56 protein-coding genes and 3 pseudogenes (1 of these 59 only partly in view) are annotated in these 55991 nt (G+C 66.4%); 21 read left to right on the forward strand and 38 right to left on the reverse strand.

Annotated elements, in window-relative coordinates:
• The first annotated feature begins 483 nt into the window (after nt 1-483).
• On the forward strand, nt 484-732 hold the full coding sequence (locus tag DIE13_RS17575) for an adhesin (protein ID WP_124828353.1): 249 nt from the start codon (nt 484-486) through the stop codon (nt 730-732).
• Between the two features lie 348 nt (nt 733-1080).
• On the opposite strand, the gene DIE13_RS17580 is transcribed toward DIE13_RS17575, so the two are convergent.
• From DIE13_RS17580 to DIE13_RS17590, 3 genes and pseudogenes are all read right to left on the reverse strand, one after another.
• Nucleotides 1081-1482, reverse strand: coding sequence for a PPC domain-containing DNA-binding protein (locus tag DIE13_RS17580; RefSeq protein WP_124828354.1), 402 nt, complete (start codon nt 1480-1482; stop codon nt 1081-1083).
• Nucleotides 1483-1575: 93 nt separating this feature from the next.
• A complete protein-coding gene (locus tag DIE13_RS33835; protein ID WP_233410117.1) occupies nt 1576-1719 on the reverse strand; it encodes a hypothetical protein in 144 nt (47 codons plus the stop codon).
• 170 nt (nt 1720-1889) lie between these two features.
• Nucleotides 1890-2060, reverse strand: a pseudogene (locus tag DIE13_RS17590) (hydroxylamine reductase); the annotation flags it as partial.
• A 275-nt stretch (nt 2061-2335) separates the two neighbouring features.
• Here DIE13_RS17590 and DIE13_RS17595 point away from each other — a divergent pair.
• Entirely contained in the window at nt 2336-3262 is a 927-nt protein-coding gene (locus tag DIE13_RS17595) for an ADP-ribosylglycohydrolase family protein (protein WP_124828355.1), read from the forward strand.
• Between the two features lie 98 nt (nt 3263-3360).
• On the opposite strand, the gene DIE13_RS17600 is transcribed toward DIE13_RS17595, so the two are convergent.
• The 15 genes from DIE13_RS17600 to DIE13_RS17670 all read right to left on the reverse strand — a co-directional run bounded on the left by DIE13_RS17600 (nt 3361) and on the right by DIE13_RS17670 (nt 17446).
• On the reverse strand, nt 3361-3912 hold the full coding sequence (locus tag DIE13_RS17600) for a GNAT family N-acetyltransferase (protein ID WP_124828356.1): 552 nt from the start codon (nt 3910-3912) through the stop codon (nt 3361-3363).
• 146 nt (nt 3913-4058) lie between these two features.
• Nucleotides 4059-5459 (reverse strand): MFS transporter, encoded by a 1401-nt coding sequence (locus DIE13_RS17605; RefSeq protein WP_124828357.1) that lies wholly within the window; start codon nt 5457-5459, stop codon nt 4059-4061.
• 38 nt (nt 5460-5497) lie between these two features.
• Nucleotides 5498-6742 carry an NAD(P)/FAD-dependent oxidoreductase gene (locus DIE13_RS17610; RefSeq protein WP_124828358.1) on the reverse strand — a complete coding sequence of 415 codons (1245 nt, stop codon included), beginning with the start codon at nt 6740-6742 and terminating at the stop codon, nt 5498-5500.
• Nucleotides 6739-7701: a VOC family protein gene (locus DIE13_RS17615; RefSeq protein WP_124828359.1), complete on the reverse strand. Its 963-nt coding sequence runs from the start codon at nt 7699-7701 to the stop codon at nt 6739-6741. The genes DIE13_RS17610 and DIE13_RS17615 overlap by 4 nt, the downstream gene beginning before the upstream one ends.
• An 18-nt stretch (nt 7702-7719) precedes the next feature.
• Entirely contained in the window at nt 7720-9210 is a 1491-nt protein-coding gene (locus DIE13_RS17620; protein ID WP_124828360.1) for an aldehyde dehydrogenase, read from the reverse strand.
• A 97-nt stretch (nt 9211-9307) separates the two neighbouring features.
• The gene (locus DIE13_RS17625; RefSeq protein ID WP_124828361.1) at nt 9308-10147 is read right to left on the reverse strand and encodes an aspartate dehydrogenase; all 840 of its coding nucleotides are present in this window, start codon (nt 10145-10147) and stop codon (nt 9308-9310) included.
• Entirely contained in the window at nt 10140-11810 is a 1671-nt protein-coding gene (locus tag DIE13_RS17630) for a thiamine pyrophosphate-binding protein (protein WP_124828362.1), read from the reverse strand. The genes DIE13_RS17625 and DIE13_RS17630 overlap by 8 nt, the downstream gene beginning before the upstream one ends.
• Complete coding sequence (locus DIE13_RS17635) at nt 11803-12600, reverse strand: SDR family oxidoreductase (RefSeq protein WP_124828363.1); 798 nt, start codon at nt 12598-12600, stop codon at nt 11803-11805. The genes DIE13_RS17630 and DIE13_RS17635 overlap by 8 nt, the downstream gene beginning before the upstream one ends.
• The gene (locus DIE13_RS17640; RefSeq protein ID WP_124828364.1) at nt 12597-13454 is read right to left on the reverse strand and encodes an IclR family transcriptional regulator; all 858 of its coding nucleotides are present in this window, start codon (nt 13452-13454) and stop codon (nt 12597-12599) included. The genes DIE13_RS17635 and DIE13_RS17640 overlap by 4 nt, the downstream gene beginning before the upstream one ends.
• A complete protein-coding gene (locus tag DIE13_RS17645) occupies nt 13451-14347 on the reverse strand; it encodes an alpha/beta fold hydrolase (protein ID WP_124828365.1) in 897 nt (298 codons plus the stop codon). The genes DIE13_RS17640 and DIE13_RS17645 overlap by 4 nt, the downstream gene beginning before the upstream one ends.
• A gap of 18 nt (nt 14348-14365) precedes the next feature.
• Entirely contained in the window at nt 14366-14893 is a 528-nt protein-coding gene (locus tag DIE13_RS17650; protein WP_124828366.1) for a cupin domain-containing protein, read from the reverse strand.
• 34 nt (nt 14894-14927) lie between these two features.
• The gene (locus DIE13_RS17655) at nt 14928-15698 is read right to left on the reverse strand and encodes an SDR family oxidoreductase (protein ID WP_124828367.1); all 771 of its coding nucleotides are present in this window, start codon (nt 15696-15698) and stop codon (nt 14928-14930) included.
• Nucleotides 15691-16761, reverse strand: coding sequence for an aromatic ring-hydroxylating dioxygenase subunit alpha (locus DIE13_RS17660; RefSeq protein WP_124828368.1), 1071 nt, complete (start codon nt 16759-16761; stop codon nt 15691-15693). Before DIE13_RS17660 ends, DIE13_RS17655 begins: the two co-directional genes overlap by 8 nt.
• Nucleotides 16762-16815: 54 nt before the next feature.
• Nucleotides 16816-17127 (reverse strand): recombinase-like helix-turn-helix domain-containing protein, encoded by a 312-nt coding sequence (locus tag DIE13_RS17665; protein WP_124828369.1) that lies wholly within the window; start codon nt 17125-17127, stop codon nt 16816-16818.
• Nucleotide 17128: 1 nt separating this feature from the next.
• On the reverse strand, nt 17129-17446 hold the full coding sequence (locus DIE13_RS17670) for a non-heme iron oxygenase ferredoxin subunit (RefSeq protein WP_014898924.1): 318 nt from the start codon (nt 17444-17446) through the stop codon (nt 17129-17131).
• A 447-nt stretch (nt 17447-17893) separates the two neighbouring features.
• On the opposite strand from DIE13_RS17670, the gene DIE13_RS17675 reads away from it, so the two are divergent.
• Entirely contained in the window at nt 17894-18973 is a 1080-nt protein-coding gene (locus tag DIE13_RS17675; protein WP_124828370.1) for a porin, read from the forward strand.
• Between the two features lie 100 nt (nt 18974-19073).
• Here DIE13_RS17675 and DIE13_RS17680 read toward each other — a convergent pair whose 3' ends face one another.
• The 3 genes from DIE13_RS17680 to DIE13_RS17690 form a co-directional block, all read right to left on the reverse strand.
• Nucleotides 19074-20030, reverse strand: coding sequence for an IclR family transcriptional regulator (locus tag DIE13_RS17680; protein WP_124828371.1), 957 nt, complete (start codon nt 20028-20030; stop codon nt 19074-19076).
• Nucleotides 20031-20427: 397 nt separating this feature from the next.
• The gene (locus tag DIE13_RS17685; RefSeq protein ID WP_124828372.1) at nt 20428-20634 is read right to left on the reverse strand and encodes a hypothetical protein; all 207 of its coding nucleotides are present in this window, start codon (nt 20632-20634) and stop codon (nt 20428-20430) included.
• A gap of 331 nt (nt 20635-20965) precedes the next feature.
• Nucleotides 20966-21562: an alpha-ketoglutarate-dependent dioxygenase AlkB gene (locus tag DIE13_RS17690; protein ID WP_124828373.1), complete on the reverse strand. Its 597-nt coding sequence runs from the start codon at nt 21560-21562 to the stop codon at nt 20966-20968.
• 241 nt (nt 21563-21803) lie between these two features.
• On the opposite strand from DIE13_RS17690, the gene DIE13_RS17695 reads away from it, so the two are divergent.
• Nucleotides 21804-22406, forward strand: a complete 603-nt coding sequence (locus tag DIE13_RS17695; RefSeq protein ID WP_124828374.1) for a malonic semialdehyde reductase — start codon at nt 21804-21806, stop codon at nt 22404-22406.
• 6 nt (nt 22407-22412) lie between these two features.
• Here the strand turns inward: DIE13_RS17695 and DIE13_RS17700 are convergent, their stop codons facing one another.
• Nucleotides 22413-23561, reverse strand: coding sequence for a metallophosphoesterase (locus DIE13_RS17700; RefSeq protein WP_124828375.1), 1149 nt, complete (start codon nt 23559-23561; stop codon nt 22413-22415).
• A 596-nt stretch (nt 23562-24157) separates the two neighbouring features.
• On the opposite strand from DIE13_RS17700, the gene DIE13_RS17705 reads away from it, so the two are divergent.
• From DIE13_RS17705 to DIE13_RS17730, 5 genes are all read left to right on the forward strand, one after another.
• On the forward strand, nt 24158-24451 hold the full coding sequence (locus tag DIE13_RS17705; protein ID WP_124828376.1) for a hypothetical protein: 294 nt from the start codon (nt 24158-24160) through the stop codon (nt 24449-24451).
• Nucleotides 24448-25497, forward strand: a complete 1050-nt coding sequence (gene mdtN / locus DIE13_RS17710; RefSeq protein ID WP_124828377.1) for a multidrug transporter subunit MdtN — start codon at nt 24448-24450, stop codon at nt 25495-25497. The genes DIE13_RS17705 and mdtN overlap by 4 nt, the downstream gene beginning before the upstream one ends.
• Nucleotides 25478-27562 (forward strand): FUSC family protein, encoded by a 2085-nt coding sequence (locus DIE13_RS17715; RefSeq protein ID WP_124828378.1) that lies wholly within the window; start codon nt 25478-25480, stop codon nt 27560-27562. The genes mdtN and DIE13_RS17715 overlap by 20 nt, the downstream gene beginning before the upstream one ends.
• Entirely contained in the window at nt 27549-29096 is a 1548-nt protein-coding gene (locus tag DIE13_RS17720; protein WP_124828379.1) for a TolC family protein, read from the forward strand. Before DIE13_RS17715 ends, DIE13_RS17720 begins: the two co-directional genes overlap by 14 nt.
• A 318-nt stretch (nt 29097-29414) precedes the next feature.
• Nucleotides 29415-30122 (forward strand): MgtC/SapB family protein, encoded by a 708-nt coding sequence (locus DIE13_RS17730; RefSeq protein ID WP_076478711.1) that lies wholly within the window; start codon nt 29415-29417, stop codon nt 30120-30122.
• A 46-nt stretch (nt 30123-30168) separates the two neighbouring features.
• On the opposite strand, the gene DIE13_RS17735 is transcribed toward DIE13_RS17730, so the two are convergent.
• Nucleotides 30169-30888, reverse strand: a complete 720-nt coding sequence (locus tag DIE13_RS17735; protein WP_124828380.1) for an autoinducer binding domain-containing protein — start codon at nt 30886-30888, stop codon at nt 30169-30171.
• Between the two features lie 73 nt (nt 30889-30961).
• On the opposite strand from DIE13_RS17735, the gene DIE13_RS17740 reads away from it, so the two are divergent.
• The 4 genes from DIE13_RS17740 to DIE13_RS17760 all read left to right on the forward strand — a co-directional run bounded on the left by DIE13_RS17740 (nt 30962) and on the right by DIE13_RS17760 (nt 34375).
• Nucleotides 30962-31405 (forward strand): DUF4902 domain-containing protein, encoded by a 444-nt coding sequence (locus tag DIE13_RS17740; RefSeq protein WP_124828381.1) that lies wholly within the window; start codon nt 30962-30964, stop codon nt 31403-31405.
• 210 nt (nt 31406-31615) lie between these two features.
• The gene (locus tag DIE13_RS17745) at nt 31616-32224 is read left to right on the forward strand and encodes an acyl-homoserine-lactone synthase (protein ID WP_124828422.1); all 609 of its coding nucleotides are present in this window, start codon (nt 31616-31618) and stop codon (nt 32222-32224) included.
• A 53-nt stretch (nt 32225-32277) separates the two neighbouring features.
• Nucleotides 32278-33039, forward strand: coding sequence for a hypothetical protein (locus DIE13_RS17750; protein WP_175750399.1), 762 nt, complete (start codon nt 32278-32280; stop codon nt 33037-33039).
• A gap of 949 nt (nt 33040-33988) precedes the next feature.
• Nucleotides 33989-34375, forward strand: a complete 387-nt coding sequence (locus DIE13_RS17760) for a VOC family protein (RefSeq protein ID WP_124828382.1) — start codon at nt 33989-33991, stop codon at nt 34373-34375.
• On the opposite strand, the gene DIE13_RS17765 is transcribed toward DIE13_RS17760, so the two are convergent.
• Both DIE13_RS17765 and ribA read right to left on the reverse strand, forming a co-directional pair.
• Nucleotides 34339-34986, reverse strand: a complete 648-nt coding sequence (locus DIE13_RS17765; protein ID WP_244097677.1) for a GNAT family N-acetyltransferase — start codon at nt 34984-34986, stop codon at nt 34339-34341. The two genes, DIE13_RS17760 and DIE13_RS17765, sit on opposite strands and share 37 nt — an antisense overlap.
• A gap of 844 nt (nt 34987-35830) precedes the next feature.
• A complete protein-coding gene (gene ribA / locus DIE13_RS17770) occupies nt 35831-36481 on the reverse strand; it encodes a GTP cyclohydrolase II (RefSeq protein WP_096501226.1) in 651 nt (216 codons plus the stop codon).
• A gap of 176 nt (nt 36482-36657) precedes the next feature.
• On the opposite strand from ribA, the gene DIE13_RS17775 reads away from it, so the two are divergent.
• Nucleotides 36658-37119: a CBS domain-containing protein gene (locus tag DIE13_RS17775; RefSeq protein WP_124828384.1), complete on the forward strand. Its 462-nt coding sequence runs from the start codon at nt 36658-36660 to the stop codon at nt 37117-37119.
• A 153-nt stretch (nt 37120-37272) separates the two neighbouring features.
• On the opposite strand, the gene DIE13_RS17780 is transcribed toward DIE13_RS17775, so the two are convergent.
• Nucleotides 37273-37602 (reverse strand): DUF4148 domain-containing protein, encoded by a 330-nt coding sequence (locus tag DIE13_RS17780; protein WP_124828385.1) that lies wholly within the window; start codon nt 37600-37602, stop codon nt 37273-37275.
• A 514-nt stretch (nt 37603-38116) separates the two neighbouring features.
• Between DIE13_RS17780 and DIE13_RS17785 the strand changes: the two genes are divergently transcribed.
• Entirely contained in the window at nt 38117-38515 is a 399-nt protein-coding gene (locus tag DIE13_RS17785; RefSeq protein ID WP_124828386.1) for a GreA/GreB family elongation factor, read from the forward strand.
• 4 nt (nt 38516-38519) lie between these two features.
• On the opposite strand, the pseudogene DIE13_RS17790 reads toward DIE13_RS17785, so the two are convergent.
• The 3 genes and pseudogenes from DIE13_RS17790 to DIE13_RS33435 form a co-directional block, all read right to left on the reverse strand.
• Nucleotides 38520-39102, reverse strand: a pseudogene (locus DIE13_RS17790) (IS256 family transposase); the annotation flags it as partial.
• A 43-nt stretch (nt 39103-39145) separates the two neighbouring features.
• Nucleotides 39146-39691: pseudogene (locus DIE13_RS17795) on the reverse strand (contractile injection system protein, VgrG/Pvc8 family); the annotation flags it as partial.
• Between the two features lie 103 nt (nt 39692-39794).
• Entirely contained in the window at nt 39795-40316 is a 522-nt protein-coding gene (locus DIE13_RS33435; RefSeq protein ID WP_311768335.1) for an Imm75 family immunity protein, read from the reverse strand.
• A gap of 95 nt (nt 40317-40411) precedes the next feature.
• On the opposite strand from DIE13_RS33435, the gene DIE13_RS33700 reads away from it, so the two are divergent.
• On the forward strand, nt 40412-40615 hold the full coding sequence (locus DIE13_RS33700) for a hypothetical protein (protein WP_279607207.1): 204 nt from the start codon (nt 40412-40414) through the stop codon (nt 40613-40615).
• 311 nt (nt 40616-40926) lie between these two features.
• Here DIE13_RS33700 and DIE13_RS17810 read toward each other — a convergent pair whose 3' ends face one another.
• Entirely contained in the window at nt 40927-42039 is a 1113-nt protein-coding gene (locus tag DIE13_RS17810) for a porin (protein WP_096501234.1), read from the reverse strand.
• 622 nt (nt 42040-42661) lie between these two features.
• Here DIE13_RS17810 and DIE13_RS17815 point away from each other — a divergent pair.
• The gene (locus DIE13_RS17815) at nt 42662-43039 is read left to right on the forward strand and encodes a YXWGXW repeat-containing protein (protein ID WP_124828387.1); all 378 of its coding nucleotides are present in this window, start codon (nt 42662-42664) and stop codon (nt 43037-43039) included.
• Nucleotides 43040-43598: 559 nt separating this feature from the next.
• On the opposite strand, the gene DIE13_RS17820 is transcribed toward DIE13_RS17815, so the two are convergent.
• Nucleotides 43599-43991, reverse strand: coding sequence for a winged helix-turn-helix transcriptional regulator (locus DIE13_RS17820; protein ID WP_124828388.1), 393 nt, complete (start codon nt 43989-43991; stop codon nt 43599-43601).
• A gap of 265 nt (nt 43992-44256) precedes the next feature.
• On the opposite strand from DIE13_RS17820, the gene DIE13_RS17825 reads away from it, so the two are divergent.
• The 3 genes from DIE13_RS17825 (at nt 44257) to DIE13_RS17835 (ending at nt 47737) form a co-directional block, all read left to right on the forward strand.
• On the forward strand, nt 44257-44733 hold the full coding sequence (locus tag DIE13_RS17825; protein WP_124828389.1) for a nuclear transport factor 2 family protein: 477 nt from the start codon (nt 44257-44259) through the stop codon (nt 44731-44733).
• A 203-nt stretch (nt 44734-44936) separates the two neighbouring features.
• Nucleotides 44937-45752, forward strand: coding sequence for a helix-turn-helix transcriptional regulator (locus DIE13_RS17830; protein WP_233410022.1), 816 nt, complete (start codon nt 44937-44939; stop codon nt 45750-45752).
• Between the two features lie 359 nt (nt 45753-46111).
• Nucleotides 46112-47737, forward strand: a complete 1626-nt coding sequence (locus DIE13_RS17835) for an amidohydrolase (protein WP_124828391.1) — start codon at nt 46112-46114, stop codon at nt 47735-47737.
• A gap of 40 nt (nt 47738-47777) precedes the next feature.
• On the opposite strand, the gene DIE13_RS17840 is transcribed toward DIE13_RS17835, so the two are convergent.
• The 3 genes from DIE13_RS17840 to DIE13_RS17850 all read right to left on the reverse strand — a co-directional run bounded on the left by DIE13_RS17840 (nt 47778) and on the right by DIE13_RS17850 (nt 51312).
• Entirely contained in the window at nt 47778-48389 is a 612-nt protein-coding gene (locus tag DIE13_RS17840; protein WP_124828392.1) for a cysteine hydrolase family protein, read from the reverse strand.
• Between the two features lie 205 nt (nt 48390-48594).
• Nucleotides 48595-49845, reverse strand: a complete 1251-nt coding sequence (locus DIE13_RS17845; RefSeq protein WP_124828393.1) for an MFS transporter — start codon at nt 49843-49845, stop codon at nt 48595-48597.
• Nucleotides 49846-49995: 150 nt separating this feature from the next.
• Nucleotides 49996-51312, reverse strand: coding sequence for an MFS transporter (locus DIE13_RS17850; RefSeq protein ID WP_124828394.1), 1317 nt, complete (start codon nt 51310-51312; stop codon nt 49996-49998).
• A 299-nt stretch (nt 51313-51611) separates the two neighbouring features.
• Between DIE13_RS17850 and DIE13_RS17855 the strand changes: the two genes are divergently transcribed.
• Complete coding sequence (locus DIE13_RS17855; RefSeq protein ID WP_124828395.1) at nt 51612-52529, forward strand: LysR family transcriptional regulator; 918 nt, start codon at nt 51612-51614, stop codon at nt 52527-52529.
• 12 nt (nt 52530-52541) lie between these two features.
• Here DIE13_RS17855 and DIE13_RS17860 read toward each other — a convergent pair whose 3' ends face one another.
• The 4 genes from DIE13_RS17860 to DIE13_RS17875 form a co-directional block, all read right to left on the reverse strand.
• Nucleotides 52542-52976 carry a DoxX family protein gene (locus DIE13_RS17860; protein WP_124828396.1) on the reverse strand — a complete coding sequence of 145 codons (435 nt, stop codon included), beginning with the start codon at nt 52974-52976 and terminating at the stop codon, nt 52542-52544.
• Nucleotides 52977-53041: 65 nt separating this feature from the next.
• Nucleotides 53042-54187, reverse strand: a complete 1146-nt coding sequence (locus tag DIE13_RS17865; protein ID WP_124828397.1) for a porin — start codon at nt 54185-54187, stop codon at nt 53042-53044.
• A 154-nt stretch (nt 54188-54341) separates the two neighbouring features.
• Nucleotides 54342-55439 carry a M14 family metallopeptidase gene (locus DIE13_RS17870; RefSeq protein WP_124828398.1) on the reverse strand — a complete coding sequence of 366 codons (1098 nt, stop codon included), beginning with the start codon at nt 55437-55439 and terminating at the stop codon, nt 54342-54344.
• A gap of 8 nt (nt 55440-55447) precedes the next feature.
• Nucleotides 55448-55991 carry the 3' portion of an MFS transporter gene (locus tag DIE13_RS17875; RefSeq protein ID WP_124828399.1) on the reverse strand. It continues 788 nt past the right edge of the window, so only the last 544 of its 1332 coding nucleotides appear in the window; its start codon lies beyond the right edge, outside the window; the stop codon is at nt 55448-55450.

Raw genomic sequence — 55991 nt, forward strand, 5'->3', positions numbered from 1 at the left:
GGGCGATTCCTGTCGCGCGGCGCTTACTTGATGACCTTGCGCCAGAACACCAGATAGGTCGCTGCGGACGACGCCACCAGCAGAATTGCCCACATCGGCGCCAGACTGATCAACACGGAAGACACGTCAAGCATTTGGATTCCTCACTATTTCGATAGCGATGTTCAATACGTAGCGGCTTCGCCAGGAACCGATGTGCTCATCGCTCGCCGCCCATCGCGCTCCGTCAAAACATGTATTCATGCTATCGCTTTGAACGGCAGCTCGACCGTCGCGCCCCGTCCGTACTCTGATATTCGTCAAATTCGCGTCAATCGCGCGCCTGCTACGCCGCCTCCCCCCTGTTTTTCCCGGCTGGAACGCAACAAAATGGGACACGATCCCCGCTGACGGTCAGCGTTTCAGCAGACGTTTACCGGGGGGAACCCCCAAGTGTTTCTTCGAACCGGTCCGCGTTACGCTTGAGCGACTAGGAGACGAACCATGAGACGAACCGTACACGTCGTTTTTTTCGCGCTGCTGGTTTATCTGATCGGCGACCGTGCAATGCTGCACGCGCAAGGCCGCGACGCGAGCCCGCTGGCGTGCACGCAGGCTGCCGAACAGATCAAGTACGACGCGCTCAGCCGAGGCTTCGGCAACGCGGCGGCCGGCAGCCAGAGCGAAGCCTTCATGTCCGGTTGCCTGGTGACCGGACGCGGTGCGCCGGATGTCGCGATGGCGTCCCGCTGACGCAGAGCAACAACCGAGTCGGTTGCGCTCGCATCGAACGGGTTAATCGAAGCCGGTCGCAGTCAGCGCGCGTCGTCGTTTTCCCGTTGTGCACCGCCGCAACCATTGACATGCGGGTAGCGGCAGCGCGCCGTCGAATCGGCCCGAATGCCGGCACGTGAGCGGCCACCGCAGTACGTCGGGCATGCGCTCGTTATAGCGCCGGGTGTGTGTCTCCCGGCAACGTCCGTCGCGGCCCGGCACTTGGGCCGACGTCGTTCGCGTGCGCGCTGCGCACGCCCCCTCTCCTGCACCCTCTGCTTCCACACGTGCTGAACAAGTCTGCTTTCCGTAACAGTTCTCGCCCGCTCACCCCGCCTCCGGACGAATCACCAGCTCGTTGAATCCGGTGCCCGCATCGGGCTCGCGGGAGAAACGATGTGCGGGCAACAGCACGAGCAGTATCTCGGCAGTCGTGCGGACCACGCACCCGCTCGAGACGTGCCCGCCCGATACGCGACCTTGCGCATCCGACACCGACATATGCAGGTGTGCACCGTCCGGCGATACCGAACCGGCGAGCGTCAGGATCTCGAGGTCGCCGCGCAGTTCGGTTGGCGCGTCCACGCCGGCAAAACGCAACTGCGCGACGTTCAGGCTGCCGATGCCCTGGATGACGAAGGCCGCGTGCGCGTCGAGCCCGCGCAACGCATGCTCGATCGACGCGCGCAGATCGTCGCCGGTGGAAAGACGCAGAGGATGGGCTTGCATGGTCGGTAACGTGCTCGCGGTTCCGGGTTTCAACCAAGAGTACGTTTGGCCATGCGATCCGGCAAGACACTGGTCAGAAGGAATCCCTCCGCGTCACACCGTGAACCGCTCGCTCGCGAACTGCGCATCCGGCACGCCGGCCCCGACCGCGACTTCCATCGCCCTCTCCGCCAGCGGCGGCGGCCTGCGCACGTAGATATCCGGCAGCACCGAACCCTGCGCGAGCGCCGCGCGCAACGCCTCGACCAGTGTGCCGCGAAAACCGGCCCAATCCGCCCCCGCCCATCGGCACGCGCACGATCAGCGGATCGCCCGGCCGCGCGTGCTCGCGCAGATAGGTCGAGAACCGGCCGTCCGGCCGCAGCCGGATCAGGAATTCGAGGCACCCGTCCCAGTTGCGCGTGTTGGCCAGTGCCGGCCGTCTGTTCGGGCAATGCGTGCAGATCGCCAAGCTCGTGGCCCGACACGAGGATCGCCTTGCCCGCCACCGGCGTCACATGCACGGCGCTCGGCTGCTGCGCGACGAAGCGCCCGGTGTTCGCGCTGCCAAGCAGTTCCATCACCGTCATGGTTAATCGGAGCGGATCCGTTCCGGATGTACCGGATGCAGCGGAAATTTCCTGGCCATCGTTCGTCGTCTTCCCGGTATCGTCATGCACGCTACCGTTCGACGCCAGTCCACCGCGCAACGGCACCGATGCGACATTCGTTCGCACCGCACACGCCGCGTTGACCAGGGCACGCCCCCGGCTCTGGAAAATTCATGCATGGGGCTGACCCTAGGCATGCGGACGCGATTCGTCTAGTCTGCACGATCTTGCGCGGCACGCGCCGGCCACCCGAACACGATCCGATGACTCCCATTCCGAACCGACCATCCCGCCTGCGCGGCGGCCTGCTTGGCCTGCTGATCGGCGACGCGCTGGGCGTCCCGTATGAATTCCACGCCGCGTCGGCACTCCCCTCCCCCGCCGCGATCGACATGACGCCGCCACCGGGCTTTGCGCGCACGCACGCCGGCGTGCCGCCCGGCACCTGGAGCGACGACGGCGCGCAGGCGCTCGCATTGCTCGATGCGCTGTCGCACGACCGCGGCCTGAATCTCGACACCTTCGCCGGCAACCTGCAGGACTGGCTTCATCGCGGCGCGTTCACGCCGGACGGCCGCGTGTTCGACGTCGGCCTGCAGACGCAGCGTGCGCTTCACGCACTGGCAGCCGGCACCACCTCGGCCGCGGCCGGCCCCGCCGATGAGCGCGACAACGGCAACGGATCGCTGATGCGCTGCTTTCCGGTCGTCATGGTCGCCGCGTCACGCGACGAAGCGATCCGGCTTGCGCGCAAGCAGAGCGTCGTCACGCACGCGCATCCGCGCTCGCAGCTGTGCTGCGCGCTGTATGCGTTGACGGCACTCGGAATCGTCGACGGCCAGCCCGCGCCCGATGCGGTACGCACGGCGGAAGACGAACTCCTGACGCGCTACGAAGGCACGGTCGACGCGTTCGAACTGAAGGTCGTGCTCGACGGCCGCTTCGATGCACCGCAAGGCTCGGGCTACGTGGTCGACAGCTTCTGGTCGGCTATCCATTGCCTGTTGTCGACGGACAGCTACGAAGACTGCGTGAAGCGAGCGATCGCGCTCGGCAACGACACCGACACGACCGCGGCGATCGCGGGCAGCCTCGCCGGCGCACTGCATGGCGAGCAGGCGCTGCCGGACCGATGGGTCACGATGCTGCGTGGAAGGGACATGGTCGAGGGCTGGCTCACGCAAGCATGAACGTGTGGCAGCACCCCGGCCGAGTGTCGAATCGAACCCGGCGGCCGCAGATTCGCGAAGTCCGCGATCGCCGGATCAATACCGCGTGCCCGGCCACGTTATCCGCGCGGATCGCTCGCGAGCAACCCGTACAGCGCGCTGTCCGACACCTCGTCGCCGACGATCCAGCGTTCGCGCAGCACGCCTTCCCTGACGAATCCGAGCTTTTCGAGCAGCCCGGCCGATGCGACGTTGCGCGGATCGATGTCGGCTTCGATGCGATTCAGGCGCAGCGTGCCGAACGCGTGCTCGAGCACGGCCGCTGCCGCCTCGCGCATATATCCGCCGCGCCAGTACCGACGACGCAGGCTGAAGCCGATCTCGGCACGCCGGCATTGCTCATGCGCATGAAACAGCACGCATTCGCCAAGCACATCGCCGGTGTCGCGCGCTTCGAGTACGCAAACCAGATCCTGGCCGCTGGCGGTCGTAGTCAGATTGCGCGCGACGCGCTCGGCAGCCTGTGCCGGATCGGTGAGCGGTGCAAACGAGAAATAGCGCATGGCTTCCATATCCGACCAGATGTCGAAGAATGCATGCGCATCCGTTTCGCGAAGCGGGCGCAGGACGAGGCGGGAAGTATGCAGCGTGACGGGCTGGAACAAGGGCATGGCGACGGCCGGCGAAAAAAACGGGACCGCGAATTAGAACATGCAAGCCGCACGTGCACGCTGCCCGGCGCGTTCGATCCGCGCCAATGCAAAAAGGCCCGGACATCGTCCGGGCCTTCCCTGTCGACCGTTGCTGCCAGCCGCGCTTACGCTTCCAGCGCTTCGAGCACCTTGCCCTTCGTCTCGATCCCGACGAAGTGCACGGTCACCGCCGCGATCAGCGGGACGATGCCGATCAGGTAGAACGCCGGCGCGAGATTGCCGCCGACGATCGCGTGCGGCACGATCATCGGCGCCGCGAACGACGCAACCTTCAGCCACGCGCTGCCGAGCCCGCAGCCCGACGCGCGGATGCTCGTCGGATATTGTTCCGGCGTATAGACGTACGCGGTGATGAAGCCCGACGCCATCAGCCCGAGCGACAGCGAGCAGAAGATCGCGACGACGTACACCGACGAGGCGTGATAGATGCCCGCCAACGCCAGCGACAACGCACACAACACGAACGACCACACGATCACCGGCTTGCGGCCGAGCTTGTCGACCAGCAGCGCGGACGCGAGCGAACCGAACACGCCCATCACCGAGCCGATCACCGCGAGGTTCAGCGCGAGTTGCAGCGGCGCGTGATAGAAGTTCTTGTAGATCGTCGGCAGCCACGTGGACAGCCCGTACTGGATGAACCCGCAGGTCGCCCACAGCGTCGCCACCGCGAGCGTGCGCTTGCGATACGCGGCGCTGAACAGGTCACTCATGCGGCGCTTCGGGTGCTGGCGCACCATCTCGTCGAACGCGGCCGCCTGCGTGACGGGCGGCAGTTCGCCGCGCACCGCCGATTCGAACACGCCCACCGCACGCCCGGCTTCCGCGAGCCGCCCGCGCGACGCGAGCCAGCGCGGCGATTCCGGCACGAGATGCGTGAGCAGCAGCGCGAGGATCAGCGGCAACCCGCCGACGAAGTACATGATCTCCCAGCCGAACCTCGGCACGAGCCATGCGCCGAGCGCCATCGATACCAGCAGGCCGATCGGGAACACGATTTCGTACAGCAGCACGAAACGGCCACGGCCGTGCGCGCGCGTGATTTCGTTGATGTACGTTGCCGCCACCGGCAACTCGCCGCCGAGACCGAGCCCCTGCAGGATCCGCAGCAGCACGAATATCTCGAACGTCGGCGCGAAGCCGCACGCGATGCTGGTGACGCCGATCACGGCCGAGCTCCATGCAATCGCCTTCACGCGGCCGTGCTTCTCCGCCAGCGCGGGAAACAGGAATGCGCCGATCAGCTGGCCGATCGCGCCGGACGCGATCAACATGCCGATCTGCGTCGGCGACAGCCCCCATTTGTGAATCAGCAGCGGCAGCGTCGCCGCGATCGTGATCACGTCGAAGCCGTCGAAGAACGTCGCGGTGCCGATCAGCACGCGCGCGCGGATCTGCATCGAGTTGGCCGGAAGCCGCTCGAGCCGCGCGATGATCGCGCCGGGCGTGGAGGCGGCGGCTTCCATCGTGGCCCTGCCGGCCACGACGTTGTCGAAAGTGCTCATGCGGGGTGTCTCCTGGATCTTTTTACCGGGTTGGCCGGTCAGGCAAGCGCTTGGGTCGTGTCTGCCAGGGCTTCCGTATCCACTGCCCGGCCCTGGTTCATCCACTTGCGCGCGAGCTTGAGCTCGCGTGCGTTGTTGACGGCGATGACACCTCTCACGTGCCCTTCACCAACGAAAAACAGCGTCGCGCGTCGCGCGCCGAGATCGCCGCGCACGACGACCTGTGCGTCGGCCGGCAGATCGCCGAGGATCTGTAGATTCACGTCGTACTGATCGGACCAGAACCACGGAATCTCCGCATACGGCGCACGCACGCCAAGCACGGCCTTCGCCGCCGCGATCGCCTGGTTCTGCGCGTTCGCCCACGATTCAAGCCGCACGCGCCGCTTCAGCCAGCCGTTGTGATGGTTCGCCACGTCGCCGCACGCGAAGATCGCCGGATCGCTGGTCGCACCGAATTCGTCGACGACGATGCCGTCGTCGATCGCCAGGCCCGCATCGCTCGCGAGCGTCGCGTTCAGCGCGAGGCCGATGCCGGCCACCGCGAAATCGGCGTCGATCGTCGTGCCGTCGGCGAGCGTGGCGCGGACCTTCGACGCGTCGCCCGGCTGCGCGTCGAGCGACGCGAGCGCCGCGCCGACCCGCACGTCGACGCCGTTCGCGCGATGCAGGTCGAGCAGGAAGTCCGACACGATCTGCGGCACCGAACGCCCGCACAGACGCGGCGCGCCTTCGACGACGACCGCGTCGACGCCGAGCTTGCGCGCGGTGGCCGCGACTTCGAGACCGATCCAGCCGCCGCCGATCACCAGCACGCGCCGGCTCGCACGCAGCTTCTCGCCGAGTGCGGCCGCTTCGTCAAGCGTGCGCAGGTAATGCAGGTTCGGCGTGTTGACGATCGCATCGGGCAAACGACGCGAGGTGCCGCCGGTCGCGATCACGAGCCGGTCATATTCGATCTCGCGGCCGCTTTCGGTCTTCACCACGCGGCGCGCGCGGTCGATCGACGCCGCACGCTCCGGCTGCCATGCGTCGACGTTCAGTGCGTCGAATTCGTCCGGACGCACCACGCGCACCGTTTCGATGTCGGCGTCGCCGGCCAGTACGGCCTTCGACAGCGGCGGACGCTCGTACGGCAGGTGCGGCTCGTCGGCGATCATCACGAGACGGCCCGCGAACCCTTCCGCGCGCAGCGTCTTCAGCACCCAGCCGGCCGCCTGGCCGCCGCCGATCACGACGACGGTGCCGGGCGCGGCCGGCGCCTGCGTGTTCGCTTCGGTCATGATTTGCGCTCCGTCATGAACTTGCCTTCCGGCGCCTTCGCGTTCTTCTGCCGGCGCGTGTTGCCGTCGAGACCGCCGTCGACGGCCCATTCGGCGAACACGGTCGGGCCCGGTTCGAATTCGCGCGGCTGCCATTCGGGCGTCAGCACGTCTTCGTCCGCGTAGTACTCGATCAGCGCGCCGGCCGGATTCTGGAAGTACCAGAAGTACGCGGACGACACCGGGTGACGACCCGGGCCGAGCTGCGTTTCCCAGCCGCAGCGGTCGATGTGCATGCCGCCGCCGAACACTTCGTGGATGTCGCGCACGGTGAACGCGACATGGTTCAGGCCGCGCTTGCCGTTGGGCAGCGCGAGCAGGAACAGGTCGTGATGGCCGCCGTGCGGCGCGCAGCGCATGAACGCGCCACGGCCCGGGTAACGATCCGACGTCTCGAAGCCGAGCAGCTCGTGATAGAACGTCTCCTGCGCGTCGAGGCAGTTCGTGAAGAACACCACGTGCCCGACCTCGACCGGCTCGGCGCGCGCATAGATCGGGCTTGGCTGGTCGACCCGCGCCGTCTGGCCCCACACGTTCGACGGCGAGCCGGTGATGTCGAGTGCGCGCTTGCGCGTCACTTCGACGCGGATCGCCATGCCGTTCGGATCGATGCAGCCGACCGCATCGTCCTGCGCGTAATAGCCTGGCTGGCCGGCCAGCTTCGTGCGCAGCGCGTCGACGTCCTGCTGCGTCGCGACGCCCCACGTGACTTCACGCAGCGTCGGACCCGCTTCGAATGCAGGCGGCAACGACGGATCATCGCCTTTCACGACCAGCACGGTGCAGCCGTTCATCGTCTCGAAACGGGCGCGCGTGTCGTCGTGCGCGATTTCCTTCAAGCCCCAGTCGGCGAAAAAGCGCCTGCACGTCGCGAGGTCGTCGACCCCGTACGTGATCTGCTCGATACCCAAGATGCTCATTGCGTCATTCCCCTTCGCTCAGTTTGCCCACGGCAGCGGCGCGTCGTTCAAGCCCCAGTAGAGGCTCTTCTGTTGCATGTACTCGCGGATGCCGAGACGCCCTTTCTCGCGGCCCATCCCGCTCTCCTTCCAGCCCGAGAACGGCGTGGAGATCGAGAACAGCTTGTACGTGTTGATCCAGACGGTGCCCGTCTCCAGCGCGCGCGCGGTGCGCCATGCGCGCTTGTAGTCGCGCGTCCAGATGCCGGCGGCAAGACCGAACACGCTGTCGTTCGCCTGCGCGATCAGCGATGCGTCGTCGTCGAACGGCATCGCGACCAGCACCGGCCCGAAGATTTCTTCCTGGCAGATGCGTGCGCTATTCGGCAAGCCTTCGAGAATCGTCGGCTGATAGAAGAAGCCGTTCTCGCGCCCGTCGCCGGACGGCCGCTCGCCGCCGCACAGCAGGCGGCCGCCTTCTTCCAGCCCGAGCGCGACGTAGCGCTCCACCGATTCGCGATGCTTCGCGGTGATCAGCGGACCCATCTGCGTGTCGGGACGCGTCGGGTCGCCCACGCGCAGCTTGCGCGCGCCGGCCACCAGCCGCTGCATGAATGCGTCGTACACCGCGCGGTGCACGAACAGGCGCGAGCCGGCGATGCACGCCTCGCCCGACGAGCTGAAGATCCCGTACAACACGCCGTTCACCGCATGATCGAGATCCGCGTCGTCGAACACGATCGTCGGCGACTTGCCGCCGAGCTCCAGCGACACGGGCATCAGCTTTTCCGCCGCGATGCGCGCGATGCCGCGGCCCACTTCGGTGCCGCCGGTGAACGACACCTTCTTCACGAGCGGATGGCGCACCAGCACGTCGCCGATCACCGAGCCCTTGCCGGGCAGCACGCTCAGCACGCCCTTCGGCACGCCGGCTTCCTCGCAGATGCGGGCCAGCGCGAGCGACACGAGTGGCGTGACTTCGGCCGGCTTGAGCACCACCGCGTTGCCGCCGGCGAGCGCCGGCGCGAGCTTCTGCGCGTCGGAGGCGATCGGCGAGTTCCACGGCGTGATCGCCGCGATCACGCCGATCGGCTCGTGCACGCTCATCGTCAGGTAATCGCCGCGCGACGGCGTCAGTTCTTCGTCGAGTGTTTCCAGGCACGCCGCGAAATAACGAAACGTATTCGCCGCGCTCGCCACCAGCACGCGCGTCTCGCCGATCGGCTTGCCATTGTCGCGGCGCTGCAGGTTCGCGAGCGCCTCGTGACGCTGCATGATCAGGTCGGCGATCCGGTACAGCACCAGCGCACGCTGGTGCGGCTTGAGGCCGGCCCAGTCGGCGCGACGCCACGCGGCGTCGGCGGCCACGACGGCGTCGGCCGCGTCTTCCGCGTTCGCCGTCGACACTTCCATGTTCAGCGACTGGTCGGCCGGATAGATGCTCGCGTAAGGCGCGCCACGGCCGCGCCGCCACTCGCCGCCGATCAGGATGTCGCCGTTGGGTACGAGGCTCGTATCGAAAGGAGTCATGTCACAAGTCCCACAAATCTGTCTCTGCGCAGCCGCCCGCGCCGTGGCGCAGGCGGGCGTTCAATGGCCCGAATGCCGGGTTGGCCTGCCGTCCCGCTCAGATCACGCAGCGGGCCGCGCGATTGCGCAGCGCGCGGATCGCGCTGTACGCGGTCAACGCGGATGTCTTCGGGTTGTCGGGCAACGGCTTGCCGCTCATTTCGAGCGACATCTCGCCGAACGCGCCGCGTGCGGTGATGCGGTGCACGTTGCGCGCGACCGCCGGATCGGCGATCAGGCGCACGCGCGTCGCATCGAGGCCGAGGCCCGCGAGCGCGACGGTCGCCGCTACATTCGCATTCTTCGGATACAGCCGCGCGGCATCGCGCGCGGTGCCTTCGAAGATCACCTTCTCTTCGGTCATCGCGCGCAGGTCGCACAGCGCCTCGGCCGGCGTGCCGAGCCAGCCGAGCGGCGGCTTGCGGCCAACGTACAGCACCTCGTCGAGGCCGCCCTGCTTCGCCGACGCCAGCGCATCGATCCCGCCGATCGCGCCAGACAGCAGCGTGAGCGTCGCGTCGCCTTCGTCGGCGGCCTGCGACAGCACGTCGAGCAGCGCGAGATCGGACAACGCGCCGATCGAAGCGACCGCGCAGTCGGTGCCGGCCTTCAGCAGCGGCACGACGTGATCGACGAGCGCGCTGTGGCCCGCGCATTCGAGCGCGAACTCGGGGCGGCGGGCCAGCGCGTCGACCGACGACACGACCTCCACCGCGCCGCCGAGCGCGTCCTGCACCGCGGCTCGCTGGTGCTCGGGCACGATCACGTGCGCAACCCGCAGCGACGCATCGTGCTCGACCGCGTGATACACCGCGGCGCCGATCGCACCGAAGCCGATCATCGCGACGTCGACGGGCGCATGCCCGTGTCCGTGGCCCGGGTGGCGTCCGTTAAGCATATTGCCGCTCCGACGGCGTTTCTTCCTTCTTGACCGGCGGGCCCGCGAAGTTCGATGCGAACGAGCCGACCGACAGCATGTCGACTTCGACCATCACCGGCCCTTCCTTCGCGATCCCTTCGCGCACGATCGCTTCCGCCTGGTCGAGCGACGTGATCCGGTAGTGCGTGAGGCCGAAGCTCGCGCAGAACTGCGCGAAATCGGGCTGGTGCAGCTGCACGAAGCAGCGGCGGCCGCCATACTGCGCGTCCTGGATGTTGCGGATCACGCCATAGCACTGATCGTTCATCAGCACGATCATCACGTTCGCGTTTTCCTGCACGGCCGTCACCAGTTCGCCGACGTTGACCATCAGGCCGCCATCGCCGACGAGGCACACCGTCTTCGCCGCCGAACCGGCCAGCGCCGCGCCGATGCCCATCTGGATGCCCTGGCCGATGCCGCCGCCCAGCGCATGCACGCCGGCGCGCGGTTCGAAGATCTTCAGCAGGCGGTTGCCCCACGTGCTGTTCGAGATCGTCACGTCGCGCACCCAGTTGTAGTCGCGGCCCACTGCAGCCTGCAGCGTGTCGACGAGCGTCTTGTACGGCCCCAGGCCCTTCGACACGTCCGCGACGGCCTGCTCGCGCGCAGCGGCGAGATCGGCGGCGAATTCCGGATCGACGGACAGGCGGCCTTCGAGGCGGTCGGCCAGCTCGGCCAGCACGCGCTTCGAATCGCCGTGCACGAACAGCTCGTTGCGATAGCCGCGGTTGTCGGCGAGCGCATCGGCGTCGATGCGGAACAGCGGCTGCGGCAGCGCGAGCTTGTACTTCAGCGTCTCGTTGCCGCGCAGGCGCGAGCCGACCACGACGAGGGCGTCGCAGGTCTTGTAGAACGCTTCGACCGACGCATGCACGTTGAACGCGCCGAGCGTCGCCGGGTGATCTTCCGGCAGCACGCCGCGGCCCTGCACGCTCGTCACGACACCGAAGCCGAGCTTCACCAGGCGTTCGACTTCCGCACGCGCATGACGCGCGCCGCCGCCGAGCCACAGCAGCGGACGGCGCTTGGCCGCCAGTGCGTCGGCGAGCTTCGCGACGCGTGCGTCGTCGTGCTCGCGCACCGCGACGTGCGCCGGCGCGAGGTCTTCCGGCCATTCGATTTCGGCAGCCTGGATGTCGATCGGAATCTCGACCGACACGGGGCCCGTCGGCGCGGTCTGCGCGATGCGCACCGCTTCGCGGATCGTCGGCAGCACGGTTTCGACCGTGCGCACGCGGAACGCGGCCTTCGAGATCGCGTCGAGCATCGTCAGCTGGTCGGGCGCTTCGTGGATGTATGCCAGGTCCTGGTCGAGATACGGCGTTTCGATCTGCCCCGTGATGTGCAGCAGCGCAGTGCCGGCCGTCAGCGCTTCGACCATCGCGCCGGCTGCGTTGCCCGCCGCCGTGCCCGTGCTCGTGAACGCGACGCCCAGGCCGCCCGACACGCGGGCCAGGCCGTCGGCCATGTTCACCGCGCCCGCTTCACCGCGCGCGCCGACATAACGGATGTTGCCGCGCGAGTTGATCGCGTCGAGGATCGGCATGTTGTGGATCGAGATGACACCGAATGCGGTTTTGACGTCGCACTGCTCGAGAAAGGCGGCAATCAGCTCGCCAACCGTGGTTTTTTTAGACATGGCGTGCAAAACCTCCAGAAACGTCGATATGGCTGCCCGTCGTATAGGACGACAGATGCGTTGCAAGATAAAAAAGGGCCCAGGCAGCCTCGTCGGGCTTGCCGAAGCGGTTCAGCGGAATGTTCTTCTTGCGGGCGAGCGCGCCCGTCCAGTCTTCCCAGCTTTCGCCGGCCTGCGCCTGCGCTTCGTAGCGGCGGCGCCACTGACCCGACTCGACGATGCCGATCAGGATCGAGTTCACGCGGATGCGCTGCGGCGCCAGTTCCGTCGCGAGCGACTTCACCAGGCTCAGCACACCCGCACGCGCCGACGACGTCGCGACCATGTGCGGTTCGGGCTGCAGCGCGAGCAGCGAGTTCACGCAGGTGATCGACGGTGCGGCCGCGTCGCGCAGCAGCGGCAGGAACGCACGCGTCGGTCGGATGATGCTGAAGTACTTGAGCTCGAGCTCTTCGCGCCACGCGTCGTCGGTCGTGTCGGCGAAGGTCGACACGCGGCCCTGGCCCGCGTTGTTGACCAGCATGTCGGCGCGACCGAAGCGGTCGGACACGGCCTGCGCGAACGCGGCCACGTCGGCTTCGTCGAGCACGTTGCAGCGCACGGCGAACAGTTGCGCACCCGGATATCTTTCGCCGAGCATCGCCTCGGCGCGTGCGAGGCGTTCGCCGTCGCGGCCGCAAATCGCGACCGATGCGCCAGCCTGCAGGAACCGTTCGGCAGTCGCGAGGCCGATGCCGGACGAACCGCCCGTCACCACCGCCACCTGCCCGGTCAGATCGATCTGAATCATCGCAGTCCTAAAGCCTTCAGAAACGTGTGCTCGTCATCCGAGCGGTAATTGAGACGCCGTGACAATTCCGCCGCCGCGCGCTGCACCTTGTCGATCAGCCCGTCGGCGATCAGCGATGCGTCGATCTCCGGGCGCGGCACCGTCACCGTGATGCACGCGACGATCTTCTGCGTGTCGTTGCGCACGGGCGCCGTGACCACCGAGATCCCGCGCTCGAACGACGAATTGCTGACGCCGTAGCCGCGCAGCGCATCCTCGCGGATCACTTCGTACAGCGCGTCGACCGTCTCCGGCGTCGCGCTCGTCATCCGGTTCAGCGTGCCTTCCCGATACAGCGCACGCAGCTCCGTCAGCGACAGGTCGCCCATCAGCACGTGGCCGTGGGTCGTCGCATGCGCGGGCAGCCGCGTGCCGACATTCACGCGAATCGAGCTGAACACCGGCGACAGGCTCTGCGCCTTCGCGACGAACACCACGTCGCGGCCGTCGCGGATCACGATGTGCGTCGTGAAGCCGGTTGCGTCGCGCAGGCTCTCGATCACCGGCAAGCCGAGATCGGTCAGCTCCAGCGAGCTCAGGTATTCGAAGCCGAGCCGCAGCACGGCGATCCCGAGCTTGTAATTGCGATCCTTGTCCGCACGCTCGAGGAAGCCGAGCGATTCGAGCGTCTGCAGCAGCCGGAACACCGTCGTGCGAGGAATGCCGAGGCGCTTCGACAGCTCCGGTGCGCCGAGCACCGGCTCGCGCGGCGAGAATTCGGCGAGGATCCGCAGTCCGCGTTCGAGGCCCGGCACCACGTAGTTGGCCTCGGACTTCGCGTTTTCCGCGTCCTGTTGTTGCAACGGTTCGCTCATTCCAGCCCCCGCTGACGATCGCATTGGCGGCAGAAGCCGTCGATCAGCGACGAATAGACCGCCGGCGCCTCCACGTAACCGGCATGACCGGCCTGCGGAATCACCTGCAGCCCGACGTGCGCGACCGCGGCGATGCGCTCGCATGCAGCCGGCGGCGTGATCGCGTCGTTCGCGCCGACCGCCACCGCCGTGCGGCCGCGAAAGCCGGCGAGATCGGAAGCGAGATCGGCGTTCGCGAGCAGATGCGTGGCCTGTGCATAGCCGGCCGGCACGATGCGCGCCATGTTCCAGCGCACCCATGCACGCGCTTCGTCGCTCGCGAAACCGGACAGCATGTTGCCGCTGCGCTGCTCGGCGAGCCCGGCCGGGCCGAGTTCCTCGAGCATCGCGAGGCGCGCGTCGCGGCGCGTGTCGCGCGTTTGCGCAGGCGCGCTGCCGTAGCCGCCCGCGGGCGAAATCAGCAGCAGGCCGGCGATCCGCGCGGGCACCGCACGGGACAAGCCGCCCGCGACGATCGCGCCGAGCGAATGCCCGACCAGCACGCAGCGTTCGATGCCGAGTGCCTCGAGCCACGCGTTCAGCGACGCCGCGTAGTCGGCAGCCGCCGGCGATGCGCCGTGCACGGGCGTCGATACGCCGTAGCCCGGCGCATCCCACGCAAGCACGCGCCGCGACGCGCCGAGCGTGTCGAGCTGGCGCACCCACGATGCGGCGCCCGAGCCGATCCCGTGCAGCAGCACGACGGGCAACGCGTGGCCCGCATGCTGCGCGCCGGCCTCGCGATAACCGATCGTGCCCGCCGCGCCGGCCTCGCAGCGCTGTTCGGGAAACTGCCCGAGCAGCGTGGCGAACGCCGCGGTGCGGTCGCGTTCACGTTTGTCGATGACACTCATTGCTGGCTCCGCTCCGTCTCAGCGCTTGATCTTCGCGAGCGGCGAATCCGGCGGATACGTCGGCGTGATGGGCTTCGGCGACCCGAGCATCACGCACATCAGCGCATCTTCCTCGCCGATGTTGATTTCCGTGCGATACACGCCCGGCGGCACCGAGATCAGGTCACGCTCGCCGAGGATCGCTTCCCAGGTCTCGCCGTCGCGCTCGCAGATCACCTTCATCTTGCCGCGCAGCACGAAGAAGATTTCCTCGACGTCGATGTGGATGTGGCTCGGGCCGATGTTGCCGGCCGGGATGACCATCGTCGAGAACGTGAAGTTGCCGGCCGGCACCGTGTTGACGTCCTTCGCGACGCCCGTGCCGCCCGTGCCGACGTAGCGCATCTGCGCACGACGGTACTTCGGGTCGTAGTCGGCCTGGAACTTCAGTGCGTCCCAGTCGTAGCGCCGCGTTGCGTAGCGCGCGACGCGTCCTTCCATCCAGTCGCCGAAGCTTGCGTCTTCCGGCTGGTCCCACGACTTGCGTTCGAAATCTGCGTCCGCCATCGTCCTCTCCTTCATTCCGAGTGAAAACTACAATTCAATTCATTACGAAGCCGCCGTTCACCGGCAGCAGCTGGCCCGTTACGAAGCGCGCGCCGTCCGACAGCAGGAACAGCACCGGGCCCGTCACGTCCGCCGGCACCTGCGCACGCGTGAGCGCGCGGCCCTGCATGTAGAACGCGTGGCGTTCGGCCGGCACGTAGGCCGTCGCCTCGACTTCGGTGAGCCCCGGCGCGATCGCGTTGACCGTCACGCCGTGCGCACCGAACTCGCGCGCCTGCGCATGCGTCATCGCGATCACGGCGCCCTTGCTGGCGACGTACGCGAGCAGCTTCGGCGCGCCCCACAGCGCGGTATCCGATGCGAGGTTCACGATCGCGCCGCGGCCCGACTTCGCGAGGTGCGGCAGCGCCGCATTGCTGACGAGCCACACGCCGCGCACGTTCACGTTCATCACGGCATCCCAGGTCGACACGTCGAGTTCCGTCGACAGCTTGCCGCCCGAGTTGGTGATCGCCGCGTTGTTGATCAGCGCGTCGATGCCGCCGAGCGCCGCGGCGCCCAGCGCGACGAACGCATCGATGCTCGCCGGATCGGCCAGGTCGAGCGTGAAGAAATGCGCGGCATGGCCGGCTTCCGTGAGCTGCGCGGCCAGCGCACGGCCCTCTTCGACGAGCACGTCGCCGAACGCGACCTGCGCGCCCGCTTCGACCAGCGCCTTCACGAATGCCGCGCCGAGACCACGCGCGCCGCCCGTCACGAGCACGCGGCGCCCCGGCAGCGACACGACCGGTGCGAACTCAGCCATGTGCCGGCTCCGCCGCGGCGTGCGCCGCGCGGTGCGCGTCGAGCGCGGCCAGGTGTTCCTGCGCGCGCTGGCGCAGCATCCGGCGCACGCGCGTGATGCCGACGTCGTGCTGGTACAGGTATTCGTGATCGCGTGCTTGCGGCGCGAGGCTTTCGAGGACGTAGCGGTCCTGCTCGAGCACGTCCCAGTGCAGGCCCTCGAGGCGGTTGCGGTACATGAAGCGCCACACGTCGCGCTGCCAGCCGCTGACCTTGCGGGTACGCCAGAAATAGACCTGGCAGTTGTCGCCGTCGACCGGCGTCGCGAAGCCGATGATCCCGAAGTTGCCGCCCGGGCCGAACTTCTGCTTGTACGGAATCGCGAGGCGCATCCACAGGCAGCCGGTTTCGCCGAGTTCGACCCAGTCGAAGTTCACGTCGCGCTGGCCGATCTTCTCGAACATCAGGCCCGTTTCCGTCTTGCGCACGCGCATGTCGGCCTGCTTGTCGCCTTCGGCCATCGAATGCGAAGTCGCGTGCAGATACGCACCGTGCATCGGGTCCATCACGTTGTCGATCGCGTACTGGTAATTGCACTTCCAGTTCGACACGCACAGGAAGTGGCCGTACTCGTCGGCTACCAGTTCTTCCGGCAGGTTCAGCGGCGCCGGCTCGCCGTGCGCTTCGTCGCCGAACCACAGGAAGATCGCGCCGGCCTTCTCTTCGACCGGATACGACTTCACGCACTTCGTGCCTTCGAGCGGACAGTTCGACACCGCCGGCACACGGCTGACCGTACCGCCGCCGTCGACTTCGATGCCGTGATACCAGCACGCGATGTTGCCGCCGAGGTTCCAGCCGAGCGACAGGCGCGCGCCGCGGTGCGGGCAGCGATCTTCCAGCGCGTGGACTTTGCCCTCGTGATCGCGCCACAGCACGATCTGCTCGGACAGGCGCGTGAGGCCAACGGGCGCGTTCGACACCTGCCAGCTCGGAGCGACGGGATACCAGTAGTTCTTGATGCCGCGATCGAGGTAGTCGCGGATCGGGTCGTGTTGGACTTCGTATTGTGCGGGGGACGTCATCAGTGTGCTCCGGATGCGGTTGTCGTCGGGTCGGCGGTCACGCGGCAAGCGCGCTCATTCCGCCAGCGAGGCCATTTCGGCGCGGAAACGCTCAGGCGTCCAGACCGTGCCGTCCGGTGCGCGAAAGCCGATGCGGTTCAGGCCCGCGACGACATCGTCCAGTTCGGTCGCGCCGCTCTCGAACACGCGTTCGAGCGCATCGCCGAGATCGTTCTCGTACTGCGTCGGCTCGGCCTTGCGGTTCTGCCACACGCAGTTCTCGACCTGCCCCGGGATTTCGATCTGCCCCTTGCCCGCGACGTTGTTCGGCTGCGGCGCCACCCACGGCTTCAGGAAGGGATTGAAGTTGACGGTCGCTTCTTTCATGTCATTCCACCTTGATCTGGATTTCCTCACCGGCCAGGCGCACCGCGTACTGCTTCAGCGCGCGCCCGCCCGGGCCCTTCAGGCATTCGCCCGTCTTGATGTCGAACACGGCTTCATGCAGCGGGCATTCGACGGTGCCCTCGTCGACGAAGCCCTGCGTCAGCAGCGCGTATGCATGCGGGCACACGTTCTCCAGCGCATACACCTCGTCGCCGACGCGGTAGATCCCGATTTCGACGCCGTCGGTCCGCTTGAACTCGATCGGCGTGTCTTCCGACAGCGCGCCGGCGTGCCCGGCACAAATCCATTGTTCAGACATCTCACACCCTTCCTTCTGATCGACTCTGGGTTTGCCCCGGATTTGTTCCATATCCGGAACAGCAGTTTATGGATGGTGATTATAGGAGTGACTTTCCGCGAGTAAAACAAAAAGCTGCATGCCCTAGGGAAAACACCGACCGCAGGATCGGCGAGCGTCGTCGTGCCCCTGATCGGACGGGGATTTTTGTTTTACAGCAGGGATTTAAGCGTCTTTTTCGGAACGCCAGCCCCCGTGTTGCGCGGTGGCGTCGGATGCATCCGTCCCGATAAATTTATTTTTGATCACATCCACGACGCCCCTATACTTCATTCCATCAGAGGCACACTGTTCCTTATATGGAACACAAAAAATGCCCGCCAGGTGGTGAAGAACGCGTGATGGCCGGCCGTCCCCGCGTCCGCCGTCGCGGCACCTTTCATCAGGTTCGGAGAATCAGGAGATCAAATGGTCAAGCATGCGGTAGCAGCAGCAGTCATCGGAATGGGCGTCATGTCGGGCGCATCGGCGCAGAGCAGCGTGGTGCTGTACGGCAGCCTGGATGCCGGCGTCGCGTACGTGAACAACGTCGGCGGTCACGCAAAATGGGCGATGATCCAGGGCAACACGCAGCCCGACCGATGGGGCCTGAAAGGCAAGGAAGACCTCGGCGGCGGCCTGGCGGCGATCTTCCAGCTCGAAAACGGCTTCTATACGAACAACGGCCAGCTCGCGACCGCGAACACGATCTGGAACCGCGCGGCGTTCGTCGGCCTCAGTTCGGATCGCTACGGCACGCTGACGCTCGGCCGCCAGACGCCGCTGACGTTCGACTATCTCGATCCGCTCAGCACGGCCTACCTCGCGATGAGCTGGTATGCGTTCCACCCGGGCAACATCGACGGGCTCGCCGCGACCGGCAACGTGCCGTACAACAACTCGGTCAAGTACCGTTCGCCGGACTTCGCGGGCTTCTCGGCCGCCGCGACGATGGCGCTCGGCAACACGACGAACTTCTCGACCGGCAAGTCGGTCGGCGTCGCGCTGAACTACGCGAACGGGCCGTTCAAGGCGTCGGCCGTCTACTCGAACGAGCACGACCGCTCGATCCTGATCAGCCAGACGGGCATCGCATCGTTCCAGGGGCAGAACACCGCGAACGGCTACATCGCGAACAAGGTCGAGAACATCGGCGCGGGCGCGTCGTACCGGTTCGGCGACTTCCTGCTGCACGGCCTCTACACGCGCGTGAAGATGCAGTCGAACGGCTACTCCGACACGTTCCAGAGCTACGACGCGGGCGTGAACTACCAGAGCAGCGCGTTCAATACGATCGCGGGCGGCGCGGCAACGACGACGCTGGCCGGCCGCCGCTGGACGCAGGTCGAGCTCGGCGACATCTACGCACTGTCCAAGCGCACGCAGCTCTACGCGAACGTGCTGTACGAACACGGCTCGGGCGGTGCGAATGCATCGTTCTTCACGGCCGGCGTATCGAGCACCGCGAACCAGGTGATCGTGCTGACCGGCATTCACCACTCGTTCTGAACGGTGCCGGATGCCAGGCTCCGCGCCCGGCACCGGAAACGAAAAGAGCAGCCCGCGGGCTGCTCTTTTTCATTGGCTATCGGCGAAGCCGCGCGACCGGTCAGAACATCGCGACGCGGTGGCGCGCATGCGCGAACGTCGGATCGCTTTCGAGCGGCCGATAGTTCAGCCGCTGCGACAGGTCGACCGCGGCACCGCACACCGCTTCGACGAGACGTTCCTTCTCGCCGGCCTCGCCGATTTCCGAGCGCGGCACCGTCGCCGTGATCGCCGCGACGATCCCGCCCGAATGGTCGCGCACGGGCGCGGTCACGGCCGAGATCCCGCTTTCGAACGCGGCCTCGCTGACCGCGTAGCCAAGCCGCGCGTAATGACGCACACGTTCGTACAGCTCGTCGACAGTGCCCGGCGTGCGCTCGGTGAACTGTTCGAGGCGCTTTTCCGGGTAGAGCTGGCGCAGCGCATCGCGCGTGAGGTCGCCCATCAGCACGTGGCCGTGCACGGTCGCATGCGCGGGCAGTCGCGTGCCGACGTGCACCTTCACCGAACCGAACATCGACGTGTTGCTCTGCGCCTTCGCGACGAACACGACATCGCGCTGGTCGCGGATCAGCAGGTGCGTCGACAGGCCCGTCGCGTCGCGCAGCCGTTCGAGCACGGGGGCGCCGAGATCGGTCAGTTCGAGCGAATTCAGGTATTCGAAGCCGAGCCGCAGCACGCCGACGCCGAGCCGGAAGTAGCGATCGCCGTTCACGCGCTCGAGAAAGCCGAGCGCTTCGAGCGTCTGCAGCAGGCGGAAGGTCGTCGTGCGCGGGATGCCGATGCGCTTCGACAGTTCGGGCGCGCCGAGCACCGGCTCGCGCGCGGAGAATTCCGCGAGGATCCGCAGCCCGCGTTCAAGCCCCGGCACCAGATACGACGACCCGCCCCCGGACGATTCGTCGTCACCCGCGGCCTGCTTCGACGCGTCGTGGCTGGCGTCGTGGCTGGCGTCGTCGCTGGCTGTCGCGCGCGGCGCGCTGGCCGGCTTCGCCGGCGGTTTCGGTGCACCGCTCATCGTTGAATTGACCCTGCGCACATGGACGGAATGGAAGCGTTCACGAAAGCCCCGCAATGCTTGATTATGGATTTTCGACCGGACCGGATCAACACGATCCGGCGCGGGCGGCCGACGGCCCGGCGCATCCGACCGGCCAGCCGGACTGTCATATAGCCTGATGCGATCGGAAGAATAACAGCGATAGACGGGGCTGCCCATCGGAACGTCGCCGGGGGGACGGCGGTCTGCGGCAATGCGCGACGCACATTCCGCCGATACGCGTGCATCCGGTGCGGGATAGCGCATCGCGTAGCGGCGGTCGATGCACGGGCAGAAAACGAGCGGGAAAACGTGGAGAACCGTGGAGAAACGAACGGCCGCGCCGATCCGCGAGCGGGATCGGCGCGCGACGGCGTCAGGCCGTTACGGCGTCGTCATATTCGGCGCGGGCGAGCCGGCCGGCGGCGTATGCCTCCGCTTCGCCGCGGAAGCCGTCCGTGCTGAATGCGACGACTTTTACACCGACGCCGGACGCACGTGTCACCGTCAGCGCCCATTGCCATCCACCGTCTTGTTCGAAGACGTGCAGCGAGGGTTCGAGGGATGAGTCCAGTACGGTCACGGGTTGTGCTCCTGCCCTGCGCGTCGCATCGGCGGCGCTCGGGCATGTCAAAAAGATGCGCCGGCTTGCGGCGCGTTTCAGCCATTCGCTAGTCTAGTCAATAAATGTTGCGACGCACCATCAGGGCTTTCACCTGCCTATTGGAACCAGGCGGTCGATCGAAACCACCCGAAACCCATATGCGACAAGCCTCCCGGACACATGGCCGGCGGACGGTGCGCCTCCCGTGCGGCAACGTGCCGCATGGACGCGGCGATTGCATATATTGACCGAAAAACGGGGCATGATCGGACGACCCGACTGAAGCTCGCCTGCCGGCATGGGGCGCAGTTCACCCCGCCGATATCACGCGCCGGAACGTCAGGTTGACACGCTCGCCCTGCACGGCCGGCGCCTTGGGCACGCGGTGCTGCCATTCGGCCTGCGTGCGGCCGCGCATCACCAGCAGGCTGCCGTGCGTCAGCCGGTACGCATGCACGACGCCGGTCGCACGATGGCGCAAGTCGAACACGCGCATCGCGCCGAGGCTCACCGATGCGATCACCGGCGCGTCGCCGAGCTCCGGCTCGTTGTCCGCATGCCAGCCGAGGCCGTCCTGCCCATTGCGATAGCGATTGAGCAATACGCTATTGAAACCCGCGCCGCACGTCGTCTCGACCGCACGCTTCAGGTCTCGAACGGCCGGCGTCCACGGCGCAGGCACGTTGCGGATCCCCGAATACACGTAGACGGCATCGGGCTCGCCCTGCCACGCGGTGAGCCGAGGCAGCGGAATGCGGCCGCGCGGCGTGCGGATCGTGTCCTGCCGCCACACGACTTCGTCGAGCAGCGCGGCCAGCACGCGATCGGCATCGGCCGGCGCGAGCCAGTCCGGGTACCAGTCCACGTCGGGCGTGGGCGTATCGGCAAAGAGATCGGGCGTCGACATGTCGGGATCGGACAGAAAATGAACGGTGCAATCGAACCATGTCTGCATGGTAGCCAACGGCGACGCGCGCCGCCATGCGCTGTCGTTCCGGCGCGTGACACGCTCGCGCGCGCAACGCCAATCGCCGGTCGCGTAGCCGATGCGTTTTCGCGCACCACGCCATCATCGATGGCCTGCCACAGCGCGCCCTTATCCGGGGCGCGACCTTCTTCCGCCATACCCGCCGGCGCGATCCGGCCGAATGCTTCCCGGACCCACCACGACGCTCCCCGATTCCGCCCTCGACCAACTGTTCCTCACGGCGCGCACGCACAACGCGTGGCAGGACAAATCCGTCGACGACGCGCTGCTGCACCGGCTGATCGACCTGACGAAATTCGGCCCGACGTCGGCGAACGCGAGCCCCGCTCGCTTCGTGTTCGTCAAGTCGCCCGAAGCGAAGGCGCGCCTGAAGCCCGCGCTGTCCGAAGGCAATCTCGCGAAGACGATGGCCGTGATCGTCGCCGTGATCGTCGGCATGGACTTCGCGTTCCACGAGCACCTGCCGCGCCTGTTCCCGCACGCCGACGCGCGCAGCTGGTTCGCCGGCAACGACGCGCTGATCGAAGCCACCGCATTCCGCAATTCATTGCTGCGGGGCGCATACCTAATCGTCGCCGCGCGTGCGCTCGGCCTCGATGCGGGCCCGATGTCGGGCTTCGACGCCGCGAAGGTCGATGCCGAATTCTTCGCGGGCACCTCGATCCCCACCAACTTCCTCGTGAATCCGGGCTACGGCGACCCCGCGGGCCTGTTCCCGCGTAGCCCGCGCGTCGATTTCGACGATATCGCGCGCATCGTCTGACGTGCTCTACCGGCCGCGTGCCAGACGGATCAGCGTGATCTCGGACGGCACGCCGAAGCGGTTTGGCGGCCCCCAGTAACCGGTGCCGCGGCTGGTATAGAGCCACATCGCGCCGAACCGGTTCAGCCCGCCGATCACGGGCTGCTGCAGGCGCACGAACGGCGGCCACGGCAGGAATTGGCCGCCGTGCGTATGGCCTGACAGCTGGATCGAGAAACCGGCCCGGCTCGCCGCTTCCGCGCTGCGCGGCTGGTGCGCAAGCAGGATCTTCGTGGCAACGTCGTGCGGCGCGCCCGCGAGCGCCTGCTCGGGGTCGCTGCGATGCGCGGGATCGAACCCGCCCGCCGTGAAATCGGTGACGCCCGCGAGCACCGCGCGCGCACCGTCGTGCTCGATCACCACGTGCTCGTTGAGCAGCACCTTCAAGCCGATGCGCCGGAACTCGCCGATCCACGCGTGCGCGCCAGCGTAGTACTCGTGGTTGCCCGTCACGAGAAAGCTGCCGTGGCGCGACTGCATGCGGCCGAGCGGCGCCGTGTGTTCGCGCAGGCGCTTGACCGAACCGTCGACCACGTCGCCCGTCACGACGACGAGATCCGCATTCAGCGCATTGACCGCCCGCACGATCCGCTCGATATAAGGCCGCTTGATCGTCGGCCCGACGTGAATATCCGACAGTTGCACGATCGTCATCCCGTCGAGCGCGGCCGGCAGCCCGTCGACCGGAATCGACACGCGCTTGACCGCCGCGGTGCGGCGCGCACCGACGAAACCGATCGCGCTGACCAGCACCGCGCCTGCCAGCACGGCGAGCGCCGTGTCGGATGCCGCGCCGCTCCACGCGCCGTCATGTCCGAGATACCGCCAGGCGAGCACGCCGAGCAGCACCAGTTCGCGCAGGAGGGTCAGCACGAGCAGCGACGAGAAGAACCCCATCACGAGCGAGCCGGCCCAGCCGACCAGCGTCGCGGCCCAGCCTTCGTCGAAGCGGCGCGAGAACATCCCGACCGGGATCAGCACGACGAAGCTCGCCAGCACCAGCGCCGCGACCGTGCGCGCGAGCGGCGACGCGAACGCGTCGGGAATGATCCGCAGCCCGACATACAGATGGAACAGCACGCCGATTGCAATGAACCGGACAAAGAAACTGCGCATGGAACACTCATCCTCGTGGCGATACCGCTTCCGCGCTGCGCGGCGAGCAGGGCCGTGGCATCGCGTGTCGCCGGGCTCCGCTCCGCGCCGCGCGGCGCACCTACGCAGGATGGTACACAGATACCGGCCGTCACGATGGGCGGTGCTGCCGGCGGCGCCGGGAGGCTTCGCGCGGTTCCGCACGGTGGCGAGCGTCGGCGCATCGGCCGGCAGCACCATCCCGGTGCGACGCCGCCGCGCGACGACGGCACTGCGCCGAATGCAGGTCGTTGATCGCCTCGCCCGGCCCTGCCGACCGGATTCACTGGCGTTGATGCAGCAATCCGGCATTCGCGCATCGATTTCGCCGCATTGGCAAACAAAAGCCGCTGCCCCGGTTTCGCCCGACGACCCTTCACAGTCCATTAGCAACCCTACACGAGCATTCGCCGGCAAAATCCCGAGCCAGCCGCGACGGTGGCTGCCAGCCGCCGCACGGCTGGCGGTCCGCATCGTGCTGATTTATCATCGGCTCCATATCACGGCATCGTCGTCGCGGCGACGATGCGCATTGCGCCGCGCCCGGCATCCACCCCAAACGTCGAGCTCGCCACACCATGAGAAAAACAACGCCGCGCGCGCCCCTGCGCGTTGCCGCCGCTCTGGCGCCCGCCCTGCCGCTCGCGGGCTGCACATCGCGCGGCGCACCGTCGTACGTGCTGTTCGGCGCGTATTTCCCGCTCTGGCTCGTCAGTGCGATCGTCGGCATCGTCGGCGCGATCGTCGCGCATCGTGTGTTCGTCGCGACCGGCTGGGCCGCCACGGTACCCTACCAGCTCGCCGTATGCACCGCGATCGGCCTCGTGGTTGCCGTCATCGTTTGGCTCACCGGCACGGGGCCGTTCGCATGAAGGCCGCCGGCGTCACCCGCCCCTCGACGAAAGGCCGTGTGATCGCGCTCGCGATCGTCGCGCTCGGCATCGCGGCGCTCGCGTATGCGTACCACCGCACGACGGCCTATCCATCCACCGACGACGCATCGATCGACGCGGACGTCGTACACGTCGCGTCGCCCGTTGGCGGACGCATCGTGCAGCTTGCGGTGCACGAAAACCAGCGCGTCGCGAAAGGCGACCTGCTCTACGAAATCGATCCCGTACCGTATCGCTTGACGGTCGCGCAGGCGCAGGCCGATCTCGAACTCGCGCGCGCGTCGCTCGACACGCGCCGCCGGTCGCTGATCGGCGAGCGTTCGAATGCGGCGGTCGCCACCGAGCAGGTCAAGCGTGCAACGCAAAACTACGATCTCGCGACGCGCGACGTGAACCGGCTCGCGCCGCTCGCCGCGCAAGGCTACGTCAGCGCGCAGCAGTTCGACCAGGCGAAGGTCCGCCAGCGCGACGCGGCCGTATCGCTCGCGCAGGCGCAGGAACAGCAGCGCGCATCCGCCCGGACGATCGGCGACGACGCCGACGCGATCGCGACGCTCCATGCGCGCGAAGCCGCACTCGCCCGCGCGCAGCACGCGCTCGACGATACGGTCGTGCGCGCGCCGCACGACGGGCTCGTGACGGGGCTGACCGTGCTCGCCGGCGAAACCCTCGCGCCGAACCAGTCGATCTTCACGCTGATCGACGCGAACGAATGGTTCGCCGTCGGCAATTTCCGCGAAACGTCGCTGAACCGCATCGCAGTCGGCGATTGCGCGACCGTCTATTCGATGATCGACCGCAGCCGCCCGCTGACAGGCAAGGTTGTCGGCATTGGCGCGGGCATCTCGGACAGCGATCGTATCAACCTGCCGCGCGCGCTACCGATCGTGCAGCGCTCGGTGAACTGGGTGCACGTCGCGCAGCGCTTTCCGGTGCGCGTGAAGCTCGACGAACCCGACGGCAAGCTCGTGCGTGTCGGCGCGAGCGCGATCGTCGAGGTCCGGCATGGCTCAGCCTGCCGCTGAGGTTCGGTCGCCGGGCCCGCGCGAAGTCCTGCGACTGCTCGCGCCGTTTCCGGGACGCACCGCGATGGCCGCGCGGGTCGCGCTGATCTGCGCGCTCGTCGTGCTCGTGACGAGCGGCTACGGCACGCCGGAAGCCGCGATCTCCGCGTATGTCGTGTTCTTCCTGAACCGTGCCGACCGCGTGACGAGCGTCGTGCTCGCGGTCGCGATGCTGCTGCTCGTCACGCTCGTGATCGCGCTAGTGATCGGCGTCGCGATCTTCAGCATCGAGTATTCGGTACTGCGCGTCGCGTGCATGGCCGTGCTGTCGGTCGGACTGCTGTATCTCACGTCAGCGAGCAAGCTGCGCCCGGTCGGCGCGATCCTCGCGATGATCGTCGGCTTCGGGCTCGACGAGCTCGGCCTCGCGCCGGTCGGCGAAGCCGCGACGCGCGCGCTGCTCTATGCATGGCTGATGGTCGCGATTCCCGTCGGCGTCGCGATCGTCGTCAACCTGCTGATCGCGCCGTCGCCGCGCAAGCTCGCGCTCGGGCAACTCGCGAAGCGGCTGCGACTCGCGGCCCGGCGACTGCGTGGCGACGACGATGCGCGCACGGCGTTCGACGCGACCCTGCGCGAAGGCGACAAGCAACTGCTCACGTGGCTCAAGCTGTCGACGCTAGAAGGGTCGACGTCTGCCGCCGACGCGCCCGCACTGAAGCAGGCCATCGCATCGAGCACCGCGCTGCTCGTCGCGATTGCCCTCGCCGACCGCGAGCCGGATGCGCGGCTGCCCGCCGCGTTCGCGGAACCGGGCGCTGCCACGCTCGACGAGATGGCCGGCATCCTCGAACGAGGCGGCTATCCGGTCGACGTGACGCTCGCGCTGCCGCCGGCCGATACGCTGCCGCCGCTTGCACGCGTCGTCGCAACCGACCTGCACGCGGCGATCACCCAATTCGCCGAGCCGGCCGCACCCGCTGCATCTGCCGCACCGACCGCGGCGGCACGCGACACGTCTGCTTCGTCGGCCTCAACAGCCGCCGCGCCGCCCGCGCCGCGCGGCGGCTTCTTCCTGCCGGACGCCCGCACCAACCCCGACCACGTCCGCTACGCACTGAAAACGACCGTCGCGGCGATGTTCTGCTACCTGCTGTATTCGCAGCTCGACTGGTCGGGCATCCATACGTGCTTCATCACGTGCTACATGGTGTCGCTCGGCTCGACGGCCGAAACCGTCGAGAAGCTCACGCTGCGCATCGCCGGCTGCATCGTCGGCGCGCTGATCGGCACCGCGGCACTGGTGTTCGTCGTGCCGGCGCTGTCGTCGATCGGCGAACTGATGGCGCTCGTATTCGTCGGCGCGTGGCTGTCGGCGTGGGTCGCATTCGGTTCGCCGCGCATCGCATATGCGGGCTTCCAGGTCGCGTTCGCATTCTTCCTGTGCGTGATCCAGGGTGCGGGCCCCGGCTTCGACCTGACGCTCGCGCGCGACCGCACGATCGGCATCCTGCTCGGCAACATCGTCGTGTACCTCGTGTTCACGCGCATCTGGCCGGTCAGCATCGGCAAGCAGATCGATACCGCGTTGGCCGCACTGCTCGATCAATGGCGCCGCATCGCGCAGATCGCGCAACCGGCCGAGCGGCGCATCCTCGCCGCTGAAGCCTTCGCGCGCCATGGCGCGATCGCGCAGGAGCTCGGCCTGATCCACTACGAACCGTCGTGGGTGCGGCCGGCCGCCTCGTGGCTCGGCACCCGGCGACGCGCGCTCGCGGAACTCGGCGCGCTCGAAGGTCCGCTGTTCCTGCTCGCCGAACGCACACCGGGCGACGCGGCGATCGATGCGCGGCTCGCACGCGTGGTCGAACTGCGCGACGACGATCCGGCCGCCGACGCAGCTACGCCGGCACCGTCGTCATCGACCGCCGGTACAGCAGCCATGCCAGCTCCGCCGCCGGCCGCCACCTCCGCCGACCCCGCACGCGCCGCGCTGCTGAACCTGATCGACACGCGGCTCGCGCACATCGCCGACGCCGCCCGTCAAACCACCTCGAAGGAGTCCGCCCCTCATGCGCGTACCTGAACCGCCGGTCGCGTCGCTCGCCGCCGCAGCGCTCGCGACTGCCGTCGCGCTGGCCGGTTGCGCGACGTCGTCAATCGACCTGGCGCCGGAAGCGCCCGACCGTCCGTGGCAGCCGCAAACATCGGCCGCCGGCGACATCGTGCCGGCGCCGCCGCTGGCGTCCGCGCAACGCGCACCGCATGACTACACGCTGCCGGCCTCGCCCGCGCTCGCGTCAGTCCCGCCGCCCGCCGCGCTCGATTCGACACACCCGTACACGCTGCCCGAGCTGATCGATCTCGCCGAATCGACGAACCCGCTGACCCGTATCGCATGGAACGACGCGCGCAACGCCGCGCTCGCGGTCGGCATCGCGAAGGCCGCATACCTGCCGAACCTGTCCGCGACGGCAATGGGCGCGTACCAGACGAGCCACGGCTCGACCTCGACGATCCTCGGCGACGCGTCGAGCAACTCGACCGTGCACGGCACGATTTCGGCGTTGTCGCTGCAATGGCTGCTGTTCGATTTCGGCGGCCGCGCGGCGCGGGTCGAGGCGGCCGAGCAGGCGTCGGTTGCGTCGAACGTCGCGTTCACGGCCGTGCACCAGCAGGTGATCCACGACGTAACCGTCGCGTACTATCGCTACGAAGCCGCCCGCTCGCGCGCGGCCAGCGCGCAGCAGGGTCTCGCGAACGCGGACGCGATCCTCGCGGCGTCCCGCGCGCGGCTGAAGCAAGGTGTCGGCACGGTCGTCGAGCTCGCTCAGGCGACGCAGAACCGCGCGCAAGCGAATCTCGCGCTCGTGCAGGCGAACGGTACGGAAAGCGACAGCTACCTCGCGCTCGTTTCCGCGCTCGGCATCTCGCCGCTGTCGAAGCCGTCGATCGCCGCGCTGCCGAAGCGGCCGCTGCCGCCCGCGCTCGCTTCGTCGGTCGACGCGATCGTGTCGGACGCGATCGCGCGCCGCCCCGACCTGCAGGGCGCATATGCGCTCGAGCAGGCCAATCGCGCGAAGATCAAGGCTGCGGAAGCCGCATTCATGCCGAAGATCTTCCTGTCCGCGTCGACGTCCTATGCAAGCGGCGGCACGGCCATCTCCGCGCTGCCGGCAATCGGCGACCAGGCGCCGACCGTCAACCTGAACGGCAGCCGCTACGGCGGCGGCGTGTTCCTCGGCGTGACGATCCCGCTGTACGACGGCGGCCTGCGCTCCGCCGTGCTGATGCAGGCACGCAACGACGCGCAGAGCGCGTCCGCGCGGCTCACGCGCACCAAGGAGGAAGCCGTCCGCCAGGTCGTCGCCGCGCAAAACGCGGTGCAAACGAGCCTCGCATCGCACGACGCGGCCAAGGCGCTCGTCGACGCCGCGCAGACCAGCTACGACGCGGCGCTGACCGCGTACCGCAACGGCGTCGGCTCGGTCACCGATGCGACGATCGCGCAAAGCCAGTTGCTCGCCGCACGCAACGCGGAAGTCGACAGCTACGCCGGCGCGCTGTCCGCCGCTGCCGCGCTCGCGCTCGCGACGGGCACGATCGGTTCGTCGCAATGACGCGCCTGCTGTGCCCGGCCCGCAGCCAAACTCGTTGACGCCGGCGTGCGCGGCCCACTAGAATGCCGCCCATTCTCCCTTCAGGAACCATCGTGGACAGTTGCAGCACTCCGTTGCGTGCGCCACTTGCCGCCTGAACGCCTGTCCGACGCAGTTCTCCCGCCCGGCTCGCGTTCCGCGAGCCCGCACGCCACCCGTTTCACACTGAATGACGCATTCGCACGCTACAGTAGCGCGCGATGATGGCCATCGTGTCGCTTTCGGCATAACGCCGTCGCGACCCGGGCCGGCATGCGCTCCTTGCACGGCAGGACAACCATGACTCTCGATTTCGCACTTCGTCTTTTCACCGCGTTCGCCTGCGGCGTCGCGATCGGCCTCGAACGCCAGATGCGGCAACGCACGGCGGGCCTGCGCACGATCACGCTCGTCGCGAGCGGCGCATGCCTGTTCGTCACGCTCGGCGTGCTGACCGGCAACGGCGTGGCCGGCGTCACGCAGATTGCCGCGTACGTCGTGTCCGGCGTCGGCTTTCTCGGCGGCGGCGTGATCATGCGCGACAAAGGCTCGATCCAGGGCATCAATACGGCCGCGACGCTGTGGTGCTCGGCCGCCGTCGGCGTACTGTCAGGTTCCGGGCATTACGTGCCGGCGCTCGCCGGCACCGGTGTCGTGCTACTCACCAATACGGTGCTGCGCGGCGTCAGCCAGGCGATCAACGCGACGCCCGTGTCGAACGCCGATCTCGTGCGCGAGTATCAGATCACCGTGATCTGCCTGGCCGCCGACGAAGTGCATATCCGCACGCTGCTGTCGAATTCGATGTACGCGAAGCCGCTGTCGTTCCAGAGCCTGACGAGCGAGGACGTGCCCGACCAGCCGGACCGGCTGAAGGTGACCGCGACGCTGAAGCTGCATCCGAAGGATCAGCAGAAGCTCGAACAGATCGCGAGCCGGATGAGCATGGAGAAGAGCATTTCCAGCGTGAGCTGGACCGCAAAGGAAGCGGAACCGCTGATGGAATGAGCGGCGGCGGGCGGCTCGGCATGACCGCCCCACCGCCGGTGCCGAGTCAGGGCGTATCGATGAGTCCGGCCGAAATCGCCTTGACCACCGCCTGCACCTTGTTGGTCGCGCCCAGCTTCTCGAGGATGTTGTTGACGTGGAAGTTGACCGTGCGCTCCGAGATGCCGAGGATCTGGCCGATCTCGCACGCGGTCTTGCCTTCGGCCGTCCAGCACAGCACCTCGCGCTCGCGCGCGGTCAGCGTGACGCCCGCCTCGGGCGACAGCTTCGGCACCATGAAACGGCTCATCAGCGAATGCGACAGGTTCGCGAGCCAGTTCGTCTGCAGCGTCAGCATGTTGATCTCGGCAGGTGTCAGCCGGTCGGCATGACGCGCGATGCTCAGCAGCCCGAACGCGCCGCGCGCTGCCCAGCTCGACTGCGCGACGCCCACCGACAACCCGAACTCGCGCGCGTCCTGCCATAGCGGGCACGAGTCGATCCGGTCGACGTCCGGCCAGACGATCATGTTGGTGCTCTGCATGCCGTCACGAACCGTCGAGTCGATCTCGATATAGTTCTGCGCGTGGTAGTGCTCCATCCATCCGTCGGGATAAGTGTTAAAGATTGCCACCGCCGGCTTCGAGACGGGCAGCGGCACGCGAATGCCGTAACAGCAATATTCGAAGCCCAGACGTTTAGAATAAGCGGCGATCCGCTGGAAGAGCTGCTGCTCGTCTTCCGCGGCGCTAAATTGTTGGTAGGCATCCTGCCAGCGCAATTCCATTCTTTCTCCGACAACGTCACGCTGTCATACCTGTCAGGTGCCAGCACCGGTTGGGGGCTGATACATTCCGCGCATGACTTCACCTTTGTTGCATCCGGTCCGCGGCCCGTCCCCGGACGGTTACGTGCGCCTGTGCGAAACCGCACTGGCCACGCTCGTGCTCGACCATGTCGCGAGCGGCCTCGATGCATCGCTGCTCGCCGAACTGCGCGACAGCGCGATCGATGCGCGCCTGGCCGGCTACACCGAATGGCATCGCCCGGCCAGTGCCGGCGTCGCATACCTGACGGTCGGCTGGGACTGGTATCTCGAACGCGCGACGGGCACGTTCGTGATCGCGGGCGGCGACGTCCGCAGCAACATCATGGTCGTCGACGCCGCAGGCGCCGACATCGGCATGGCCTGCACCGCTGCCGCGCTTGCCGCGCGGCTCGCCGGCGTCGACTGGGCCGCCGCGGTCGCCTCGGCGTTGCTCGGCCGCAACGATGCCTATCATGCCGGTCCGACGCTCCAGTGACAACCGGCCGCGAATTCCTCCGATGTTTCCGCGCGCATGGCGCTCTTTATAAGCAAAAGCGGCCGGCATTTCAATCCCGTCGATCAAGAAACCGGTGCCACCGGAAAAACCGTGTCGGCCCACCTTCACCCTGTAAGAGTTACCAGTTACCGCCCCCTCGGGACGCGCGCTGTAATGCGGGCATACCAAAGTACAGATCCGAGGACACCCATGCGGACCTTCGTTCACGATGAAGGGCGGTTGCCACACGAACTTGCAGCGGATCTAGGGCGCTATCGGCGCCATGTGTTCGTCGAACAACTCGGTTGGGCGCTCCCGTCGGCGAACGAAAGCTTCGAGCGCGATCAGTTCGACCGCGACGATACCGTCTACGTGTTCGCGAGGAACGCCGGCGGCGAGATGTGCGGATGTGCCCGCCTGTTGCCGACCACTCGCCCGTATCTGCTGAAGTCGCTGTTTGCCGACCTGATCGCCGAAGACGTCCCGTTGCCGCAATCGGCTGCCGTCTGGGAACTGTCGCGGTTTGCGGCGACGAGCGACGAAGGCGGCCCGGGCAACGCCGAGTGGGCCGTGCGCCCGATGCTCGCTGCGGTCGTCGAATGCGCGGCGCAGCTGGGCGCGCGGCAGTTGATCGGCGTGACGTTCGCAAGCATGGAGCGGCTGTTCCGCCGGATCGGCGTGCACGCGCACCGCGCAGGCCCGCCGAAACAGGTGGACGGTCGTCTGGTCGTTGCGTGCTGGATCGACATTGATCCGCAAACGTTTGCTGCACTTGGGATCGAGCCGGGGCAAGCTGCCCGGCAAGCCATCGCCGCCTGAGCCGGAACGCGCGTAGTCCGCCCGGGCGGCATCGTAACGAAGGAGAAACCACTGTGGACCAGTCTCAGGTCTTTCGCGCGATGATGCCCGGGTTGACGAGCGCCAGCGGCGCCCGCATCGCGGTTGCGTACCCGTCGTTTCCGCGGCCGCTGCCGCTCGTGCGACTCGATCGCCGCGGGCTCGTGTTCCGTGCGGCCGGCGCCGCGCCGCTCGTCTGCGGACTACCGCGCGCCGCCACGCTGCTGGCCGCCGACGCACCGCTCTGCTCGCTGCGCCTCGTGATTCGCGACGTCGCCCCTGTCGGCGACGGCCGGCACGACCTGACGATGCAGCCGTCCGGCGCCGCCGGCGACGAGCTGCTGTGGCACGCGCTGCGCGAGCGCGAGCCGTATCGACAGCTCCGGCAGCCGCTCGCGCCCGTCGACGCGGCCATTGCGCCGAACGGCGAGCCGCGGGCGGGTGGCGATGGCACCGCGCGTCCGTCGCGCAGCGCGGCATTCCGGTTGCGATGCCACAGCGATGCGCTGTTCTTCGCCGACTGGCTCGAATATCACTTCGACGAACTGCGCGCGCTGTCGCACCGGCACGGGCCGCAACTACAGCTCAACCAGCTTCAGCGAAAAGTGTCTGACGACGAGGTCGGCGTGCGCTTCGTCTACGACATCGACGGACACGCGACGCGGCACGTACTGACCGACTGCGCGCGCGACGCCTGTGCGTGGATCGAGACCGAGATGCGCAACAAGTACGCGGTGCCGGTCGCGCAGGAACGATTCGGTGCGTTTCCCGCGCATGCTTGGGCGAGCGGTATGTGAGGTACCGCGACCGCGCCACTGGGTGACGGCGCCCCTCGGGAGGATAACCGGCCGACGGCAGCCCCCTGCCGAACACCGGCAAGGGCCGCGCGACAGCGCCGGTGCCGTTATCGGGAAGGTGTGTCTGCGCTGCGTTGCACAATTACAACTAGGGCTTGCCATCCCTCGGGTTTTCCCTTAAAGTTCGATCTGTCTCCTCCATGTCTCCAAACATGGATTCAGCCCGCTCCAGTAGCGGGCTTTTTCTTGCCTGCAATAATTTATTGGGGACGCATTGCCGCCCTATCCGCCTGCGGCGGACACCTTTGACGGCGCTGGCAAGTAGTAGAGGAAGATAAACATCAGCGCGAGAACCACGATCAATACAAGCAGCCGGTACAACCAGCCTTTTCGAGTGCCCGGAAGGTCCGACACGCCGCTCGCATCGCCCGTCAGCACCATCAGCGCCCGACTGCCAGCCCCGCTAGCACCATCGTCCCCTTCGCGCCCCAACCGAACGCGACTTCCAGCGCAGCCCTCAAACGAGACTGGCGAGAGGGCCCGGCAAACGGCCCGGGCAGGTTAGGCTTGCGCATCGTGTTCGCAGCCGATCCGGCATGCATGCGGCGCATCGCATCCGCGCGTCAGCAACAGCATAAACGGGACAAAGACGACTCCGTCACCACGCCTGCCTATCGACTCACGACAGGCGGAACGCCACCATTACGCCCGCACACGAGCCGCCGATCGCGCCGCCGTACGGCACCGATATCCGGAAACTTTCGAAGCACGTGGCATCGCGCGATCGCTATGGCGATGAGTGTCTTATGGAGGAGGCACCCCGAAAACGCGTTCCGCCGGGGCGCTCCAATATAAATACGACTGCGATGGCCGCAAGCGCGGATGCTTGCACAAGCGACACACTCGCGGCTTATCCTCGACAGAACCGCTACGCACGCCCAAGGCCCTCATGCACGCCCACCTGCGCATCGCCCGCCCTGCCGCTGACCTGGCCCGAACCGAACGCATGTACTGCGGCGCGTTCGAATTGTCGGCGCTCGCGCGCTTCGACGATCACGACGGCTTCTCCGGCGTGATGCTCGGCCGCGAAGGCCTCGACTACCACTTCGAATTCACGCACTATCCGGCGCATCCGGTTGCACCGTCGCCGACGCCGGAAGACCTGATCGTCTTCTACCTGCCCGACCCTCACGCATGGGAAGCCACATGTGCCCGCGCAACCGCGCACGGCTTCATGCGTGTAACGTCGTTCAATCCGTACTGGGATGCATCAGGACAAACGTTCGAGGACGCCGACGGCTACCGGATCGCCCTGCAGAACGCCGCATGGCGTTGAGAAACGCCCCGCGCGACGCAACCCGCTACGCGCCGGTTACGCCCCCCCGTGCCGCCACTCCGGCAATCGAACGCAGGCGAACGCGCGACATAAACGACGTGCGACCGCAGCGCATGCCCCTCCGGCAACTCAGGATGGTCGAAGTCGCGCACCGGTTGCCGCTCCATGCCGATTCGCTGCATCACGCGTTGCGATCGCAGATTGCCTTGCGCAGTCCACGCGAAAATGTCGGCGAGCCCGATTCGCGCGAACCCGTCGACCAACACCGCGGCAGCCGCCTCGGCGATATAACCATACCCCCACGCTGCACGCGCCTGCCGCCACGCAATCTCGACGCAGGGCGCCATCGGATGCGTATCACGAACTTCGCGCGACAGTCCGCATAGCGCGATCAGCGCACGGTCGGTCTTGCGCTCGACGGCCCATTGGCCGAAACCGTGTTCGCCGAAATGCGCTTCGAAACGCTCGATACCGGCGCGCGCCTCGTCGACGCTCATCGGCCCGCATGCCAACCACGCAGTGACATCAGGATTCGCATGGATCGCCGCAAACGGCTCTGCATCTTCCGGCCGCCATCGACGCAACCTCAGCCGGGCGGTGTCGATTTCCAAAGATGCACTCATGCCTGTCGATCCCTTGTCGCCGCACAGGTTCTTGCACCGCCGCGCGCGACGATTCGTTCCATGTTCGATCCGGCCTGCAGCACATCACGCGTCGCACGCTTGTGCGACACGCCCGCCCTGCCGAAACCGCTCGATGATCGCAATGAAATGCGCGAATGTCACGGGGCGGGTCATTTTGAAACCGCTTCCAAACGCGAATACGCTCTCCCATGCCTATCCTCGCGTCCAGATCGGTCGCCGCCAGCAAACGGGCAGAACGTGACGTTGCCCTGTGTCGAATGCCGCAAAATAGTCACCGCCTGTGGCATGCCCACCGGCGGCGCGTCGAACGCAAGGGATCAGATCGCGCACCCGACCTCGGCACCATGCGATGTATCGCCGATCGATCCGGCTGTGCGGAAGGCGCTTACGTCGCGTTAGAGAACCGGACTTGGCGTCAGAACTCGAGCCACATACGACGGACCGGCCGGAAGGAGTGGACTGAAGAAGGACAGCTCCGGATAGCAAGCACGATGGTCGACCGCGGGGTAGCTCACCCGCGATAGCCACCGGCACGCATGCCTGCAGATGGAACCGACACTTGCCGCCGCAAGCGCGCGGGCGCTCGCCCATCGCGCGGCCCAGGCGCGTGCCTGACATGAATATGGGCCCAGCGTGGCCTCTTTCCCGTGCGGCGGTCGCTACGGCAAGTGCCATCGGCAGACAATCGCCGAATTTTCACTTGCCGCACTCAACCGCCCATGTGCCGAGCGGTTTATTTAGACTTTTAGAACCAAGGCCTTAGAAAACCATTCGCCGAGCCTGAGCAACTTCAGGCAGAAGCGGGTTTCTGTTACTCGTTTTCTTCGAAGTAATGGCCGAACTTGACCTGCTTGGTCCGGATATAGCGCTCGTTTTCCTCGCGCACCGGCACCGCAAGCGCCACGCGCTCGCACACGGGAATGCCGTGCTTCGCAAGCGTGTCGAACTTCTTCGGATTGTTGCTCATCAGTCGCACCGACGTCACGCCGAGGATCCGCAAAATCGCGGCGGCGGAGTCGTATTCACGCGCGTCGTCGGGCAGGCCGAGATCGAGATTGGCCTCGACGGTATCGCGCCCCTGCTCCTGCAGCGCATACGCACGAATCTTGTTGCTCAGGCCGATGCCGCGCCCTTCGTGGCCGCGCAGATACAGCAGCACGCCGCGGTCTTCCGCGGCGATGTAGCGCAGCGCGAGATCGAGTTGCTCGCCGCAATCGCAGCGGTAGGAGCCGAACACGTCGCCGGTCAGGCACTCGGAATGCAGCCGCGTCAGCACGGACTGCTCGCCGGTGACGTCGCCCATCACGAGCGCGAGGTGTTCGGCATCGCTGCCCGATACGCGGAAAGCGTACGACGTGAACGTACCGTAGCGCGTGGGCAGCGACGCGGTGGCGACGAGCGTCACGCACTCGTCGGCCTGGCCATTGCCCGGCGTGGGCGATTGGGGACGCGAAGACATCATGAATTCAATCGAACGATCAGGAATGTAGGAGTTACGTGGATAGTGCGTGCCCGGAGTTTACCGCTAATCTGGAAACGTCACGCGACTGCCGCCACAGGCCCGGCTATACTGGCCTCATCGGGTGTCGCGCATCACGCCCTGCCTTCCCTGCATCGTTCTGCACACGGAGAAAGCAAATGAGCACGACTGTCGCGCAGATTCTCAAAGCCAAGCCTGATTCGGGCCGCACGATCTACACCGTCACGAAAGCCGATTTCGTCTACGACGCCATCAAGCTGATGGCGGAAAAGGGCATCGGCGCGTTGCTGGTCATGGACGGCGACGACATCGCGGGCATCGTTACCGAACGAGACTACGCGCGCAAGGTCGTGCTGCAGGATCGTTCGTCGAAGGCCACCCGCGTCGACGAAATCATGACGACCAAGGTGCGCTACGTCGAACCGTCGCAATCCACCGACGAGTGCATGGCGCTGATGACCGAGCACCGGATGCGCCACTTGCCCGTCCTCGATGACGGCAAGCTGATCGGCCTGATCTCGATCGGCGACCTCGTGAAGAGCGTGATTGCCGACCAGCAGTTCACGATCAGCCAGCTCGAGCACTACATCCACGGCACGCCCACGGTCACGTCCGCCTGACCCCGCCCCAGCAAAAAAGGCCCAAACGCGCGAGCGTCTGGGCGGAAAAGCCGCCGGAATGCGGCGACGGAGGTTCTGCTCTGCTAACGCGGACGCGCGCGCATGGCGCGCGTCCCGTCGGTCATATGCCGCGCTCGGGCAGACCCGGGGTATTCAGTTGCCGAAGTAGACCGAATTCACTGGATTCGGGGCTTCGTGCGTCATGCGGCGGCCCGACTGGCCGGCGGCGGTCGCCACTGCACCATAGCCACTTGTATCGGCTTGCGCGAGCATCGGCTGGTTCGGCTGGATGCGTTGTTCTGCTACCTGGACGTTCTGCGGATATTGCGCATCGCTCGCGAGCGGCTTGTAGCCGTTCTGTTCGAGTTGCACGAGATCGGCCCGGACCTGTGCGCGGGTCAAGCCCTGGTCGGACTGTGCGAACGATGCAATCGGGGCGGCAAGGACGGATGCAGCGATCGCTGCGTAAATGATCGACTTCATGATGGACCTCCGAAATATGTTCTCTTTTGACCTCGCCTCCGGCAGAACTGTCTGAAGCGATGGAAGAAGTGTAGTTCCCCCAACACCAAGGGGAAACCCTTGGTTTGGACATACAGCGTTGCGTTTTTGACAAATATTGGCGGCTGTTCACCCATGAAATAGCTATCACTTAAATCATTTCCACAACAATGCCTGACGAAAGGCCGACACCCGACTCACCGCCCCGGAAGGTTATGTTGTAGAATCGTAAGGTTTTATTCGCCCCTCGATATTCGATCCATCATGCACGCGCTAACGCTCCTTTCCATTTCGCCGTCCGGTCCGGCCGGCGTGCGTGTGCGCGTCGACCATCCGGCGCACCCCTACGCTCGACGCACGGCCCAGGCGCCGCTCGCCGCCGCCCGGCGCCTGATCTGACGGACTGGTCTCCTCCCCGGAGCCACGTCAGACGGGCTCCGGGCGATCCTCATAGGCACGCCACGCCCGCCCCATGCCGATCATTTGGAGAACCTCCATGAAACAACGCCTTTACCAGTTGACCGAACTCGACGTCGCCCGCCTCGAGAAGCACGCCGAAAACAATCCCCGATTCCAGACGATGCTCGACACGCTGCTCGAGCGCGCCGATATCGTCCAGCCAGACGCCGTGAAGGCCAACGTCGTCACGATGAACTCGCAGATCACGCTGCTCGACGAAGCGTCGCAGGAACAGGCCACGTGGACGATTGTTTATCCCGATGCCGCCAATCTCGAACTGGGGCGCCTGAACGTGTTCTCGCCGGTCGGCATGGCATTGCTGGGTACGCAACGCGGCCAGCTCGTCAAAGTCATGCAGCCGAGCGGCATCGAGAAGCTGATGAAAGTCTCCGCCATCGTGTTCCAGCCGGAAGCCAACGGCGAATACACGCGCTAACGGCGCCGCCCGTCTTGAGATCGTTGAAGACCTTCATCCAGAACTTGGCGCCTTCGGTGCCTTCGATCCACAAGCCCAGAATATCGCGTGTGCCGTCGGGTAGAACGCCCAGCGCAAGGTAGATCGCCTTGTTGCGCACCACGGCGTCTTCGCGAATCTTGACCCGTAGCGCGTCGAAGAACACGACCGGGTACATGGGTTCGAACGGCCGCGCTTGCCAGCGCGGTCACTTCGGCCATGACCTCGTCGGTGACCGAACTGATGAAATCGGGCGAAACCGCGGTATCGTATTGCTCCTGTAGACATCCCTGGATCTCGCGCACGGTCATGCCCCGGGCATACATGGCGACGATCTTGTCGTCGAAGCCCGTGAAGCGCCTCTCGTGTTTGGGCATCAGCAGCGGCTCGAAGCTACCGTCGCGGTCGCGAGGCACCTCGATACGGATCGGGCCGTCCTCGGTCAGAACCGTCTTGGCGCCCGAGCCATTGCGCTGGTTGGTCACGGCGCTCGGCTTGGCAGCGCCTGGCGGGTAGCCGAGATGGTGACTCATCTCGCCGCCCAGCGCCCGCTCGATCAGCGCCTTCTTGGTAAGCGCCCGAGCAGCACCGTAGTGCAGGTTGTTGACGACGGAGATCCGTCTCGCTCTGTCGACACCACGAGCGCACCGCTGGCTCGCGGTTCAGGCTGAAGCGGAATCGGCCCTGCAGTTGCGGATAGCGATTGAGGAGATCGGAGACGATCTCCTGCGCCGTCTGTTCGAACCAGCCTTCGTCGTCACGCGTGCCGCCCAGGAACACCAGCGCCGACGAAAATTCGATCTGGTACGTCGACAACCCACCGTCCCCGCCCAGGTAGCCCACCCGGTGCACGAAGCCATGTACCGGACGATAGACGGAATCGGCAAACGGAGCGGTGGGCTGCTGGATCCACAACGTGACGGGCTGGTGCATCAACGACAGCAGCGCAGTGTCGTCGCGCAGTGACGCGACGTCGATCGTCCAGTTGTAGTCGCGGCCGATCCTGGCCGTGCCACGAGCCCGCAACGGAATCAGCGCGTTCTGGCCCAGCGACGTGTCCAGCTTCGGCAGGCGGTTGCGCTGCAGCAAGCCCCGATGAATCGCGTCGTACAGCTCGCGAAATTTCAGTTCCCCGAGCGCAAGTGGCCTGAGTACCATTTTTCTCTCAATGTTTTTCTAGAATTTGCCGCCAAAGGTACGGCAAACTCATTTCAGGCAGCGTCAATGACGTGAAACTTTAGCGATTGTCAAATATCCTGCTCTAATTTCGAGGCTGGCGCCGCAAGCCGCCGATCATCGCCTTGATCTGCGCATCGATCTCGCCGGCCAGGTTGCCCCATTCGGCGGTCACTCGGCGGGCAGAAGCCGCCGTTTGAATAGCATGCAATCCTGCAGAGACCTCGCGGCATCCGGCCAGTTCGACGCGCATCATGCCGCCAGGCGCCGAAACTTCTGCCTGTTCGTCGTGGGTCAGTTGCCGCACGCGGCGCATCTGATCCACCCAATCGGCCAGTTCGTCGGCCCAGTCGCGCAGGCGATACAACCGTCGCCCGAACGATGGCGTCCCCGTAAAATCGGGCAGGAAGTGAACCAGAAGCGCCTCGTTTCCGGCTGCGGTCGTCACGATGAGACGATCGGTCCCATCGTCGATGGCTTCGATCCGGACGTCGTCGATGAACGTGGTTGGGTCGCGCGCGGCAACAGCGGCTTCGTGATGCGCGAACAGGCTTCCCTCCCCATTTTCTTTCCCGGGCTGAAAGCTGCGAGCGGCATCCTGCCCAATGCGCCCGCGATACGCCTGTCAAGGGCGCCTGGATTCGGCTTCCATCTTTCAATGTCCAACTCTACTGGATTTTCATCCTACAAATTGGAATGCGCATGCTGATCAGTTACGCCCGCATTTCGACCGATGACCCGCATCTCGATCTGCAACGCGACGCGCTTGTGCAGGCCGGCTGCGAATTTTCGAAGACGACTGTGTATCGCGCGCTACACCGCGTCCAGCAACCGCATTCCGTGCACCACGCCGATCACGGCAAGCCGAGGGTGCTGCCGCAGGCAGAACCCTCCAAGCCACTTTGACGCACGAATCACGTGATTAAAAAAGCGCCGACGTTTCCGTCGGCGCTTGAGGGTAACGATGCATTCCGATGTATTTGTACATCGCAAGCCTGCGATGTGCGAAAGCCCTGTAAACGGGGTTTCCTCGATACCATCTCACGAACTATGTATCGTTAGGGTATAAGTTCCGCGACCTCGCTTTTTTGCGTCCGGACGCCCTGCATCTCCGGCACCGCCATCGCTTCAGGCGTTTCCGCCGTCGACGGACGAAAAAAAGGCGCCCGAAGGCGCCTTTTTTTGATACTGCGAAGCTGGTTACCCAGCCGTCACGCTTAGAAGCGGTGACGCAGACCAACCGTTGCTGCGGTTTGGTTGATCGACGAGCTTGCTGCCGTCGTCGGGTCGCCGTTGTAGATCGACGCGCCGCCTGCATTCTTCGATGCGCGTTGGTACACAGCTTGTGCGTACACGTCCGTGCGCTTCGACAGCGAGTAGTCAGCTTGCAGACCGAACTGGTTCCAGTGTGCGCTGCTGCCGTCAACCTTCGCGCTCGTGTACGTGTAAGCAGCACCCAGGCCGAGAGCCGGCGTCAGGTTGTACTTTGCGTTGACTTCGTAGTTGTCAGCGTGGAACGTGCCGCCGCCGTTAGCTTGGTTGTCAACACGCGATTGCGTCCATGCTGCGCCAACTTGCGCCGGGCCGAATGCGTATGCAGCTGCCGCGCCGTACGTGCGCAGGCGGCCTTGGCCGTTGAACAGTGCGTTATCCGACACGACTGCGCCCGACGACGTTGCGTTCGGGTTGTTCGCTTGCGAGTAAGCTGCACCCAGCTTCAGGCCTTGGAACTGGTACGACACGCCGCCGCTGTATGCACGGTTGTTGCCGAAGTTCGTGTCGTTCGAGAACGAGTACGTGCCGCCGAATTGCAGGCCAGCGTAGTTAGCGCTCGTGAACTTGATCGAGTTGTTGTTCGAGTAGCCGCCGTTCGTGCTCAGGTTGTCGTTGTTGCCGACGTGAGCGAAGTACGTACCACCCCACGAACCCGTTGCGGTCAGCGGAGCCAGGTAGTCTTGAACGGAGTCATACTGCTTGCCCAGCGTAACCGTGCCGTACTGGCTCGACAGACCGACGAATGCCTGACGGTTGAAAATCGTGTTGTTGCCACCGTTCGCGAACTTGCCGTTGCCGATGCCGAAACCGCTTTCCAACGTGAAGATTGCCTTCAGGCCACCACCGAGGTCTTCCGAACCACGCAGGCCGAAGCGGCTCTGGTCAATGCCCGAACCCATCGACCACAGCGACTTGCCTTGGCCAGCTGCGTTCTGGACGTTGCTTTGGTAGGTGATGCCTGCGTCCAGCACGCCGTACAGCGTGACGCTGCTTTGCGCGTGAGCGACGGTAGCGAACGATGCTGCAGCTGCTGCAACGATCAGAGTCTTGTTCATTCGTGGAGCTCCCTTCTAAAAAGAGGCAGGTCTCGCGACCTTGTTCATAAACGGTCTGCAACCGCCCGGAAACGCCATCGGTACTGCTGGCTGCGCCCGGATAGTTGCCCGTTTGGGAACCGTGAGTTTAGGGGTGTACCCTAGGGGAGCGATCCGCAAATAAAGAAATAAGCTTTTCCAGAACTAGAAATAATAGAAATGGGGACGCGTTATAAGTATTTGTTTTAGCTTCTTTTTTTGGCTTCTTGACGCGTGCTTTTTGGAGGCTTTCATCCCACCATTCTTTCATGTCACCAGCTTGACGGTTGCATAGAAACAACAAGCAGAACGAGGCATCGCCGCGAAATCGGCAATTTTTACCTATTTTCACCTCGGATACCGGGTTTGACCGACTAAAAATGCAACGCCCAATTGGTAAACAACAGTAAACGAAGGAGGACGCCGCTGCTGCGGTTGCCATTCGCCTGCACAAGCGCCGGCAACGCGCGGCTTGCCGCAAAAAGGCAGCGCGGACGGCGACCGCCGTCGTGACATGTAGTAACAGCCTTAACGCCCGCCGTAACGCGGCCGCGGAACTGGCAGGTTAATGTAAGGCAGCCCGTATTACAGAAGAGGACCCGACATGAATCGACGCTCACTGTTGCACGCCATCGGACTGACCGCCGCCCTCGCCGGTACAGGCGGCTGGTTGCGTACCGCCTCGGCTCAGCCCGCGCCGCCGCCGGGATACCGGCCGCCGGGTCCGAACCACGCGCCCGGCAGGCCGCCTTATCCGGATCGCCCGGGCTTTGCACCGCCCGCGCCGCGACACGACCGCCGCCCGCCGCCACCGAGGTCGCACGGCTACGTGTGGACCGACGGCTACTGGCGCTGGCAGCGCGGCCGCTATATCTGGGTGTCCGGCCGGTGGGTCGCCCGCCGCCCGGGGCATCGATGGGTCCCCGGCTACTGGCGGCGCCAGGGCCAGATATGGGTCTACGTCGATGGAGCCTGGCGATAGACAGCAGACGCGTCGGCGATGGCCCGACGCGACTCAGTCGGACGGCGGGCAGTTCCGCGCCGTTCGGCTGCCGGACGATCCTGCCCGGCGGCCAGTACCTGCATCGGCCGATATCACCGGAGCACGAACGCCATCCGAACCGGAACAGCGATCGGTCATACGCCCTGCAGCACACCCGTTGTATCCGGCTTCCGCGACGGCCCGGCCACGTCGATCCGAAACGATCGACGCTCACGAGTCACTCCGCCCTCTGCGCATCGGGACACGAAATCATCGCCTCGGTGCACGTCGCAACCAACGCATCGCGGGCAGTCAGTTCGCAACGTGAACGAATCTGGCGAATGTCACTCTTCCCCTGCCACGACCACGACCACGGCGAGTCAAACACCCTGGCCGCCGCCAGGTTCGCAAGCGCGCATCCATGCGTTTGCAATGGCGCATGTGCAGCCCGTCCGTTTCGCCCGAAAATTCGGATGCCGAAATCATCTGCCACCCAAGCAAGCGCATACCCGTCGGTTCGCCACACATCGGGATGACGCTGCGGCGTGCCGCGCCCCGCTCAACGCCCACTGCTCTCCGGCTCCCGCGCTCGACGACGCGCAGCGCAAATCGCACGGTGATGTTCGTCGGCCCAGCGGATCATCGCATGCATCGGCGTCAGGAACGACTGACCGAGCTCGGTCAGCGCATATTCGACGCGCGGCGGCACTTCGGCGTACAGCGTGCGGCTGACGAAGCCGTCCTGCTCGAGCCGCTTGAGCGTGCGCGACAGCATCTGCTTCGACACATCGCCGATCGCGCGGCCGAGCTCGTTGAAGCGCAACGTGCCGCCGGACAGCGCTTCGAGCACGAGCAGGCTCCACTGATCGCCGATACGGTCGAGTACATCGCGAATCGGGCACGGCTGATCGAGTTCGACGGAGTCGTCGGCGGACGGAGACGGAGACGGCATGGCAGGATTCTCTTTCACGGGCAATACGAGGTCACAGCGGCGTGACCTGTTCACACCGCTGTGACTTCTTGTGACGGGTTCGCGGCAACTGTACCATTCGAGCGACCCGACGGGCCGCACGGTTTCGCCAGTTCTACGAAGCATGCGGCTGCACGCCGGCGCCGCGCGCCAGCGGCACCCGTTCGCGCGCCGATCCTCACGATCGGTGGCACCCGCAGTCGCGCCCCCCGCGCCATCCACGAATCGCCAGACAAGGAACCCCGACATGTCACCGCTCCGCCTCCCCGTTCGCACCATCGCCGCGTTCGTCCTGCTGGCCGCATCGACGGCCGCGCTGGCCGCCGGCCCGGCCACGCGCGACGTTGCCGCCGAGGAGGCCAACCGCCAACTCGTGCTGACGTTCTACGACCGCTTCTTCAACAAACACGAAGCAGTCGAAGCCGCGGCTGTCGTCGCGGACGACTACAAGCAGCACAACCCGCACGTGCCCGACGGCAAGAAGCCGTTCGTGTCGTACTTCGTCGGCGCATTTCAGAAGAACCCGGAATCTTGCGCACGCATCGTCCGCAGTGCGGCCGACGGCGATCTCGTCTATCTGCACGTGCATGCGACCGAGCATCCGGGCGATCGCGGCGAGGCGGTTGTCGACATCTTCCGCGTGCAGGACGGCCGGATCGTCGAACACTGGGACGTGATCCAGCCGGTACCGGAAAAGTCCGCGAACGCGAACACGATGTTCTGACCGGCCGAGGCCGCGCATCGCCGCGCGGCCGGCACCTCGCGAAACGCGCATGATCGCCCGGCGCCGGCGAAGTCACCTACAATCGTGCATCGCCGCCACGCCGCCCCGACTCGCATCACCGGATCGGGGCATCATCCGTCCGCGCGCCGCCGCGCGCGCTGCACGGCCAGCGCGCGCGGCCGTTCGCGAAGATGGTGTCAACGATGAGCCCTGCCCACATTTCACTGAATAGCGCCGGCGACCTGGTCGCCAGCCTCGGCAGTCCGCAGTTCCCCGCCCGGCTCTGGGGCTGGCTGCGCGAAACGGTCGATCCGCAGTCCCACTACAGCGTCGCGACCCGTTACCGGCGCGGCGCGGGATCGCAGGCGGTCGACGGCGTCGACGTGCTGTTCTTCGCGGGCGGCGACGATCCAGGCGGCACGCGCCATGCGCTCGATCTGTATACACAGGGCGACTGGCGCAACGACACGTTGCTCCCGCACATCGAACGCGTCACCGATTCGCAGCTCGTGTTCTCGTGCAACGAGGAAATCGACACGGCGACCGAGTACGGTCGCCAGTTCGCGCTGGGCGATCTCGGCGAGGACTGCACGCTGCTCGGCAGCGAGCGAGACCATGTCTATGCGTTCTCGCTGTTCCGGCGGCGCGGCCAGCCGTCCTATACGCTGGCCGAGCTGAGCCTGCTGCGGCAGCTCGGCGATTTCGTGCTGCCGCTGCTGATCCAGCACGCGCGCCTGGCGCGGCTCACGCCACGCCAGGACGACGGCGCGCTGCTGCAGCGGTTCGAGCAACGGCTGGCGGCCAGCGGCGCCGCGCTGTCGCAGCGCGAGCGGCTCGTGTGTCGCGCCGTGCTGCAGGGCCGCCCCGTTCCGCGGATCGCCGACACGCTCACGCTCAAACCGAGCAGCGTGCGCACCTACCTCGGCCGCGCGCTCGCGAAGCTCGGCATCGCCAACCGGGCCGGGCTCTTCGCATGGTGCGTGACGGATGAAGACGCGCCGGCCGCCGGCGATCGCTAGAGAAGCGTATCTCGTCCTCACCTTGCCGCCTTTGTCGCGCTTGTCCTTAAAACGACGACAGACAGCAGACCGGCCCGCTCCTAGTATCTGACTCACCCGACGACAGCGGCGCGTCGGATGCAACGGAGACACGTCATGCCGAACCACGGATGGACGCCCGCCCGCGCGGCCGGGCGCGCGTCTCGCGACGGCGGGCCGACGCGCATCGATCGGCAAAACCGGTATCGCGTACCGCGCCGCGCGCGGGCATAACGCCCTTCATTCCATTCCAACCCGACCGGGTCCACGCGACCGGACGCGCCTGACGGCCCGCCCGATGGATGCGAGCGCCCGTCGATTCCCCAATCCGGAGGAGACACATGCAACACGCCGACACCGTTTATCTGAACGGCCTGCTCTACACCGGCGACGCACAGCGCCGCTTCGCGCAGGCGCTCGCCACGAAGGACGGCAAGATCGTCGCCGTCGGTCGCGACGACGATATCCGCCCGCTCGCCGGCCCCGCGACGCGCATGGTCGATCTGGCCGGCAGGCTGATGCTGCCGGGCCTGATCGACGGCCACGCGCACCCGCTCGAAGGCCATCAGATTCTCGGCGACTTCGATCTGTCCGGGATTAACGACCCGGATGCGATCCTGCAGCACATCCGCGCGTGCGCCGCCGCGACGCCGAACGAGCCGTGGGTTTATCTCGGCGGCGCGAACCTCGCAGCGTTCGGCGCGTATCCGAGCCGCGAACTGCTCGACCGGATCGTTCCCGATCGGCCGCTGCTCGTGGTCGGCTTCGACGTGCACAGCGGCTGTCTCAATACGAAGGGGCTGGAAGCGGCCGGCATTACGGCCGATACGCCCGATCCGGCCGGCGGCGTGTACGAGCGCGATGCGTCGGGCGCGCCGAACGGCGTCGTGCACGAAGCAGCGTTTTACCGCGTCTGCCCGATCATTCCGCAACTGAGTCCGGCCGGTTATCCGAAGTCGCTCGCGAAAGCGCATGCGATGACGCACGGCTACGGGATCACCGGCTGGTTCGACGCACGCGTCGAGGAGGCCGAGCTCAAGGCATATGCCGCCGCGCAACGTGCCGGCCAGTTGAAGACGTACATGAGCGCGGGCCTCTACGCGAACCCGCGCCGCGATCCGCGCGAACAGATCGAGCGCTTCGTCGCGTGGCGTCGCGAGTACGAGCGCGACAACCTGCGCCTGCATACGGTGAAGATCTTCGTCGACGGCGTGCCCGAATCGAAAACCGCCGCGCTGCTCGAACCGTACGCCGGCACCGACGACTGCGGCCTCGCGCTGTGGCGCCAGGACGCACTCAACGAAATCTGCCTGCTCGCCGATACGGCCGGCTTCGACCTGCACTTCCATACGCTGGCGGACCGCGCGGTGCGCATGACGCTCGACGCGCTCGAATACGTGCAGATCCGCAACGGCATGCGCGACCGCCGCGCGCAGCTCGCGCACCTGCAACTCGTCGATCCGGCCGACATGGGCCGCTTCAACCGGCTCGGCGCGATCGCGAGCGTCCAGACCCTGTGGACGGCCGCGCGCGAGGAGCAGCAGCAGTTCTATCGCGACCTGCTCGGCGCCGAGCGCACCGCCCGCAACTATCCGTTCCGCAGCCTGCGCAACGCGGGCGCGATGCTCGCGGCGGGTTCCGACTGGTCGGTCAGCACGATGGACCCGATGCAGATCATCCAGACCGGCGTCACGCACCGGCTGATCGACCAGCCCGACAGCCCGCCGTGGAATCCGCACGAGCGTCTCGACCTGCTCACGATGCTCGAGGCCTACACGGTGAACACCGCGTATGCGCTGCGCTTCGACGATTGCACAGGCTCGCTCGAAGCAGGCAAGGACGCGAGCCTCGCGATCCTCGACCGCAATCCGTTCGAACATCCGGTCGGCACGTTCGCGCAAACGCGCGTGCTCGAGACCTGCTTCCGCGGCGAAGTCGTGTATACCGCGCCGGGCTGGGCCGATTGAACACCGGCCGAGCGCCCGCCGGACGCCGGCCAGACGCGCGTCAGGCGACGTCGAGCGCGAGTACCTGATCGGTCGTCAGCACGTCGCCGAACGTGTCCGACAGCGCGGCCAGCGTCGCGCGATGGAGGTCGCGGTGCGGCACCGTGCTGCCGTCCGCGATATCGAGGTCGCGCGTCGCGCATGCGTCGTCGACGACAATCACCGCATAGCCGAGCGGCACCGCATCGCGCGCCGCGCCGGCAACGCATGCATGCGTCATCAGCCCGGTGACGATCAGCGTGTCGATCCCGGCCGCCTTCAGGCGCGCGTCGATGTCGGTCGTCGGAAACACACTGACCGACGTTTTCTTCACGACCGTGTGCTGCGGCGCGGGTTGCAGGTCCGCATGAAAACGGAAGCCGTCGCTGCCGTCCGCGAAGATCGGGCCGCCGGCCGCGCCGACGTGCTGCACGTGGAATACCTGAATGCCCGCGCGATCGGCGAATGCGATCACGCGCTGCGCGTTGCCCAGCGCACGCGGCCCTTCCGGAATCGGCAGGCGGCCGCTGAAATACTCGTTCTGGAAATCGATCACCAGCAGCGCGGTGCGGGCGGCGTCGATCGACGTCGGCGCGCTCGCGCCGGCCAGGGTGCGGATGGTCGGATGTTGCATGGGTCGCTCTCTACTCCAGGTTGGCACATCGAACGGAACGGCGGTACGGTCGGGCCAGCGCCGCCGGACGCGATCGTTCGGCCGGTTACCGCCGGTGGCGGGCCTGCCGCGACCGCGAAGCGCCAGTGTCGGGCCGCGCAGCCGCGCGCGACAGCGGCCCGCAGGACAACGTCCGACAGAATCGGGCCAACCTGTACGCGAGTGCCTACGACAATGCCGCGCGCGCCCCGGCCTGCTTGCGTCGTCCGTAGAACGCCATCATCCCGAAGCTGAGCAGGAAGCCGGCGCCGCCGATCAGCAGCAGCCCGGTCTCGCCGAATGCCGGCAGCAGGTTGGTGAGCGCGCCCGTCACGACCCACGCGACGGCCATCACCGAGCCCGCGACGCCGAGCGCCCAGCCCTGCCGGTCCTCGCTGACGGCGTCGGAGAATGCGGTGTACATGGTCGTGTAAGCGACCATGTCGAAGCAGCCGACCACCATCGCGAGGGCCCACAGCACCGGCTCGTGCGGAAACAGCGCGGACAGGATCTGGCCGAGACCGGCGACGAGCAGCCCCGTCTTCGCGATGTCGACCACGCTCCACACACGCAACATCAGCCGCACGACGAACAGCAGGCCGAATACGAAACAGACGCCGATCACGCCACTGAACAGCCCGAGTTGCGCGCTCGTATAGCCGAACTTGGCCTGCAGCAACAGCATGATGGTCTGCAGGTAGAGCCCGTAGCCGACCTGCATCAGGAAGAACACCACCGACAGGAACACGACGTTACGCTGGCTCGCGGCTTCCCACACGATCCGCAGCGGCAGCAGCAAATCGATGCGCGTATCGCCGCGCGGCGCGGCCGTATCGCGATACGACGCCCAGGTCCAGCACGCGCAGATCAGCGACAGCGCGGCAACCAGCACGAACGGCGTGCCGTAGTCGAACAGCGGCGAGATCGTCCGGTCGGACGTAACGCCGCCGAGCACCGGGCCAACGATCACACCGGCGCTGAACGCGAGCGACATGATGCTCATGTTGTATGCCTTGTTCTCGGGCGTGCTCAGATCGGAGATGGCCGCCTGTGCGATGCCCTGGCAGCCGGCCATGAGACCGGTGAGCCCGCGTCCGGCCAGCAGCAGCGCGACGCTCGCGTGCCAGACGCCGGCCGCCATCAGCGCATAGCCAGCCGCGAGGCCGAGCAGGCACAGCAGCAGGATCCGGCGGCGGCCGTAGCGGTCCGACAGTTCGCCCATCAGCGACGAGCCGAAGAACATGCACAACGGATAGATCCCGTAGCCGAGACCAAGGTAGAAATTGCGTGCGTGCTCGCCGGCATCGGCCGGCAGGAGGCCCGCATGCGGATCGCTGAAGATCGCGGACATCATCGGATAGACGAGACCGAAGCCCATCGCGTCGATCGCGATGGCGAGCAGGCAAGGGCCGAGCAGCGTGTAATCGAGCCGGGACATGGCGACCTTCCGGACGGAGTGGATGATCGCCCAAGCGTAATGAGCGGGCGGCGCCCCCGGTAGGCCGCCGTCCGCGATACTGACCATCGGCGGCGCCGATGGCCTGTCCGCTGCATGCGCCGATAACTGACCGGCCCGGACCGGAAGCAGCTAGTCGGCGCTCAGCGGCTCGGCCCGAAACTGCCGGCGGGCAAGCACGCACGGCGCACCGTCGTGCATGAACACGGTCGCGGCGAGCCCGAACGACGCCGCGAACAGCACGTACCACGCGGGCGCGACGGGCGACCCGCTCGCGCGCGTGAGCCAAGTGACGATGAATGGCGCGAAGCCGCCAAACACCATCACCGCGACGTTGTACGCGAGCGCGACGCCGGTCGAACGCGAGCGCGTCGCGAACTGCTCGGCGAGCGTGGTCGGCGCAGGGCCGTAGATGACGCCGATGATCGTGCAGATCACGAGTTGCATCACGAGCAGGCGGCCGATGCTCGGCGCCGCGGCGAGCCACGAGAACAGCGGATAGGTGAGCGTCAGCATCGCGAGCATCCCGGCGAGCAGCACCGGGCGCCGGCCGATGCGGTCGGACACGATCGCAGACACCGGAATCGTCACGGTCAGCAACGCGACCGCGATCATCTGCGCCTTGAACACCTGGTCGAGCGGCAGCCCGAAGGTCTTGTGCACGAACGTCGGCATGTTGACGAGCATCACGTAGAACACGGCCGTGCCGGTGATCGTCTGCCCCATCGACACGAGCACGCCGCGCAAGTTGTCGCGCAGCACGCGTGACACGCTCGCGGGCGGCTCGACGACCGACTTGCTCGCGTCGAGGAACACCTCGGTCTCGTCCATGTGACGGCGGATCCACAAACCGACCGGCCCGATCAGCAGCCCGAGCGCAAACGGCACGCGCCAGCCCCAGCTGTGCAGCGCCGCGTCCGACAGCGACTGCGTGGCCCACGCGCCCATCGCCGCGCCCGAGAACACCGCGAGACACTGGCCGATCAGCTGCCATGAGCCGTACAGCCCGCGCCGGTTCGCAGGCGCGCTCTCCACCAGGAACGCCGTGGCGCTCGCATATTCGCCGCCCGTCGCGAAGCCTTGCAGCAGTCGCGCGACGACGATCAGGATCGGCGCGGTCGGGCCGATCGTCGCGTACGACGGCGCGAACGTGATCAGCGCGATCGACAGCGTCATCAGGAAGATGATGAGCTGCATCGCGGCCTTGCGGCCCTTGCGATCCGAATAGAGCCCGAGCACGATGCCGCCGACCGGACGCATGAAGAAGCCGACGCCGAACGTCGCAAGCGACATCAGCAGCGATGCGTACTGGCTCTCTGCGGGAAAGAACAGCCTCGCGATGATGCCGGAAAAAAAGCCGTAGACGATGAAGTCGTACCACTCGAGGGTATTGCCGATGACGGCAGCCACCACCTGCCGATGCCGCGTGTTCCGACGTGAGTCCCGCATGCTTGTCTCCTGCTGTGTCGTGGGCCGTACCGCATGGCCGCCGCCGTGTGCGGCGGGCAATCGTGAATCGCTGCGCGCGGCCGGACGAAGAAAGGCATCCGGCCCCCACGCATAACCGGCATGAACCGATGATAGGGACACCGAAAACCTGCATCAATTAACGGCAGCGGCGGATGCTTAACCGCAGATTAAATGTCTCGCGGCGCCACCTCGCGACGCGCCGATTCCGGATATTCGCGCATTGTTGTGCCCGGGGTTCTGCGGCAGAATCATCGATCGCCCTTCCCGCTGCCCCGACCATGCGCACTCGCATCAACGAAGAGATCACCTTCCGCAAGCTCGAAGTGCTGCTCGCATTCATGGAAGCCGGCAATCTCGCGAAAGCCGCCGAGGCGCTCAACGTCAGCACCGTCAGCGTGCATCGCGCGCTGCATACGCTCGAAGAAGGAATGCACTGCGCGCTGTTCCGTCACGAAGGACGCAACCTGATTCCGACCGACGCCGCGCAAGTGCTCGCCGAAGTCGCGGCCGAGGTGCTGAAGACGATGGCGAACGGGATCCGCTCGACCCGCGAAGCCGCCGGCTACGGTGCCGGGCAGTTGAAGATCGGCTCGCTGTATTCGCTGACGATCCGCACCGTGCCCGAGGTCGTGATCGCGTTGAAGGAGCGTCGCCCCGAGTTGCAGGCCGAACTCGTGCTCGGCTCGAACGCCGACCTGCTCGACAAGCTCCGGCAAGGCGCGATCGACGCGACGTTGATGGCGCTGCCCGAGCCGGACGCCGAAATCGAATCGATCGCGCTGTTCGAGGATGAAATGTTCTTCGCCGCGCCGATCGATTCACCGTACGCGCAGCGCGACGCGATCGATCTCGTCGCATGCCGCGATGAACCGTTCGTGTCGCTCGGCGAAGGCTTCGCGACGCACCACGGCTTCACGGAAGCGTTTCGGGCCGCGGGCGTCACGCCGAACGTCGTGATGCGCGTGGGCGACATCTTCTCGTTGATCAACCTGGTGTCAGGCGGCGTCGGCCATGCACTGTTGCCCGGCCGCGTGCGCGACCTCTTTGCGCACAAGATCGCGCTGGTGCCGCTCGCCGGGCCGCCCATCCGCCAGACGATCGGCCTGAGCTTCCTGCACCGGCGCGAACGCGACCCGAACCTGCTCGCGCTCGCGACCGTCTGCCGGCTGACGGTCAAGGGGCCGCACGCGGGATAATGCGCGGATCCGTCAGGCGCGGCGGCGCGCGGCACGCCATCCGTCGAACGACCAGGCGCCCGCCCCCGTCACGGCAAGCAGCAGCACCCCGCCGACGATGCTCACGTTCTTGTAGAAATGGATCGCGTTCGCCATCTGCGCGCCGCCCGTCATCGTCCAGTAGCGATGGCCAGTCAGTGCGGTCGCGAGCGTATACACCGCCATCAGCACCGCCAGCGGCCGCGTGCCGCAGCCGAGCATCAGCAGCAGTCCGAGCCCGAGCTCGGCACCGATCGCCACGGCCGCCGCCAGCGCCGGAAACGGCAGTCCGTAGCCGGCCATCAGGTCGACCGTGTGCGATACGGCCATCAGTTTGTCCCAGCCGAACCGCACCATCAGCCACATCATCGCGACGCGCGCCACCAGGATCGTGGCGTCGCGGTAGCGTTCAAACCCTGCTTCGAACATCGTGTCTCTCTCCATCCGCATTGAATATCGGTAACGCGCGGTGCCGCCTGCCGCCGCGCGATGCATCAGAACTTGACGAGCAGGCCGATCCGCATCAGCAGCTGGTTGGCGGTCGACGACGGCGTCGTCTGGTTGATCTGCGCAACGGCCTGGTGGCCGTATGAGTCGAGACCGGACGCGTGCTGGTAGATGCCGACCATGTAGAGCGTCGTGCGCTTCGACAGGAAATACTGCGCACCGACGTTGAACTGCTGGTACTTCGCGTCGGGTGCCGTCGTGTACGTGTATGCCGCACCGAGCGACACGGCCGGCGTAATCAGGTACGTGACGTTTGCCTCGTAGTTGTCGAACGATGCGCTGCCGCGATACGGCGTGTTCAGCGTCGGCACGATGTTCTGGAAGCGCGTGTTGGTGTACACGACGCGCAATGTCGCGTTGCCGAGCGCGTAGCTGCCGCCCGCGCCGTAGGTCTGCAGCTTCGATGCCGACTGGTAGCCGCCCCAGATCGGCGTGGGCAGAGCCGTGGAGAACGCCACGCCCGGCGACGGGTTCGCGCCCGCGCCCCACAGCGTCACGGCCGGATTGTTGACCGTTTCGTAGGCGGCATCGAGGGTCAGCGGCCCGCGCGTGTACCGCGCGCCGACGCTGATCACGCGATTGGAGGAAAAGCTGCCCGGCACGCCGCCGAAGCCGTACAGCGCGGCCATGGAGAAGCCGTTGAAATCGGGCGTCTTGTACTTGATCGCATTGTTGATGCGGGCCGTATCGTTGAGATTGTCGACATCGGCCGCATGGGCGCCGAGATAGCCGGTGAAATTGCAGCCAGCCGCCAGCAATCCGAGATACTCGCCGCTCAGCTCGTCGTACTGGCGGCCGAGCGTGACGGTGCCGAACGGCCCGGTCAGGCCGACGAACGCCTGCCGGCCGAACATCAGGCCGCCCTGCCCGAGCCGCCCCGTGTTCGCGTCGTAGCCGTTCTCCAGCGTGAAGATCGCCTGCATCCCGCCGCCGAGATCCTCGCTGCCCTTGAAGCCGATGCGGTTGCCATACAGCGTGCCCGAAACGGCCTGGAACGCCTTGCCGCCGCCCATGTTGCTGACGTAGTTCACGCCGTTGTCGAGGGTGCCATACAGCGTGACGGAATTCTGCGCATGCGCGGCGCTGGCGAACGAAGCCGCCACGCCTGCCGCGATGATGCCTATTAATTTCATAAGATCTCCTTAATATTCATTTTATTTTTTGGGTACTGCCGGGTTAATTGATGCTGACGAACGATTCCGCCATCGCCCGAGCGATCGGATCGACGCAATCGCCCTGCCTGCCCTTCCATCGGCAGACGGCGTCCTGCCGTCTGCCCTGCCACGCTTATGCCGCGGCCAGCCCCATCAGCGCCTGCAACAGCGCCGTGCGGGTCTGCCCCCAGATCGCGCCCTTCCATGCGTCGTCGTCACCATAGAACGCGTCGCGAATCCGCTGCAGAATCTGACGGCGCAGCTCGGCCGGCGCATCCGGATGGCGGAGCAGCCAGTGCGACGCCCGCAGCCGGTAAATCACCTCGTCGAACGGCAACGTGCCGAATTCGAGCGCCATCAGGCCGACGTTCGCGTGCGGGCACTCATCGTGCACGATCGACGCGACGGGGCCCGACACGCCCGGCGATTCGGATTCGCCGTCGAACGGCGCGACGACGTCCGCGCCCCACCACGTGCGTGCGCGCGCCAGTTCGGCGGCGACGTTGCGCCCTGCGTAGATCTTCTCGCCATGGCCGCGCGGCCCGAGCCCCGTATGCGCATCGATCCATGCGATCGTCGTCGCATGCGCGGCGCGCTCGCGCAGAATCGTTCGCATCGTGCGGTTGTTCCACGTCGGCTCGCGGCCGCCGAAGAACATCCCGTCCGGCGTCGCGTACTGGCCGCTGCTCAGCGCGCTGTGATACGCGAGCATCCCGTTGCGGGCGATATAGTCGGCGAGCGCCTGCTCGTCGTCCGGCGACGGCGGCCAAGTGCTCGTCAACACGAGGCGGTCGACCTCCGGATAGGCGTCGTTGGCCGGCAACGCCCCGCTGAAATCGATGTGGTTGCGGTTCAGGTCGACGTTGTCCTGGTTGGTGCGCTGCAGGTACGAGAAACCATACGGATTGACCGCATGAATCAGCAGCAGCCCGACACCGGCACGCGCGAGCCGGGCCATCAGGTCGTCGTCGAACAGCGCGGCGATCTGGCAGCCGGAGCCGCAAAAGCCCTCCGGCCCGTGCGTGCCCGAACTGAGGATCAGCAGCCGCTCGGCGTCGGCAACGCCGATGCCTGCAACGTCGATCGCCAGCGTTTCGCCGAGCGCACCGCGCAGGTCGGGCAGCACGAACGACTCCAGCGTCGCGTGCCGGTGCACGGCTGCATCGAGAAACTTGCGGCGGGCTTCGGCATAGGAGCCGGAGAAATGGCGGGTGACAGGGGTACGTTCCATGGTGCGGGTCAGACCTTCGAGTAGGAGGAAACGCCGGATACGGCGGGAGCGTCGATCGCTTCACCGGTGCGGTCGCGCAGATACGGCAGGCCGGCCATCGACACGAGCGCGACGATGATCAGGTACCAGGCCGGCGCGACCTTGTTGCCGCTCGCGTGGACGAGCCACGTGCTGATGAACGGCGCAAAGCCGCCGAAGACCGCGACGCCGACGCTGTACACGAGCGACATGCCCGTTGCACGCACCGACTCGGGAAACATCTCCGGCAGGATCGTGATGCTCGGCACGGCCTGGATCGCGAGCACGGCCGTCAGCAGGCCGACCACCGTGAACAGCACGCCCGGCGTCGGCGACGCCTTCAGCCAAGCGAACGCCGGGTAGATCAGCAGCATGAGCGCGATCCGGCCGCCGACGATCAGCGGCTTGCGGCCAACGCGGTCCGACCAGCGCCCGACGAACGGCGCGCTGACGAGCGCCAGCGCCCCCGTGAGCGCCGCGGCCGACAGCGCGATGGCCGGGCTCATCCCGAGTTCGCGGATCGCATAGGTCGGC

It is taken from the genome of Burkholderia sp. Bp9016 (assembly GCF_003857765.1).
In the GTDB taxonomy this organism is placed as follows: domain Bacteria; phylum Pseudomonadota; class Gammaproteobacteria; order Burkholderiales; family Burkholderiaceae; genus Burkholderia.

Bases quoted from the DNA above. Each gene is read 5' to 3' on its own strand.
- DIE13_RS17575 (WP_124828353.1), top strand. From the start codon at position 484: ATGAGACGAACCGTACACGTCGTTTTTTTCGCGCTGCTGGTTTATCTG.
- DIE13_RS17580 (WP_124828354.1), bottom strand. From the start codon at position 1,482: ATGCAAGCCCATCCTCTGCGTCTTTCCACCGGCGACGATCTGCGCGCG.
- DIE13_RS17595 (WP_124828355.1), top strand. From the start codon at position 2,336: ATGACTCCCATTCCGAACCGACCATCCCGCCTGCGCGGCGGCCTGCTT.
- DIE13_RS17600 (WP_124828356.1), bottom strand. From the start codon at position 3,912: ATGCCCTTGTTCCAGCCCGTCACGCTGCATACTTCCCGCCTCGTCCTG.
- DIE13_RS17605 (WP_124828357.1), bottom strand. From the start codon at position 5,459: ATGAGCACTTTCGACAACGTCGTGGCCGGCAGGGCCACGATGGAAGCC.
- DIE13_RS17610 (WP_124828358.1), bottom strand. From the start codon at position 6,742: ATGACCGAAGCGAACACGCAGGCGCCGGCCGCGCCCGGCACCGTCGTC.
- DIE13_RS17615 (WP_124828359.1), bottom strand. From the start codon at position 7,701: ATGAGCATCTTGGGTATCGAGCAGATCACGTACGGGGTCGACGACCTC.
- DIE13_RS17620 (WP_124828360.1), bottom strand. From the start codon at position 9,210: ATGACTCCTTTCGATACGAGCCTCGTACCCAACGGCGACATCCTGATC.
- DIE13_RS17625 (WP_124828361.1), bottom strand. From the start codon at position 10,147: ATGCTTAACGGACGCCACCCGGGCCACGGACACGGGCATGCGCCCGTC.
- DIE13_RS17630 (WP_124828362.1), bottom strand. From the start codon at position 11,810: ATGTCTAAAAAAACCACGGTTGGCGAGCTGATTGCCGCCTTTCTCGAG.
- DIE13_RS17635 (WP_124828363.1), bottom strand. From the start codon at position 12,600: ATGATTCAGATCGATCTGACCGGGCAGGTGGCGGTGGTGACGGGCGGT.
- DIE13_RS17640 (WP_124828364.1), bottom strand. From the start codon at position 13,454: ATGAGCGAACCGTTGCAACAACAGGACGCGGAAAACGCGAAGTCCGAG.
- DIE13_RS17645 (WP_124828365.1), bottom strand. From the start codon at position 14,347: ATGAGTGTCATCGACAAACGTGAACGCGACCGCACCGCGGCGTTCGCC.
- DIE13_RS17650 (WP_124828366.1), bottom strand. From the start codon at position 14,893: ATGGCGGACGCAGATTTCGAACGCAAGTCGTGGGACCAGCCGGAAGAC.
- DIE13_RS17655 (WP_124828367.1), bottom strand. From the start codon at position 15,698: ATGGCTGAGTTCGCACCGGTCGTGTCGCTGCCGGGGCGCCGCGTGCTC.
- DIE13_RS17660 (WP_124828368.1), bottom strand. From the start codon at position 16,761: ATGACGTCCCCCGCACAATACGAAGTCCAACACGACCCGATCCGCGAC.
- DIE13_RS17665 (WP_124828369.1), bottom strand. From the start codon at position 17,127: ATGAAAGAAGCGACCGTCAACTTCAATCCCTTCCTGAAGCCGTGGGTG.
- DIE13_RS17670 (WP_014898924.1), bottom strand. From the start codon at position 17,446: ATGTCTGAACAATGGATTTGTGCCGGGCACGCCGGCGCGCTGTCGGAA.
- DIE13_RS17675 (WP_124828370.1), top strand. From the start codon at position 17,894: ATGGTCAAGCATGCGGTAGCAGCAGCAGTCATCGGAATGGGCGTCATG.
- DIE13_RS17680 (WP_124828371.1), bottom strand. From the start codon at position 20,030: ATGAGCGGTGCACCGAAACCGCCGGCGAAGCCGGCCAGCGCGCCGCGC.
- DIE13_RS17690 (WP_124828373.1), bottom strand. From the start codon at position 21,562: ATGTCGACGCCCGATCTCTTTGCCGATACGCCCACGCCCGACGTGGAC.
- DIE13_RS17695 (WP_124828374.1), top strand. From the start codon at position 21,804: ATGCTTCCCGGACCCACCACGACGCTCCCCGATTCCGCCCTCGACCAA.
- DIE13_RS17700 (WP_124828375.1), bottom strand. From the start codon at position 23,561: ATGCGCAGTTTCTTTGTCCGGTTCATTGCAATCGGCGTGCTGTTCCAT.
- DIE13_RS17705 (WP_124828376.1), top strand. From the start codon at position 24,158: ATGAGAAAAACAACGCCGCGCGCGCCCCTGCGCGTTGCCGCCGCTCTG.
- mdtN (WP_124828377.1), top strand. From the start codon at position 24,448: ATGAAGGCCGCCGGCGTCACCCGCCCCTCGACGAAAGGCCGTGTGATC.
- DIE13_RS17715 (WP_124828378.1), top strand. From the start codon at position 25,478: ATGGCTCAGCCTGCCGCTGAGGTTCGGTCGCCGGGCCCGCGCGAAGTC.
- DIE13_RS17720 (WP_124828379.1), top strand. From the start codon at position 27,549: ATGCGCGTACCTGAACCGCCGGTCGCGTCGCTCGCCGCCGCAGCGCTC.
- DIE13_RS17730 (WP_076478711.1), top strand. From the start codon at position 29,415: ATGACTCTCGATTTCGCACTTCGTCTTTTCACCGCGTTCGCCTGCGGC.
- DIE13_RS17735 (WP_124828380.1), bottom strand. From the start codon at position 30,888: ATGGAATTGCGCTGGCAGGATGCCTACCAACAATTTAGCGCCGCGGAA.
- DIE13_RS17740 (WP_124828381.1), top strand. From the start codon at position 30,962: ATGACTTCACCTTTGTTGCATCCGGTCCGCGGCCCGTCCCCGGACGGT.
- DIE13_RS17745 (WP_124828422.1), top strand. From the start codon at position 31,616: ATGCGGACCTTCGTTCACGATGAAGGGCGGTTGCCACACGAACTTGCA.
- DIE13_RS17760 (WP_124828382.1), top strand. From the start codon at position 33,989: ATGCACGCCCACCTGCGCATCGCCCGCCCTGCCGCTGACCTGGCCCGA.
- ribA (WP_096501226.1), bottom strand. From the start codon at position 36,481: ATGATGTCTTCGCGTCCCCAATCGCCCACGCCGGGCAATGGCCAGGCC.
- DIE13_RS17775 (WP_124828384.1), top strand. From the start codon at position 36,658: ATGAGCACGACTGTCGCGCAGATTCTCAAAGCCAAGCCTGATTCGGGC.
- DIE13_RS17780 (WP_124828385.1), bottom strand. From the start codon at position 37,602: ATGAAGTCGATCATTTACGCAGCGATCGCTGCATCCGTCCTTGCCGCC.
- DIE13_RS17785 (WP_124828386.1), top strand. From the start codon at position 38,117: ATGAAACAACGCCTTTACCAGTTGACCGAACTCGACGTCGCCCGCCTC.
- DIE13_RS33700 (WP_279607207.1), top strand. From the start codon at position 40,412: ATGCTGATCAGTTACGCCCGCATTTCGACCGATGACCCGCATCTCGAT.
- DIE13_RS17810 (WP_096501234.1), bottom strand. From the start codon at position 42,039: ATGAACAAGACTCTGATCGTTGCAGCAGCTGCAGCATCGTTCGCTACC.
- DIE13_RS17815 (WP_124828387.1), top strand. From the start codon at position 42,662: ATGAATCGACGCTCACTGTTGCACGCCATCGGACTGACCGCCGCCCTC.
- DIE13_RS17820 (WP_124828388.1), bottom strand. From the start codon at position 43,991: ATGCCGTCTCCGTCTCCGTCCGCCGACGACTCCGTCGAACTCGATCAG.
- DIE13_RS17825 (WP_124828389.1), top strand. From the start codon at position 44,257: ATGTCACCGCTCCGCCTCCCCGTTCGCACCATCGCCGCGTTCGTCCTG.
- DIE13_RS17830 (WP_233410022.1), top strand. From the start codon at position 44,937: ATGAGCCCTGCCCACATTTCACTGAATAGCGCCGGCGACCTGGTCGCC.
- DIE13_RS17835 (WP_124828391.1), top strand. From the start codon at position 46,112: ATGCAACACGCCGACACCGTTTATCTGAACGGCCTGCTCTACACCGGC.
- DIE13_RS17840 (WP_124828392.1), bottom strand. From the start codon at position 48,389: ATGCAACATCCGACCATCCGCACCCTGGCCGGCGCGAGCGCGCCGACG.
- DIE13_RS17845 (WP_124828393.1), bottom strand. From the start codon at position 49,845: ATGTCCCGGCTCGATTACACGCTGCTCGGCCCTTGCCTGCTCGCCATC.
- DIE13_RS17850 (WP_124828394.1), bottom strand. From the start codon at position 51,312: ATGCGGGACTCACGTCGGAACACGCGGCATCGGCAGGTGGTGGCTGCC.
- DIE13_RS17855 (WP_124828395.1), top strand. From the start codon at position 51,612: ATGCGCACTCGCATCAACGAAGAGATCACCTTCCGCAAGCTCGAAGTG.
- DIE13_RS17860 (WP_124828396.1), bottom strand. From the start codon at position 52,976: ATGTTCGAAGCAGGGTTTGAACGCTACCGCGACGCCACGATCCTGGTG.
- DIE13_RS17865 (WP_124828397.1), bottom strand. From the start codon at position 54,187: ATGAAATTAATAGGCATCATCGCGGCAGGCGTGGCGGCTTCGTTCGCC.
- DIE13_RS17870 (WP_124828398.1), bottom strand. From the start codon at position 55,439: ATGGAACGTACCCCTGTCACCCGCCATTTCTCCGGCTCCTATGCCGAA.